The 57,671-nt window shown below is 61.3% G+C and carries 52 protein-coding genes, 1 tRNA gene and 1 pseudogene (1 of these 54 running past the window's edge); 14 read left to right on the top strand and 40 right to left on the bottom strand.

The window, feature by feature from the left end; translation table 11 throughout:
* The 5 genes from C5N93_RS15530 to C5N93_RS15510 form a co-directional block, all read right to left on the bottom strand.
* Positions 1–187: the beginning of a DUF1254 domain-containing protein gene (locus C5N93_RS15530; RefSeq protein ID WP_242559970.1), read on the bottom strand. Its footprint begins 1,217 nt before the window's first position; the window shows 187 of its 1,404 coding nt (coding positions 1–187); it begins with the start codon at positions 185–187; its stop codon lies beyond the left edge, outside the window.
* Between the two features lie 10 nt (positions 188–197).
* Complete coding sequence (locus C5N93_RS15525; protein ID WP_242559969.1) at positions 198–1,259, bottom strand: DUF1254 domain-containing protein; 1,062 nt, start codon at positions 1,257–1,259, stop codon at positions 198–200.
* Positions 1,260–1,294: 35 nt separating this feature from the next.
* On the bottom strand, positions 1,295–2,254 hold the full coding sequence (locus C5N93_RS15520; RefSeq protein WP_242559968.1) for a transporter: 960 nt from the start codon (positions 2,252–2,254) through the stop codon (positions 1,295–1,297).
* A gap of 125 nt (positions 2,255–2,379) precedes the next feature.
* On the bottom strand, positions 2,380–3,504 hold the full coding sequence (locus C5N93_RS15515) for a transporter substrate-binding domain-containing protein (RefSeq protein WP_242559967.1): 1,125 nt from the start codon (positions 3,502–3,504) through the stop codon (positions 2,380–2,382).
* A complete protein-coding gene (locus C5N93_RS15510; protein ID WP_242559966.1) occupies positions 3,476–3,655 on the bottom strand; it encodes a hypothetical protein in 180 nt (59 codons plus the stop codon). The genes C5N93_RS15515 and C5N93_RS15510 overlap by 29 nt, the downstream gene beginning before the upstream one ends.
* 115 nt (positions 3,656–3,770) lie before the next feature.
* Between C5N93_RS15510 and C5N93_RS15505 the strand changes: the two genes are divergently transcribed.
* A complete protein-coding gene (locus C5N93_RS15505; protein WP_242559965.1) occupies positions 3,771–4,460 on the top strand; it encodes a Crp/Fnr family transcriptional regulator in 690 nt (229 codons plus the stop codon).
* Positions 4,461–4,537: 77 nt separating this feature from the next.
* Here the strand turns inward: C5N93_RS15505 and scpA are convergent, their stop codons facing one another.
* From scpA to C5N93_RS15460, 9 genes are read right to left on the bottom strand one after another with little or no spacing between them, the layout of a single operon-like run.
* On the bottom strand, positions 4,538–6,634 hold the full coding sequence (gene scpA, locus C5N93_RS15500) for a methylmalonyl-CoA mutase (protein ID WP_242559964.1): 2,097 nt from the start codon (positions 6,632–6,634) through the stop codon (positions 4,538–4,540).
* Positions 6,627–7,472: a Pnap_2097 family protein gene (locus tag C5N93_RS15495; RefSeq protein WP_242559963.1), complete on the bottom strand. Its 846-nt coding sequence runs from the start codon at positions 7,470–7,472 to the stop codon at positions 6,627–6,629. Before C5N93_RS15495 ends, scpA begins: the two co-directional genes overlap by 8 nt.
* Before the next feature lie 13 nt (positions 7,473–7,485).
* A complete protein-coding gene (locus tag C5N93_RS15490) occupies positions 7,486–8,754 on the bottom strand; it encodes an MSMEG_0569 family flavin-dependent oxidoreductase (protein WP_242559962.1) in 1,269 nt (422 codons plus the stop codon).
* 31 nt (positions 8,755–8,785) lie between these two features.
* A complete protein-coding gene (locus C5N93_RS15485; RefSeq protein WP_242559961.1) occupies positions 8,786–9,088 on the bottom strand; it encodes an MSMEG_0570 family nitrogen starvation response protein in 303 nt (100 codons plus the stop codon).
* Positions 9,079–10,098: a sll0787 family AIR synthase-like protein gene (locus tag C5N93_RS15480; RefSeq protein WP_242559960.1), complete on the bottom strand. Its 1,020-nt coding sequence runs from the start codon at positions 10,096–10,098 to the stop codon at positions 9,079–9,081. Before C5N93_RS15480 ends, C5N93_RS15485 begins: the two co-directional genes overlap by 10 nt.
* Positions 10,095–10,649 carry an MSMEG_0567/Sll0786 family nitrogen starvation N-acetyltransferase gene (locus C5N93_RS15475; protein WP_242559959.1) on the bottom strand — a complete coding sequence of 185 codons (555 nt, stop codon included), beginning with the start codon at positions 10,647–10,649 and terminating at the stop codon, positions 10,095–10,097. Before C5N93_RS15475 ends, C5N93_RS15480 begins: the two co-directional genes overlap by 4 nt.
* On the bottom strand, positions 10,646–11,776 hold the full coding sequence (locus C5N93_RS15470; RefSeq protein WP_242559958.1) for an MSMEG_0568 family radical SAM protein: 1,131 nt from the start codon (positions 11,774–11,776) through the stop codon (positions 10,646–10,648). The genes C5N93_RS15475 and C5N93_RS15470 overlap by 4 nt, the downstream gene beginning before the upstream one ends.
* A complete protein-coding gene (locus tag C5N93_RS15465; RefSeq protein ID WP_242559957.1) occupies positions 11,727–12,779 on the bottom strand; it encodes a Nit6803 family nitrilase in 1,053 nt (350 codons plus the stop codon). Before C5N93_RS15465 ends, C5N93_RS15470 begins: the two co-directional genes overlap by 50 nt.
* Positions 12,780–12,798: 19 nt before the next feature.
* Positions 12,799–13,281, bottom strand: a complete 483-nt coding sequence (locus C5N93_RS15460) for an MSMEG_0572/Sll0783 family nitrogen starvation response protein (protein WP_242559956.1) — start codon at positions 13,279–13,281, stop codon at positions 12,799–12,801.
* Between the two features lie 403 nt (positions 13,282–13,684).
* On the opposite strand from C5N93_RS15460, the gene C5N93_RS15455 reads away from it, so the two are divergent.
* From C5N93_RS15455 to C5N93_RS15425, 7 genes are all read left to right on the top strand, one after another.
* Positions 13,685–15,076 carry a PLP-dependent aminotransferase family protein gene (locus tag C5N93_RS15455; protein WP_242559955.1) on the top strand — a complete coding sequence of 464 codons (1,392 nt, stop codon included), beginning with the start codon at positions 13,685–13,687 and terminating at the stop codon, positions 15,074–15,076.
* Positions 15,077–15,323: 247 nt separating this feature from the next.
* Positions 15,324–15,572, top strand: coding sequence for a DUF485 domain-containing protein (locus tag C5N93_RS15450; protein ID WP_242559954.1), 249 nt, complete (start codon positions 15,324–15,326; stop codon positions 15,570–15,572).
* Complete coding sequence (locus C5N93_RS15445; protein ID WP_242559953.1) at positions 15,572–17,170, top strand: cation acetate symporter; 1,599 nt, start codon at positions 15,572–15,574, stop codon at positions 17,168–17,170. The genes C5N93_RS15450 and C5N93_RS15445 overlap by 1 nt, the downstream gene beginning before the upstream one ends.
* Positions 17,171–17,262: 92 nt before the next feature.
* A complete protein-coding gene (locus tag C5N93_RS15440; protein ID WP_242560422.1) occupies positions 17,263–18,015 on the top strand; it encodes an aldolase/citrate lyase family protein in 753 nt (250 codons plus the stop codon).
* An 80-nt stretch (positions 18,016–18,095) separates the two neighbouring features.
* Complete coding sequence (locus tag C5N93_RS15435) at positions 18,096–18,986, top strand: LysR substrate-binding domain-containing protein (RefSeq protein WP_242559952.1); 891 nt, start codon at positions 18,096–18,098, stop codon at positions 18,984–18,986.
* Positions 18,987–19,255: 269 nt separating this feature from the next.
* Positions 19,256–20,230, top strand: a complete 975-nt coding sequence (locus C5N93_RS15430; protein WP_242559951.1) for a hypothetical protein — start codon at positions 19,256–19,258, stop codon at positions 20,228–20,230.
* Between the two features lie 359 nt (positions 20,231–20,589).
* Positions 20,590–21,213 (top strand): hypothetical protein, encoded by a 624-nt coding sequence (locus C5N93_RS15425; protein ID WP_242559950.1) that lies wholly within the window; start codon positions 20,590–20,592, stop codon positions 21,211–21,213.
* 480 nt (positions 21,214–21,693) lie between these two features.
* Here the strand turns inward: C5N93_RS15425 and C5N93_RS15420 are convergent, their stop codons facing one another.
* The 6 genes from C5N93_RS15420 to C5N93_RS15395 form a co-directional block, all read right to left on the bottom strand.
* Positions 21,694–22,764, bottom strand: a complete 1,071-nt coding sequence (locus tag C5N93_RS15420) for a phage/plasmid replication protein, II/X family (protein WP_242559949.1) — start codon at positions 22,762–22,764, stop codon at positions 21,694–21,696.
* Between the two features lie 379 nt (positions 22,765–23,143).
* Positions 23,144–24,058, bottom strand: a complete 915-nt coding sequence (locus tag C5N93_RS15415; RefSeq protein WP_242559948.1) for a hypothetical protein — start codon at positions 24,056–24,058, stop codon at positions 23,144–23,146.
* Positions 24,059–24,126: 68 nt separating this feature from the next.
* Positions 24,127–24,351: an AlpA family transcriptional regulator gene (locus tag C5N93_RS15410; protein ID WP_242559947.1), complete on the bottom strand. Its 225-nt coding sequence runs from the start codon at positions 24,349–24,351 to the stop codon at positions 24,127–24,129.
* Between the two features lie 301 nt (positions 24,352–24,652).
* Entirely contained in the window at positions 24,653–24,904 is a 252-nt protein-coding gene (locus C5N93_RS15405) for a helix-turn-helix domain-containing protein (RefSeq protein WP_242559946.1), read from the bottom strand.
* 112 nt (positions 24,905–25,016) lie between these two features.
* Positions 25,017–26,144 (bottom strand): DUF6499 domain-containing protein, encoded by a 1,128-nt coding sequence (locus tag C5N93_RS15400; protein WP_242559945.1) that lies wholly within the window; start codon positions 26,142–26,144, stop codon positions 25,017–25,019.
* A gap of 125 nt (positions 26,145–26,269) precedes the next feature.
* Positions 26,270–26,346 (bottom strand) — tRNA-Pro (locus tag C5N93_RS15395).
* Positions 26,347–26,506: 160 nt separating this feature from the next.
* Here C5N93_RS15395 and C5N93_RS15390 point away from each other — a divergent pair.
* Together C5N93_RS15390 and C5N93_RS15385 are read left to right on the top strand one after the other, a co-directional pair.
* Complete coding sequence (locus tag C5N93_RS15390; RefSeq protein ID WP_301232331.1) at positions 26,507–27,001, top strand: histidine phosphatase family protein; 495 nt, start codon at positions 26,507–26,509, stop codon at positions 26,999–27,001.
* Between the two features lie 196 nt (positions 27,002–27,197).
* Positions 27,198–28,025 (top strand): GNAT family N-acyltransferase, encoded by an 828-nt coding sequence (locus C5N93_RS15385; protein ID WP_069344107.1) that lies wholly within the window; start codon positions 27,198–27,200, stop codon positions 28,023–28,025.
* Positions 28,026–28,147: 122 nt separating this feature from the next.
* Here the strand turns inward: C5N93_RS15385 and ppx are convergent, their stop codons facing one another.
* Positions 28,148–29,683 carry an exopolyphosphatase gene (gene ppx, locus C5N93_RS15380; RefSeq protein ID WP_242559944.1) on the bottom strand — a complete coding sequence of 512 codons (1,536 nt, stop codon included), beginning with the start codon at positions 29,681–29,683 and terminating at the stop codon, positions 28,148–28,150.
* A 152-nt stretch (positions 29,684–29,835) separates the two neighbouring features.
* On the opposite strand from ppx, the gene ppk1 reads away from it, so the two are divergent.
* Positions 29,836–31,950 (top strand): polyphosphate kinase 1, encoded by a 2,115-nt coding sequence (gene ppk1 / locus C5N93_RS15375; RefSeq protein WP_242559943.1) that lies wholly within the window; start codon positions 29,836–29,838, stop codon positions 31,948–31,950.
* A gap of 164 nt (positions 31,951–32,114) precedes the next feature.
* Here ppk1 and phoR read toward each other — a convergent pair whose 3' ends face one another.
* The 11 genes from phoR to C5N93_RS15320 form a co-directional block, all read right to left on the bottom strand.
* Positions 32,115–33,455 (bottom strand): phosphate regulon sensor histidine kinase PhoR, encoded by a 1,341-nt coding sequence (phoR, locus tag C5N93_RS15370; RefSeq protein WP_242559942.1) that lies wholly within the window; start codon positions 33,453–33,455, stop codon positions 32,115–32,117.
* A gap of 91 nt (positions 33,456–33,546) precedes the next feature.
* Entirely contained in the window at positions 33,547–34,248 is a 702-nt protein-coding gene (gene phoB, locus C5N93_RS15365) for a phosphate regulon transcriptional regulator PhoB (RefSeq protein ID WP_010805263.1), read from the bottom strand.
* Positions 34,249–34,300: 52 nt separating this feature from the next.
* On the bottom strand, positions 34,301–35,008 hold the full coding sequence (gene phoU / locus C5N93_RS15360; RefSeq protein WP_069344103.1) for a phosphate signaling complex protein PhoU: 708 nt from the start codon (positions 35,006–35,008) through the stop codon (positions 34,301–34,303).
* A 21-nt stretch (positions 35,009–35,029) separates the two neighbouring features.
* Positions 35,030–35,812, bottom strand: coding sequence for a phosphate ABC transporter ATP-binding protein PstB (pstB, locus tag C5N93_RS15355; protein ID WP_039397158.1), 783 nt, complete (start codon positions 35,810–35,812; stop codon positions 35,030–35,032).
* A 75-nt stretch (positions 35,813–35,887) separates the two neighbouring features.
* Entirely contained in the window at positions 35,888–36,784 is an 897-nt protein-coding gene (gene pstA / locus C5N93_RS15350) for a phosphate ABC transporter permease PstA (RefSeq protein ID WP_039402682.1), read from the bottom strand.
* 2 nt (positions 36,785–36,786) lie between these two features.
* Positions 36,787–37,761, bottom strand: a complete 975-nt coding sequence (pstC, locus tag C5N93_RS15345) for a phosphate ABC transporter permease PstC (protein ID WP_150723157.1) — start codon at positions 37,759–37,761, stop codon at positions 36,787–36,789.
* Between the two features lie 140 nt (positions 37,762–37,901).
* Complete coding sequence (gene pstS, locus C5N93_RS15340) at positions 37,902–38,936, bottom strand: phosphate ABC transporter substrate-binding protein PstS (RefSeq protein WP_039397154.1); 1,035 nt, start codon at positions 38,934–38,936, stop codon at positions 37,902–37,904.
* A gap of 444 nt (positions 38,937–39,380) precedes the next feature.
* The gene (gene glmM / locus C5N93_RS15335; RefSeq protein ID WP_069344236.1) at positions 39,381–40,724 is read right to left on the bottom strand and encodes a phosphoglucosamine mutase; all 1,344 of its coding nucleotides are present in this window, start codon (positions 40,722–40,724) and stop codon (positions 39,381–39,383) included.
* A gap of 193 nt (positions 40,725–40,917) precedes the next feature.
* A complete protein-coding gene (gene folP, locus C5N93_RS15330; RefSeq protein ID WP_242560420.1) occupies positions 40,918–41,697 on the bottom strand; it encodes a dihydropteroate synthase in 780 nt (259 codons plus the stop codon).
* A 467-nt stretch (positions 41,698–42,164) separates the two neighbouring features.
* Complete coding sequence (gene ftsH, locus C5N93_RS15325) at positions 42,165–44,039, bottom strand: ATP-dependent zinc metalloprotease FtsH (protein ID WP_069344101.1); 1,875 nt, start codon at positions 44,037–44,039, stop codon at positions 42,165–42,167.
* Positions 44,040–44,158: 119 nt separating this feature from the next.
* Positions 44,159–44,809, bottom strand: a complete 651-nt coding sequence (locus tag C5N93_RS15320; RefSeq protein WP_069344100.1) for an RlmE family RNA methyltransferase — start codon at positions 44,807–44,809, stop codon at positions 44,159–44,161.
* A gap of 139 nt (positions 44,810–44,948) precedes the next feature.
* Between C5N93_RS15320 and yhbY the strand changes: the two genes are divergently transcribed.
* On the top strand, positions 44,949–45,449 hold the full coding sequence (gene yhbY, locus C5N93_RS15315) for a ribosome assembly RNA-binding protein YhbY (protein ID WP_242559941.1): 501 nt from the start codon (positions 44,949–44,951) through the stop codon (positions 45,447–45,449).
* Positions 45,450–45,643: 194 nt separating this feature from the next.
* On the opposite strand, the gene C5N93_RS15310 is transcribed toward yhbY, so the two are convergent.
* The 8 genes from C5N93_RS15310 to C5N93_RS15275 all read right to left on the bottom strand — a co-directional run bounded on the left by C5N93_RS15310 (position 45,644) and on the right by C5N93_RS15275 (position 55,584).
* Positions 45,644–46,159 carry a DUF4149 domain-containing protein gene (locus C5N93_RS15310; protein ID WP_242559940.1) on the bottom strand — a complete coding sequence of 172 codons (516 nt, stop codon included), beginning with the start codon at positions 46,157–46,159 and terminating at the stop codon, positions 45,644–45,646.
* The gene (gene greA, locus C5N93_RS15305; RefSeq protein ID WP_069344097.1) at positions 46,143–46,619 is read right to left on the bottom strand and encodes a transcription elongation factor GreA; all 477 of its coding nucleotides are present in this window, start codon (positions 46,617–46,619) and stop codon (positions 46,143–46,145) included. The genes C5N93_RS15310 and greA overlap by 17 nt, the downstream gene beginning before the upstream one ends.
* A 316-nt stretch (positions 46,620–46,935) precedes the next feature.
* Positions 46,936–50,178, bottom strand: a complete 3,243-nt coding sequence (gene carB, locus C5N93_RS15300; RefSeq protein WP_242559939.1) for a carbamoyl-phosphate synthase large subunit — start codon at positions 50,176–50,178, stop codon at positions 46,936–46,938.
* Between the two features lie 18 nt (positions 50,179–50,196).
* A complete protein-coding gene (gene leuE / locus C5N93_RS15295; protein WP_069344095.1) occupies positions 50,197–50,865 on the bottom strand; it encodes a leucine efflux protein LeuE in 669 nt (222 codons plus the stop codon).
* 45 nt (positions 50,866–50,910) lie between these two features.
* Entirely contained in the window at positions 50,911–52,056 is a 1,146-nt protein-coding gene (gene carA / locus C5N93_RS15290) for a glutamine-hydrolyzing carbamoyl-phosphate synthase small subunit (protein WP_242559938.1), read from the bottom strand.
* A 195-nt stretch (positions 52,057–52,251) separates the two neighbouring features.
* Positions 52,252–53,013, bottom strand: a complete 762-nt coding sequence (locus C5N93_RS15285; RefSeq protein WP_150723150.1) for an FCD domain-containing protein — start codon at positions 53,011–53,013, stop codon at positions 52,252–52,254.
* A 190-nt stretch (positions 53,014–53,203) separates the two neighbouring features.
* The gene (gene treF, locus C5N93_RS15280) at positions 53,204–54,814 is read right to left on the bottom strand and encodes an alpha,alpha-trehalase TreF (RefSeq protein WP_242559937.1); all 1,611 of its coding nucleotides are present in this window, start codon (positions 54,812–54,814) and stop codon (positions 53,204–53,206) included.
* Between the two features lie 2 nt (positions 54,815–54,816).
* Positions 54,817–55,584: a glucose 1-dehydrogenase gene (locus C5N93_RS15275; RefSeq protein WP_242559936.1), complete on the bottom strand. Its 768-nt coding sequence runs from the start codon at positions 55,582–55,584 to the stop codon at positions 54,817–54,819.
* 495 nt (positions 55,585–56,079) lie between these two features.
* Here C5N93_RS15275 and C5N93_RS15270 point away from each other — a divergent pair, with 495 nt between their 5' ends.
* Both C5N93_RS15270 and C5N93_RS15265 read left to right on the top strand, forming a co-directional pair.
* Positions 56,080–57,408 carry a C4-dicarboxylate transporter DctA gene (locus C5N93_RS15270; protein ID WP_069344091.1) on the top strand — a complete coding sequence of 443 codons (1,329 nt, stop codon included), beginning with the start codon at positions 56,080–56,082 and terminating at the stop codon, positions 57,406–57,408.
* A 115-nt stretch (positions 57,409–57,523) separates the two neighbouring features.
* Positions 57,524–57,671 (top strand): annotated as a pseudogene (locus C5N93_RS15265) (allantoicase); the annotation flags it as partial.

Raw genomic sequence — 57,671 nt, 5'->3', positions numbered from 1 at the left:
ACTGATAAATGCTGTAGTAGTTCTCCACCATCGGCAACGCGTAGATGTACGCCTCGCGCGCGAGCTTTTCGAGGGGGGTGAGCGTCACCGGACCGGGCGCTGTCGACACCGCTTGCGAACGGCGTGCGGCCATCGGTCCCAATGCGGCAATGGCGGCGCCGGCCTTTAGGGTCTGTCTGCGATTCACTTCGGCACTCCTATTCGGAAGGTTTCGATTGGGCGGGAGACGCAGCGGCCTCGACCGGTTGTGCGACGGGAAACTGCCACCGACCGTCCAGGAGCGCGTGCTGCGGGCGGTACAGCCGGACCATGTAGTTCCAGCCGGCGGAGATCGGCAGGCAATTGGCGGAATCGGCAGTGCATCCGCCGAATTGCACGTCGACGCTACCGTCCGGTCCATGCTTCGCCACAACATTGTTCACGGTATAGGCGTTCGCCGAGTTCGGTTCGAAGTAACCATTCGCGTTGTAGACGCTGACAGACCAGAATCCATCGACGGGCACTTTATCCGCATGCAGACGGTAGACGGTCGTGCCATCGTTGTGCTTCGGCACCTCGTTCAGATAAATCGCCTCGCGCTCCGGATTTCCGCCCCAGCCAAATGCCACGCCGATCAGGTGGCGTACGGGATCGACCTCTCCTTTCGCACCGAACATGCGTTTCGCATCGGGCAGCAGGGTGCCCAGTGCGACGAGGTGGTCGCGGACCTTCGTCTGCGTGCCTGCATCCCAGTCGGGTATCTCGAAATGCCCCGAGCGAGCTTGCGAGATGGCAAAACGGTCCTGAAGTCGATGCACCTCATCGAGATCGCGAGGGTCGTTGGCGTCTACCAGGATACGAACGGCCAGCAGCAGATATCGAGTGCCTGCCGTTTCTCTCGTGAACCGATACTGGCCGCCGGAGTGAATGATCTGCGTGGTGTAGTGATCCTCGTTGATCGCCTGCATCGCCAGATATCGGTCGCCCGTGCTCGGCACGGTGACGGTGGCGGGACCGGCGTCGAGATCGATCACCGCTGCCGAATACAAGGTATCCCGGTTGAGGCGAACGACGATCTGCTGGTCGACGCGGGGCAGCGTGCGTCGGGCATGAAACCGCCCGAAGCCACCGTCCTTCACGATGCGGCTGAAGTACAGATCGCTTTCCGCCCGAACGAAATTGTCGGTCGTCACTTCGGTCGCCGCAGACGCCGCACCCGCAGTGAAAATCGTCGCGGTCGCGGCAACGCAGGCCACTCGGCGCGCAATCAGTGTTTTCATCGTTGTCTCGCCTGTCTCGAATGAAGTGTCGGGGGTCATGGGGTCCCGTTAGGTGCCGAGAACGGTAGGGTCATCGTGAGGAACAGACTGTTGCCTTTCGCACGATTGCTGACGGCAAACTCATGGAAGACCTTCAGGCGCGCCGTGATGGGAATTCGTCCCGGCTTGAAGATGTATGCACTCGTCAGTCCGATGGCGGCCACACGCCCTTCGAAATCGCCGAGCACTGCGCCGGAACCGCTGTCGGGCGTCAATTGCTGGTAGTAGTACCCTACCAGCCCCGCCGAAAATCGGCGCGTGAAATACTGCGATGCGGACCAGTCCACGTGCAATTCCGCGCCCGTTCGGTAGTCGGTTTCCGGGTTTCGTCCATTGAACGTCACGCCGACGGTACCGGAAAGATCGAGCCCGACGTTCGGGTCGAACCAGGTGCCCGACCCGATCAGATCCGTGCCCCAGCGATGGAATGCGAGATTCGCGATATCGCCACTGCGATAGTCGCCAACCGGCACGTTGACCGACACGCCGGCCTGCCAGTACAGATGACCGGCCTGCCAACCAAGCACTGCGCCCACGGCCGGGTCGCCAACGGTGAATACATTGTCGGACGTCGAGTTGCCGAGCGTGCCGATACGTGGCCCCGCCAATTGCGCGCCGGCACTGATCCGCTTCTCACCGACCGGCACCGTGGTACTGAGGTTCAATCGCCCGCCGCCAATAACCCACGGCGTAGACCACAGTAGCGTGGAGAGGTTGACGATCGCCGTCGCATCGACATTCGCAACGACCTTGCCCCCGGTCGGCAGACCACGACCGCCATCGAGGTTGCCCGAATAGAAGTAAAGATCGTTCTGGTAGTAAAACCCCTGCGCCGGCGTGATGGCCGCGCCGGGGTTCTTCATCCCCAGCAAGTTCACCCCCGTCCCGCCTTCGGCAGCAAACACGCGCAGGCACATGGAAGAAAGGACAACGAACAAGGCGGCACGACTTTTCATACTGAACATCCCTTTCGTTTCGATTGATGGATCACCGGGCAGTGTGTCGTTCCGTTATCGCAAGCGTCAGCGTCCATTGCATAGGCGATTGCGTGAACGGCACGATGATCGTTAGCCGCCAATCGCTAACGAGTACCGAACCACTTGTCGTGAATCGCCTGATACGAACCGTCCTCGCGCATGGAGAGCAATATGCCGTTCACCTGCTTGCGCAATGGGCTGTCGACGGGAAAGACGAAACCGACGCTGTTCTGCTGAAATTCGGGACCGACTACCGCAACCAGCCCCCGGCCCTCGTGCGTCGCGTAATACTCGAGCCCGGCAGAACCCTGCACGACCGCGTCGACCTCACCGTCCAAAAGTGCCCGGAACACATCCCGATTCTGCAAATAGCGGTGGACAAGCGCACCGTGTTGCTCTAGATACGCAACCGCCGGACTTCCCGCGAGCGTTCCCACGCGTTTGCCAGGCAGGTCGCCCGGACCTTCGATCGCGCCACGGATGGTGTGAATGGTCAGTGCCGTCGTCAACTGCGCCGTGTAGGAAGCGATGAAAATGATGCCGACGAACATCCACATCACCGCCAGCAACCGCGAAAGCCACCGCCGGGGCGGCTGGTCTGCCTGAGACAGCAACGTCGTCGCGGCCCAATACATCGCACGCAAGACGCCCGGGTAATAGGCTTCGGGATGTTTCGCGTCGGAAGTCTGTCGGCGCTCCACCAACCAGACCACATGCCCAATCACCACAATCAGCAGCAACGCCACCCCGAGCCATATGGCGCTGGTACGTGAGAACAGCGACTGAATAACGCCTTCCAGCGGGCTGGAAGCCACGGTCTGCCCGTTCGTTCGCACCATCACCCGCAGTCCCGCCTCAAGGATCGGATAGGAGAAATCGAACTCGCGATCGCGCGCTACGCTATAAAAAAGCCCGGACACCGCGACATCGGCGCTCCCGGCTCGTAGCGCCTGGAAGGTCTCGGTCACACCGGGCGTCGCCAAATAGACGCTTCGTCGGTGAAGACGCGCCGCAACCTCGTTCCAGAGGTCAATACTGAAACCGCTCAGTCGCCCGTCCTGAGCGAGCACGAAGGGCTCGATGACAAAGGTACTGGCATGGATTTCAGGCGCGGGCGACTGCGCGAACGCCACCGGGCTCGCGAACAGGCCCATCAGCGCGATTCGTCCGAGCATGCACCGCAGAGCGCGCCGCCACATGTCAGATACGAAAATCGGCTGCCATGTCATCGTCGCTTCTTGCCTTGAGCAGTGCGATGGGACCGCGATCGACCTGTCCGATCGCGCTATGTGCCGAGCGCTTCGCACGGTTGCGCAATTGGCGCCCCGTGTCCTTGCGTGTCGCGATGCCTTGAATCCCCGAGACCATGGTGCGTTTCATCTCATTTATCGTTGCGATACGGCACTAGCGCCAGTCTTCCCCGCTTCACGCAACGCTATACTAGCCACCACTTCAAGCTGAGTTTGTCCTTAATCGGACAATCGACGTGTTTTTTATGACCGACTTGTCTGGCATCGACGCGGCCGGGATCATGGCCAGCAATGGCTGGCTCGCACATCTTCCGGAAGGGTTCAAACGGGAAGTGCTGACGCGCGCGATCCTGCAACGCTTCTCCGCGAGAGAAGTGATCTACCGTTTCGGCGATCCGCCAGGCGGTATCTACGGACTGGTCTCGGGAACGGTGACCGTGAACACGGCCCCGTCGACGAAAGTCCCCAGGTTGGTGCATCTCGGCGTGCCGGGCACATGGACGGGCGAAGGTGGGTTTCTCTCGCGGCAACCTCGCCGGCTGGAACTTCGCTCGGTCAACGACACGTTGCTGATGCACCTGCCGCTCGATACGCTCGACGAGATGGCATCGCGCAATCCCGAGGTGGTGCGATACGTTTCTCTCATCCTGATGACGACCGTCGACGTCATGATCCATGTGATTCACGATTTGCAGATTCGCGACACGAACCGGCGCATTGCATCGGTGCTTGCCCGCGCCAACTGGATCGGCGGGAACAACGTGCCACTGTCGCAAACGGATCTGGGGTTGATGGCGAATGCCTCTCGCAAACAAGTCAACGCCGCGCTTCAGTACTTCGGCAAGGCCGGATGGATCACGGCAGGCTACCGGGCGATCGAGGTCATCGATGCACAAAGTCTTCGCGAATTCGCTGCCGAACCCGACACCCTGTAAAACCACGGCAAAGACGCGGCACCGACGTGCGTCGGGCACTGCGTGGCCCGCCACCCTCACCCCACGACGGCGTGCTTTCAGGACCGAGTGACCAGTGGCGCCGAGCGGACTCGCAGACAGGCGACGAGCTTGACGACGATGTCGTCGACCCCGGTGGACGGGCCGAAAATGGCATCGACGCCTTTCGCAATCAGCGACGCCGCGTGCGCTTCCGGCACGATGCCACCCAGCACGACAGGCGTGTCGCAACCCACGGCATCGAGTGCCGACAGAAAGGCGGGGACAAGCGTCATGTGCCCTCCCGCCAGCGTTGAAATGCCGACGATATCCGGCGCTTCGGCCGTCACCCACTCGGCCATCTGCCCGGGTGTCGTGAATAGTGTGCCGAGCTGCACGTCGAAGCCTGCGTCGCTAAGCGCGGCAGCAATCGTCTTTGCGCCCCGGTCGTGACCGTCCTGCCCCAGCTTGATGATCGCGATACGAGGGGCTCGCCCCCACTCGGACGTCAACTGTGCCACCCCGGCGAGCGCGCTACGCCACTCGCTTGAATCGGCTCTCCCGGCGGCGTAGCGCCCACTGCCGGAAAATCGCATCGGCGTCTTCCAGCGAGGCCAGACGAGTTCCAACGCTGCGGTACATTCGCCGACGGTCGCACCCGCACGCATGGCCCGCACCGTGAGCGCGAGCAAATTTTCCTGTCCGGTACGGGCAACCGCTGTGAGCGCGTGAAGCGCTTCGCGCACGCGCGCCTCGTCGCGCGCGAGACGCAACTGCCGCAGGCGGTCGACCTGCTGAGCTCTCACATGCCGTCCGTCCACCTCAAGACACTCCTGTTCGCACGACGAAGCCTCCCGATACCGGTTCACCCCGACGACGACCGAGTGGCCCGCGTCCAGCTCGGCCTGCAACCGTGTGGCGCGCCAATGCACTCTGTCGTGCACCCAACCGGACTCGATGGCCGCAACGACGCCGCCCTCGGCCTCGATCTCCGCCAGCAACGACTGCACCGCCGTCACCGTCTGCGACGTGAGCGACTCCATCATGTAAGCGCCGGCCCATGGATCCACCACGTCGCACAAGCCCATTTCGTGCTGGAGAATCAATTGCGTGTCGCGAGCGACCGTGCCTGAGGCTTCACTGGGTAACGCCAGCGCTTCGTCCCAGCCGTTCGTATGCAAGGACTGTGTCCCGCCGAACACCGCAGCCATCGCCTCGACAGTGGTGCGCACGATATTGTTCTGCGGGCGCTGTGCGCTGAGCGTCGATCCGGCCGTCTGGCAATGCATGCGCAACTGCGTCGCACGCGCATCGGTCGCGCCGAGCGCACGCGCGATCGTCGCCCAAAGCACGCGCGCGGCGCGCAGTTTGGCGATTTCACCGAAGAAATCGCGCCCCACGCCAAAGAAGAAACTCAATTGCCGGCAGACCCGATCGACGTTCGCGCCGCGCGCGACGAGCGCGCGCACGTAAGTCTGTGCGTTGGCGAGCGTGAGCGCCAGTTCCAGAACGCCATCGGCGCCCGCTTCCTGCAAGTGGTACCCCGAGATCGACATCGCGTTGAATTGCGGCATGTTCGTGGCCACATAGTCGACAACGTCGGCGGCGATTCGCATGGACGGCCCCGGCGCGAAGATGTACGTATTTCGCACCATGAACTCTTTGAGAATGTCGTTCTGAATGGTACCGCGCAACTGTGCCGGGGCCACGCCGGTGCGTTCCGCAGCAACGATGTAGGCGGCCAGCACCGGCAGCACCGCGCCGCTCATGGTCATCGACACGGATACGCGATCGAGCGCGATGCCCTCGAACAGCCGCACCATGTCGTCTGCCGAATCGATCGCAACGCCCGCCATGCCAACGTCGGCCGCGATGTCCTCGTGATCGGAGTCGTAGCCCCGGTGCGTGGGCAAGTCGAACGCGACCGACAATCCAGTGCCACCCTGCGCCAGCGCGCGGCGATACGCAAGGTTCGATGTCGTCGCGTCGGCGTATCCCGCGTATTGCCGGATCGTCCACGCGCGCTCGGTATACATCGTGCGATGTATGCCTCGCAAGAAGGGATACTCGCCCGGCCCTGTATCGAGATGCGGCACGCCGGCCAGATCCTCAGCGGTATAACAGGCTTTGCGTGGCGCCGACGGCGGCATCCGGTCGCTATCGCGCAAATCACTCATGGGACCACCGCTTGTGTGTCACGACGTCCGCAATGCGCACGTCGTCCGAGATCCTCGATATGGAACACCAGTGAGACAGCCCGTCGTGACCGGTGTAGCGCGCGCCGAAACGCAGCCTGAGCCGTTCGCCAACGTTGGCGTTGCCATACATCGCCATTTCACGCTCGACGAGCGCGGGCAGAATACCCGTTGCCGCAGGACGCCAGTGCCATTCGGCACGCTCGACCATCGCGGCGAAGCTCACGAAGTAGAGCAGATTCGCCCCGTTGAAATCGAGCGAAGGACACGGCAGATATTCGACCTGATGCTCGATCGCGTGTGTGTGCCGCGACAGTCTGCCGTGGGTCGTCCAGTCGTCGGTCCGAAACCGCTTAGCCTGATCGATCAGCGCGGCGGCCGCGGCGGGCATCTGCTTGACGGCACCGCTGTCGAACATCGCGCGACTGACCGAATGGTTATCGGACGTGCGCTCTCGCCGCACAAACGTGGAGACCATCTCGACGTTCGCCACGCAAGCCTCGGGCGTCAACACCCGATAGCGACCGAAATGACGCACGCCCGGCACGCGCATCACCTCCGATTCGATGGCGAAGCGTTGATGCTCGGTCACGTCTTCCAGACGCGCCTCGCGGATCCGCAGCGCAACGAATGCCGCGTAGGCCTTCTGGCCCTGCTGATCGTAGAAATCAGGCGTGCTCATCCCCGCCTGCTGCGCCAGCGCGGACCAGTGTAGGTCGCCGCACGTTCTGAGCAACCACTGCTCCGACAATCCAGTGAAGACAAGCTCCGGCATGCCGGCCCGGTAATGGGTACGCGACGCGCCGTTCGATACGGGCATCAGCCCCCTCCCCTCACGCCGCGCGCGCATCGGGTTGCGCCATTTCGGTGATTTTCCCGGCAAGATGCTCGGCGTCTCGCGCCACACCGGAGAATCGTCCCGAGCCCCAGGTATGGAGCCAGGGCAAGCCGAGGAAATACAGCCCGGTCTCAGAGGTCACGCCACGCACATGCCCCGGATAACCGCGTCCGTTGAACACGGGCAGATCGATCCAGCTGAAATCCGGCCGGAAACCGATACACCAGACGATGCTCGTAATGCCGCTGAGCGCGAGATCCAGCGTCAGGTGCTGCGTCTGCTCATGCCAGACCGGACGATACGGCTGCCCCTCGGGAGCGTCGATCCCATGTTGCGCGATGAACTTGTCGATCGATGAGTTGATGCGGTTGTAAGTATCGTCGGCACTGTCGAGGCTTGCCGCCAGATCCGCCGCAAAGCGAAGTTGCCCGGCGTCGTAGTCCGTCAGTGTGCCGTAAAGCGCCATGCCTTCAGTCGCGAATTTGCGCAGATCGATGTCACGCCCGCCGTCGCGTCCGGTGACGTAGTGATTGGTATTGTCGCGAACGCCCTCGCGCAAAGGATGCGCCTCGACCGGCATGTCGTAATACTTCATGTCGGCCAGCCAGTCGACGACATCGCGACCGCGATAGAAGCGAGCGCAGCGCGGGGCGTCGCCCACGGCCAGATGTACCTTTCGCCCCGCGAGGTGAAGATCCTCCGCAATCTGTGCGCCCGATTGCCCGGACCCTACCACCAGCACCTCGCCCACAGGCAATGCCGACGCGCTGCGATAGTCCGCGGACTGCACCTGCAACACCGACGCGGGCAGACGCTCCGCCATGCGCGGAACGATCGGGGTGTGGTACCCGCCCGACGCTACGACGACCTGATCCGCGCTGAAGTCTCCGCTTGTAGTCTGCACAAAATAGCCGCCCTGCGGGCGTCGCGTTACGCGCGTGACGCTCACGCCTTCGCGAACCGGTGCGTTCACATGGCGGATGAAGCCATCGAGGTATTCGACGATCTCGGGCTTCGTCATGAAGCCGTGAGGGTCCGGGCCCCGGTACGGGTATCCCGGCAGTGCGCACTGCCAGTTCGGCGTGACGAGACAGAAGGCGTCCCATCGCTGATCGCGCCATGTGTGCGTGAGCGTGTGCTTTTCCAGCACGATATGATCGACGCCGGCTTGCGTAAGGTAATAGCTCATCGACAGTCCGGCCTGACCGCCACCGACGATAACGACGCTAAAGTGCGCCTCGGGCGTAATGCTTTGGGACGACATATATTCCTCTCCTGATACGGTAATTGGGGACTTATGCGGCGCTGCCAACGCCATTGCCAACGCTAATGACGGTGACCCTCGGCGCTTTAAGCGAACGGTATTTACGCGCTGTCTGCTCGATCGTCTCCCACTGGTCGCGGGCAGACGAACACGCGTAGCCGAACTTCTCGCGCACGCGATTCGACGCCTCGGCCAGCGCCCGATCCGCCGCGTCGAGAAAATCGTCGAGCGGATACTCACCGGGGCGCAGGAAATCGCGAACGACGCTCGACGGCGAATAGCAGCGCATTTCGACATCGTCCGGCCACTTGATGGTGAAATAGGTCACGGGCATGAGGCCTCCCTCGGCAAGCCAGTCTGTGTGGCATAAGGTTGTATCGCCCGGCGGTCGGCCGGCACGATGAACGGTTGCGTATCGAACTCCCACACAGTTTCGCAATCGCCCTGCCAGTGCAGGTCGACGCGATGCCCGGCGCGAAACCCGCCGATGTCCGCGCAGGCAATGTCGCGATCCGCGAATCGCTTGGCGACATGCGGGACATCCGCCTCACGCACCGCAAGCAGATAGCCAAAGCTCGGGAACACTTCGAGCCACCGCGCCATGGACACGCCGGCCGGCAGTGGCAGCCGTGCCAGATTGATGTCGACACCGACTCGCGAACATTCGGCGAGCATCATTGCGGTGCCGACGATGCCGGCCATGCTGATGTCTTTCGCCGCGCAGCACAGCCCGTCCTCGGCGATGTCGGCGAGCACAGCCAGATCGCCGCGCAGGCGTTGCGCGGGAGCCTGCGTAGCCGCATTCCAATAGGGATATGGCTCGACGAACGCGCCCCGCAAGTCGACCGCCATGAGCAACCTGTCGCCGGGCCGTGCGGCGAAACTCGAGAGCAACCGGCGAGCGCGTCCGAGAATGGCAACAGCGAGTTGCGTGTGATCGCTGCGCGCATTGCTGTGCCCCCCGACGATAGGCACCCCCAACTGGTGCGACGCTGCGGCCATGCCGGCCAACACTTCGCGCGCCGGCTCCACACCCTGACTCCAGATCACGTCGACCACGGCAAGGGGACGTCCGCCCATCGCACAGACGTCGCTCACGTTGACCAGCACCGCGCAATATCCGGCGAACCAGGGCATGGCGTCGATGAGATCGCGCACCATGCCTTCGGCGGCCAGCAGCAGATAGCCGTCGCCGTCGGGAATCGCTGCGCAGTCGTCTCCGGCCGCCATGACCGCCGACCGATCGGCGTTGCCCGCCAGTGCGGCGAGCATCGGGGCAATATCTGTCTTGTGCGCCAGACCACGGCTTGCTCGCACGCATCGGACGATTTCGGTCAGGGTCATGCTGCCCTCCGCTGTTCGATGGCAAAGCCGACATAAGGGGTATGACATGGCGCGTAGCAGGTCAAATCGGCCTGCATGAGGTGATGCTCGCGCCCGAAGCACACGACCTCTTCCAGCGTTCGCCAATGCAGACGGCGAAACAGCGGCGCGTTCTGTGCCTGCACGTTGGCGAGAAACGTGTGGCAACCCAACGCGTGCGCGCTACTCACGGCGAGCATGATCAGCGTGGCGCCGATGCGGCCGTGCCGCCGGAAATCGCGCCGTACGGCCAGGCGCGAGCCGTGCCAGCAATTCGTGTCGTGCGTCGCGCGATGAATCCGTACCGTGCCGACCACGTAAGGTGCCACGCTCCCGTCATCGACCACGGCCACTAGAAGCTGCGCGTGCTCGTCGATTTCGTCGCGGTCGTCGGTCTGGAAGACGCCCTGCTCTTCGCAAAACACGTCGCGCCGGATGGCATGCGCTTGCGCGACTTCCCACGGATGCCTGGCCCAACGAACCACGATGTCGTTGATGGCGGGCATTTCACGATCGGGGGCGGCGGGATTCATGCGGCCACCCGGGAGACGTTTTCGAACGAGGACAACGACGAGCAGGCACCGCACTTTCCGCAGCCCGCCTTGATGTCCGACGAGCGCATTCCAGCCTCGCGGATCATGTCGCCCAGTGGGCCGAGAATCGATTGCATGAAGGCCGGCGTGGGCGCCGGATGGTCCTCAAGCGGTGTGCCCGAGATCGGCACGAACGGCACCACGAACGGGTAGACCCCCAAAGCGAGCAGCTTGCTCGACATCTCCAGAATGGTTTGCGCGGAGTCGCCGAGTCCGGCGAGAAGATAGGTGCTCACCTGCCCACGACCGAACACCTTCACTGCCGCTTCGAACGCCTGCATGTAACGTGCGACCGGGACAGCCGCCTTGCCCGGCATGACGCGTGCGCGTTGCGCGTCGCCAATCACTTCGAGATGCATGCCGAGCGTGTCGACGCCGGCGTCGCGCAAGCGCATGAACCAGACATCGTCATCCGGCGGTTCGCATTGCGCCTGTATCGGCAAATCCACGGCACGCCGGATGGCGCGTGCGCTTTCGCACAGAATCGCCGCGCCACGGTCCGGCGTTGACGGCGTACCGGTGGTGAGCACCATATGTCGTACCTTGTCGAGCAGCACGGCCGCCCGCGCCACTTCCGCGAGCTGTTCGGGACGCTTGTGAGCGATGGTTCGCCCCGCGGCAAGCGACTGGCCGATCGCGCAGAACTTGCATGCCCTCTTGCGGCTTTCGTAGCGAATGCACGTCTGCAACACCGTCGTCGCCAGCACATCGGTGCCGTGCAGCGTTGCGATATGGGAGTACGGCACACCGTCGAGCGTCTGTAATGCATAGAAGCGCGGCGTTTTGGCGAACGACACGTTCGCGATCGGAATGGCACCTCGTCTGAGCACACTCGTGCCGGAGGCGTCCGGCTCGGAGACGACAAGCTCCGACTGGGACGCCGCGTGAGTGTGTACCGGCACCATCAGCGTGACACCGTCGATGACGAGCGCCTTGTGGTCGGACGGCCCGGCGCCGCCACGGCGCGTGAGGCCTGCCGCCGAAGGCGAGGCCAGCCGCAGTCCGCTGGACTGAAGTTCAGTCAAGAGTTGCAGGTTCGAATCCGGCGAGGTGTCGTTGGTCGTCATGGTGGGCACTCCCGAAAGGGGCGACGGGTGCATCGTCGAGGGAAAAAGCAGGGGTGGCGGGTCGCTCGTTGACCGCGAGGCTAAGCAACTCGGGGCGCGCATAGTGGCCGACCGAGTCCATCATCCGTTTGCGCTTGGTGATCAGGGACATGTCCAGATCGGCAACGACCATGCCTTCGCCCTCTCGGAGCGGCGGGGCGAGATGCTGGCCTTCTGGGGACACGATCGCCGTGTTGCTGCCGCCGCGAAGCGCCTTTTGCAGTTTCGGGTCCGGCGTGATCGATGTGATCTGCGCGTCGGTCAGCCAGCCGGTCGCGTTGACCACGAAACAGCCGGCTTCGAGGGCATGGTGGCGGATCGTCACTTCGATCTGATCGGCAAAGATCGGTCCGACCAGCGAACCCGGGAACTGGCTGCAATGGATTTGCTCGTGCTGGACCATTAGCGCGTATCGCGCGAGCGGGTTGTAGTGCTCCCAGCAAGCGAGCGCACCGACGCGGCCGACTGCCGTTTGCGCCACCTGGAGGCCGGCAGCGTCGCCTTGCCCCCAGATCATTCGCTCGTGAAAGGTCGGCGTGAGTTTGCGGCGCTTAACCTTCAGTTGGCCGTCGGCGTCATAGATCAGTTGCGTGTTGTACAGGCTGCCGTGATCGCGCTCGTTCACGCCGACCACGACGACCATGCCATGCTGGCGAGCCAGGGCGGCAATGGCGTCGGTCACCGGCCCGGGCACCACCACCGCCTGCTCGTACAACCGCATGTGTTCGGCCCCGGATTGCACCGGCGGCAGCACGAACGAGAAGTAGGGGTAGTAAGGCAGAAACGTCTCCGGAAAGACGATCAGTTGCACCCCTGTGCGCGCCGCAGACGTGATGGCCTCGCAAACGCGGGCCAGCGTGCCGGCCCCCGAAGCGAGGTCCGGCGCGATCTGCACGGCTGCAACACGGACGCTGCCGGGCGCCGCTTGTGCGGTGCTCGGCGCTTGGGTCGGTTGGATCGACATGTGGATGCGCGCCCCGTTCTCAGACCGTCCAGGTGTCGATGATCAGCGCATCGGACTTGCGATGCAGCAGCTTGAGATCGAGCACGTCGAGCGGATTGATCGGACGCACGCCCTCGATGAGCGACGCCTCACCGTGGCCGTACAGCGCCTGCAACGCGAATCGGCAGGCATACACCTTGCCGCCCTCGGCCATGAACTTGATGAGCTGATTGTTGAAGTTCAGATGTCCGGGAAACGCCTCTGCGCCAAGCGTGGGGAACCCGCGTTGCACGCCCAGCATGACGCCCGGGCCATACAGCAGGATCGAGGTCTCGAAGCCCTTGCGCTGCAAGCGCGTAGCCTGAAGCATGTTGACGAAGCCGATCGACCCTTCGAAGGCGACTGTGTGGAACGTGACGAGCGCTTTCTCGCCGGGCTCGGCTTTGACGTCCTCGAACACCTTCTCTTCGTAGTCGACGAGATAGTCACCGGTCTTGTGGGCGGGCGTGGTGATGGCGGGCATTGCGAAACTCCATGGTGGTTGAGGTGTGCCGACCGTCGGGCCGACATGCCTTCTTTCGCAACGGTCGTGCCATCACCACGGACACCTCATGCAATCAATTGCCAATCAATTCACAACGACGGCAATGATTACCCCATGAAAATTCTTGTTCGCCCCGTGTGCGCACCGTCCCTCACGGACACGGCGCTGCGCTCCGGACCCCGCATTTTCCCCACGAACGGGCGCAACAACCTGATTCGGTGCACGTACGCATCATTTCGGATCATTCGATGCAATCAGGCACAACCAATTGTTTATTTTTCATCGCACACACTGACTAGAATGATCTGACGCCGCGCATGCGAGGCGTGCTGCCCGCCGGCACTCCGGCGCCTTCCACCCGCGCCCCACCTGCGAGCCCGCCATGTCTAATCTCACCGCACACTGGCTAAAGCGCCTGTCCGAGAGTGCAAAGCCGGTATATCAAACGATTCCCGATCTGATTGAAGAAGACGTGGCGAGCGGGCGCTTGAGGCCACGCGATCGATTGCCTGCGCTGCGCGATCTTTCCGAAGCACTCAACGTCAATTACACGACGCTCGCACGCGGATATGCCGAGGCGCGCAAGCGCGGGCTGATCGATTCGCGAGCGGGCAGCGGATCGTATGTTCGCGGGCGGGCGCCCGCGGTCCCTCTGCGCGCGGGGACCGCGCTGGAAATGACGATGAACATGCCGCCCGAGCCGCCGGGCATGGCCGAGCGGCTGGCAGCATCGGCCGCAGAGATATTCGGCAGCAGCGATCCATACTCGCTGCTTCGCTATCAGGACTTCGGCGGCTCTCAGTACGAGCGGACCATGGCAAGCCAGTGGTTGCGCCATACGGTGCCGAACCACCGCTCCGATGCCCTACTCGTTTGTCCCAGCATTCACAGCGCGCTCGTAGCGCTGCTACTCCGGCTCGTGAGGCCGGGCGAAACGATTTGCACGGACTGTGTCGCATATCCGGGGCTCAAGGCCATCGTCAATCAGCTCGGCATGCGGCTGTCTCCGCTTCCGGGAGACGACGAAGGACTCGATGCCAACGCCTTCGAAGCGTTGTGCAAGGTGCGCAAGCCAAGTGTGCTGTATTGCAACCCCACCCTACAGAACCCGACCACACGCACCTTGTCGCAGAACAGGCGCGAGCACATCGCGGACATTGCGCTTCGCTACAACGTACCGATCATCGAGGACGATGCCTACGGAATGTTGCCGTTACAGCCGCCGAACGCCTTAGCCACGCTCGCCCCGGAGTTGACCTACTACGTGACGGGCATGTCGAAGTGCTTCGGTGCAGGCCTGCGTATCGCCTACGTGGTTGCGCCGAACGCGCGCCATGCCGAGCGTCTGGCGGGTGCGATGCGCGCCACGACCGTCATGGCAAGTCCTTACATGTCGCATCTGAGCGCGTACTGGATCGAGAACGGCGTGGCGGGCGACATGCTGTCGGCCATCCGTGCCGAATGCGAAGTGCGCCATCATCTCGCCGAACGTGTTTTCGAGGGAAGACGTTTCGAAGCGTCGAAGGATTGTTTCCATCTATGGCTGGAAGTCCCCTCAGACGCCGGATGGAGCGCCTCGGAACTGGCCGCGCATTTGCGAACGAAGCAGATCGGTGTTGTCTCCGGCGCGGCGTTCTCGACGGACGGCAACCCGCCCAACACCGTGCGCATCTGCCTGGGCGGCCCCAGCGATGCACTCGCGATGGAGGAGTCGCTGCAAATCGTCGCCGATATGCTCGATCACCCCGACCATCTACATTCACCGATGTTGTAACGACGCGGGCGTGCGCACTTCGTCTGCGCCACCGGTCGCTTCACGCCCTCGGCAGTGGATGTAGGGTGCATGAATGCATTTCGACGATACACGTATGAGAGAGCGAGTATCGCCGGGTACAGAGGAAAAAAATAAGCGCCCAGTCGCTTAAATTATTCAATTGCCCGACGCATGTCGCCAACTCCAGAATGACGTCCTGCAGGCCCCGATACAAAAGGGCACAGAACGTACGTTTCAGGAGACATGTATGCAATTAGTCCGCAGAAAAAACCGCATTTCGGCAATCTCTGCCGCCGTTATAGTCATTCTTTTTGGCGGGTTCGTCGCGATGTTCACATTCGGTCGCGACATCCTGGCCCAGCCGTTCATCCCGGGCGTGCCATGGAGCGCCGTCGCCGAACCGCTGCTGATCGTCGCATCCCTGTTGATCAGTGTGGGCTACGTGCTCGCGATCGGCCGCATCGAGCGAGCCGAGCATGTGCGTGGAGAAGCGTGATGAGCGCAGTACATACCAACTGGGTGGCGCTCTTTTGCTTCTTCGCCTTCCTGCTTGTCACCATCGGCGTTACCGTTTTCGCATCACGCAAGAAGCAGTCGGCTAGCGAGTTCTTCAACGCAGGCGGGCAAATCGGCGCCGGACAGAATGCGCTGGCCATGGCCGGAGAATTCCTCAGCGCCGCAGCGCTGCTCGGCATGACGGGTGCGCTGGCGTTGACGGGATTCGACGCGATTCTTTACAGCATCTGCGTCGTGGGGAGCTGGCCGCTGATTCTCTTCGGGCTGGCCCAACCGATCAAGCGCCTTGGCACCTTCACATTGACGGACGTCATTGCCTGGCGCCTGTCGAAGCGGCCAGTGCGCATCGCCGTGGTCGTCGCCAGTATCCCCATCGTGTTGTTCTATCTGATCACGCAACTGATCGCAGCGGGCGGACTGGTGAATCTGATTTTCGGTCTGCCATTTTTCCCAGCCGTGGCGGCGGTCGGCGCCATCATGCTCTGCTATGTGCTATTCGGCGGCATGCGGGCAACCACATGGGTGCAGATCATCAAGGCGGTATTGCTGCTCGGCGGAGCCATTATCCTCACGGCTCTCGTCTTGTCGAAATTCCACTTTAGCGTGCTTGAGATGTTCCGTGCCGTGTCTTCGACCTATGGCATCGATACGCTCGCACCGCGCCCGAGTCATGGCATCGCCCGTTGGGACACCATCTCGCTTTCTCTCGCCATGACGCTTGGCGCGTTGGGCATGCCTCAGATCCTCACGCGATTCCTCACCGTCGGCTCGCCGCTAGAGGCCAGGCGCTCCGCGCTTTACTGCACCGGCATCGTCGGCATCTTTCACATCATGGTGTTATTGCTGGGCTTCGGTTGTCTCGCGCTGCTTGGCCGGCAGGCAATTGCCGCAAACGGCGGCGGCGGCAACATGGCGGTGCCGCTGCTAAGCCAGATGCTCGGAGGCGACGGCTTCTTTGGCTATATCTGCGCGGTCTCGTTCTCCACGACGCTCGCCGTCGTCGCGGGACTCACGTTGTCGGCCGCAACCACATTCGCACACGACATATGGGCCGGCGTGGTACGTCGCGGCCATACGGCCAACGAAGCGCGTGTCGCGAAAATCGCCGCGACCGTCATCTCGGTGGCCGCCGTACTGCTGGCACTCGCCTTCGAGCATCAGAACGTGGCATTCATGGTCGGCCTGAGCTACTCGATAGCCGCATCGGCCAACTTCCCCGTCCTTGCCCTCGCGTTGTTCTGGCGTCGGCTCACGACGGCAGGCGCGGTGTGGGGCATCGCGGTGGGTGCCAGTGCATCGGTACTTTTGATCCTGTTTTCTCCGACCGTGCAAATCGATGTCCTGCACCGAAGCGCCGCAGAGTTCGCGCAACACTGGTGGAGCTTCCCCATGAAGAACCCGGCGCTCTTCTCTGTCCCCCTTTCGTTTATCGCCGCCATCGCCGCGTCGCTCTTGCGCCCGGAGCACAGCGCCGAATCCGGCTTCGACGACATGCAACGAACGCTTGGCAATCTCCCTCAGCGTCCCGCGATTCGGATAGACGACGAGTTGGCAATCCCTGCCCCCCAGACGCATTGAACTCACTTACGCATATGCAGAAACAGGCTTCCCCGCGCGCGAATCGCGCAAAACCCAAGTCATCCATCTCCGGATTCGTGTCGGGTTTGACGGTGCAGACCGCCTCCCCCGAAATCATCGAGATGTGTGGCGCCGCTGGACTCGATTTCGTCTGGATCGATGCCGAACACGGTTCGTTCGATTTGGAGAAGGCCGTCGACATGTTCCGCGCGGCCGAAGCACACGGTGTCACGCCATTGCTGCGCGTGCCGTCTCTCGATGCCGCGTCGGTCATGCGAGCGCTCGACGCCGGTGCGATGGGGATCATCGTGCCCAATGTGTCGAGCGCCGAACAGGCGCGCGCCGCCGTAGAATTCGCGCGTTATCGCGTGAACGGTCGCGGAACTCGCGGCGCCTGCCCAAGCACACGTGCGGCAGGTTATCTCACAGACGACTGGGCATCGTTCGTGCGCTGGTCCAACGAAAACACGACCGTATGGGCACTGATAGAGACTGCAGAAGGAATTCGCAACATCGATGAGATTCTGGCTGTGGAAGGACTCGACGCGATTGCACTCGGTCCCTTCGATCTGTCTCATGAACTCGGACTGTACGGGCAGCCATTCCATCCGGAAGTGACGCAGCAGTTCGACGCCGTGGTGGAAAAGGCCAGGGCTAGCAACGTTCCTGTCGTCGCGACCCTGTTTGCTGCAACCGCGCAGGGCATTCGCGAAGAACGCGATCACTGGCTCGGGAAAGGGGTGCGTCTGTTTAGTATCGGTGCGGATCGTGCGGTTTTCTCACGTGCGTTGCGCGAACGGACCCGCGCGATGCATGCCTCGCTCTCGCCGGATGGTGCGGACTAAGTGGCACCGGTCGGATGGTATGGCTCACGAGATTGCCGTCGGTGTAGTATCTGCGGGTAGCTTGCCGACGACAGCCCGCCATGAAATATGCCATCCCTCCGATTCATTGCCTGACGGCGTTCGAGGCCGTGGCGCGCCTTCGCAGCCTCAGCCGCGCCGCCGACGAACTGAATGTCTCGACAAGCGCTGTCAGTCACCGGTTGCGACAGCTTCAGGAGGGACTCGGCTTTCGGCTGTTCTCAGGGGCACAGGGTGAGTACAAGCTAAGCACGAAAGGCACCGAATACCTGGGCGTCGTGAAGGTGTGCCTGGCCTCGCTCAACCACTTCCCGCTGGAGACAGCCCGCACGGCGACGCGCTCGACATTGCGGATCGCCTCGCCCCCCAGCTTCGCGCGCTACCTGCTGGTCGAGCGCCTGCCGGAATTCCTTCGCCAACACCCCAGACTAACCGCTTCGTTACAGATTTCCGTTCCGTTAGTCGGGCTGAAATCGGACGATGCGGATGTCGAGATTCGGTTTGGCGACGGTCACTATGAGGGGCAGGACACGGTGCCATTGCTTCACGAGCCGGTTTTTCCGGTATGCAGCCCCAACTATTTGTCTCAGCACGGTCCGTTTCCCGATCCCACCCGTTTGGCAAACGCCACGTTGCTGCGCAGCACGCTGGAGCCGTGGCGCCCCTGGTTCGACATTGCCGGACTTGACCGGCCGGAGCCTGCGGCCGCCGTTGACTATTTCGACATGGGCCTACTGCTTCAGGCCTGCGTAAACGGGCAAGGCATCGCACTCGCACGCCAGACCATCGTCGCCGATTATCTGAAGAGCGGCGCGCTCGTGCGTCTGTCCGAATTAAGTGCGATGCCCCCCTATGGCTACTATGCGACGATGCTGCCGGAAAACGCATCCCGGCCGGAAGTCGCGAGCTTCATTGCATGGCTAAAGGAGACGTTCGGCAACGTATCGCAATAGCCCTTCCACCCGGGCCGCATGACAAGAGCACTCCTCCGCCGCTCAACATCGTACGACAGTGGGCAGCGGCCCCTCATCAAGGTGGCCGCGCTCGCCCCCCCGCGCTGACCAAAATGGACTGGAACAGCGACGCCCTTTATGACCCTGTGCCGGTGACGATCTGCTATCCCATGGTCGCTCTCAAGACAAGCCGCGTGTAGCCGATAAGAAGATATCAATTAAAAAAGCGGGGAGTCATGTTTGTCTTAAAGATTCTAGCCGGCGCAATAATGATCTTGGGCCTCCCATTTGCCACTGTATATGCGGTAAATCTGACCGCAAAAACGTTGGCTCCGGCATTCCTATTCCTATTTCGAATTACCAGAACCTTAGGTGAGCGGCATCACCTGCCGGGAAAGTTCAACCGGGTGACAATTCAGGTTGCACAGTTTTTCTCTGTGCCCGGGATGGTTGTAGGGCAGACGGCCCTGGCGCTGCTTAGCGCATGGATTACAGCTCACTACATATCCGAAACCGACATTTTCAACGTGCTTTGGCAATTGACCCTGCTAGGGTTAATGCCGCTTGCTTGGCTAGCTATCGCACTCTGTGGGAGCAGGAAGGTACTTCAAGCCCTAGATTGCCCGTTCTGCGTCGTTATCCGGTGGGCGCTCTTGCTCATTCTCGTATGGATCGCGCATGCACACACGGCCGACGATCTCGCGCTTCTGTTCGGTCCGGCCGCGTCCCGCTTGCCGGTAGCTTCTGCTCTTGGAGCATTTCTCCGGGCGATCGGATACCTCGCGTTGCCAACAGCATTCTTGATGCTTTCATGTCAGATTCTAATGATGGTCGCGTTCGGCACTGTTTCTATCGGAAAGCTTCAGGTGCTCGGTCGACGCAGATTCGTCGCGCCGTTTATTTCCGCAGTATCTCTGCTATCTGTAACGGTATGGAATAGCGCGCAGTTCGTATTGGTCACGTCCCCTCTGGAGCGGTTGCTTGTAGCCCAGGTGGCGTTTGAAAACGATATGTTGAGCGAGGAGGCCTGCAATGGAAAAAATACTGCTCGACGGGTGGTCTATTTTGACGGCGATCAGTCCCGCGCGTTTGTATTCTCACCACAACGCAGCAAGGGCGAGGCAAAGAAGAGGAATGAAGCTATACGGGAACTCAAGACCGACGACGTGAAAGCGCTGATTCCGACGTACCAGGGCGTTATCGCTTGCCACTGGCCAGCCAAAACGTCCGCTGATTCTGGCTGAAAGGGGGCTTAGAATGCGGTGGGCATGAGGAACAATCGCTTTGAGCCGGCGTCGATATTGAGGGTGGGGGCGACGATAGAAACTATGTCGCCCCCGCGTGCCCAGATCAAACGTTTATCAGTCGAAGGCCGAGATATTCGTTGCGTTTCTTCCTGCGCTTTTGTTCCAGTCCGAGGCTAACCATACGGGCTCTGAAGAACACTGGTATAGGCCTGCTCCCGACCCGGAACGGCCCTCCAGGGGAGCGGCGATGGCGCTCCCCTGGATGCCTCAATGAGGCTGACAGATGCAGATCACTGAGCTTTTGTTCTCAATGTCCTCGCGCCGTTCGTACAAAAACAGTATCGAAGGAGTTTATCGTGCTTAGTAGTCTGCCGGCGCTTATCGGCGATGTTTTCAGTTGCTTTTCGCTTCCCGGTGGCGGAGTGGCTGGCGAAGCGTTGAAGGCGCTCTTTCGTAAGCGTATCGACGATGCGCAGGAAATCATGCTGACCGCCATTTCGCGTGGCGACATCCGATTTAGTGAGACAGACGCGGAAGAGTCGGTTGCGATTGTCTACCGCTACCTACGTGCGGCGCAAGAAGGTGCCGCTCGGGTCAATCTGCGGTTGCTTGCGCAGGTATTCTGCGGTCAAGCGCGGCTTGGCCTGATTAAGGCGGACGAATTCCTGTACTACGCCGATGTTCTTACACCTTTACGCCGTGATGAGATTCTTTTGCTGGGCAGTATTCTTCGGTATTGGAATGAGGCCATTGAGGAGGAGCCAATACAGCGCATGCGAAGCGCTACCGTAAGGTCACAGGAGGCACTCATTCCGAAGGTCTTCGACGATCATGCAGAGTTCCGCGCTGTCGCAGATGGGATGAGGCGAACCGGTTTTTTCAGCACCCAAGCAACTGCGGGCGGCGGAGACCTTTTGGGGCCGTCCCCTGTTCTTATGCGTCTTGCGCGTCTCACAGACTTTGAAGCTGTCGTTGGCTAGTTGTTCTTGAATCGACACAGGGAACCGCGGACGTTAAGGCCGAGCCACGAACCGTGGCTTCCAAGACCGAAAGTCGTTCCTTACGGCGAATCCGAGCCTTGCGGCTTCGTTGATTCAATGAGCGGCCGCTACCTGACTGGAGCAGGCGGCAGAATGCCATCTGCAGCGGGTATTTCTGGAAATAAACCTAATAGGTCAACGTCGTTGCTTCCACGCCAAAAATCCGCGCGGACTCAGCATTGGTTGCTCGGTTTCCGGGTCAGGGTGCGTGATTTCGAGTAGCGTTGCTACTCTCAACTCGCAATCGATCATCGTTTAGTGGTGTGCTAATTCCTTAGAGATGAACCAAGACTGACGTTGCGGTCACGGCAACGTCAGTCTTGGTGAAATGTCTGCGTCATGGGAAGCGAGCAGGCATTGCACTGGACGGCTGAAGTGGTTCGTGCGGCAAGGGCACCTCACGAACTACTTCGTGCTCACTTACGGGTAGCGGCGAGCACGAACGCCAACCGCACACGCCGGGTAACTGCTCGCCCACTTAGGAAAATCCGGCCGCATGTTATCAACGGAGAAAATCTCCGCCAAAGGCAACGGATCAATCATCGGGCGGTCTAGAAGGATGTCGATGCCCGTCGCTTTGCGGATCGCTCTACGGTGACGATCAAAAGTCGACACTGGGCAAATCGATCTGACTGGAGCATCACGCGCCCACAGCTCAAGTATGTAACGCAGGTGCTTGTCAACGCCGTCGACCTTGTCGCGCAATTGCTGAAGCGGGACGTACGACTCGAAGCGAAGGTGCGCCATTTCCTCCCAGAACACTTCGTGCACCCTCTCCTCCGTCCATGCCGCTCCGCGAGTGAGCTTGTGTTGCGACAAATACTTCTTTTCCAGCTTGAGTTCGGCACGAACACTATTCGAGGCAGAGAAGTTCAGGCCCTTCCAAATTTTCTCCACGTATTTGTCGCCAACGACCGCTCGAAGATACTTGAGCGAGCGCGTGCGCTGATCGGCCAATTTCTGTGCCTTGTCGTAGAGCAGGAACGCTGCGTGACGACGCGGGGCTTCCACACGAACGCCAGTGCCCTCAGATATCACCGCCGGGCGAAACTCCCACGCCGAGTTTCGGAGGATGTGTTCGAAGATTCGCTCTTGCGTAAGTCCGTCAGGCAAGGCAAACCGTTGCGTGATATCGAGAGCATTAAGTGCGAAGTGGCCTGCTTGCCACGCTGCGCATTGCTGCTCAGTGAGTTGAAACGTCAACGCCTTGAGCACAGCGCAGATCAACGTCGAACACAACATGCGAACGTTGTTCGACCCGAACACGTTGTGCCCTTGTAGCGGCGTGAGCGGTGTCGTGCGGATGTTGATGGCGGATCCGCTGTCGAGTGACGTTACCTGAACGGGAATTCCGCCTTGGTGAAGAGAAACTCTTTTGCTAAAGCGCTTCGACACGGGCTGCGCTGACGCGCCGCTCTCAGCTACCTTAATGCGTTCGGTGCCGAACGGCTTGTGTCGAAACGGAAATGTGATGTCGACCAGATCGATCACGTGAATCCTTCGTGCAAGTTGAGTGAAAGGGAACTGCACATGCCCTTTACAACTTGCTGGATTCGAGGTCGCGGATGAGGAGAACAGCGGGGATTTCAGGGGATTTGCTTAGGGAGCCTAGTAGTAGACGTAGATGAGGGGATATAGATTAGTATTCCCTCTCGTGATCCATCGACTGTCATGATGCAATGTAAAACGCTGGTTACGCACGCGCGGTGAGCTGCACTTCGCACCACAATCTCGACGGCAAATTGGGCCCCAGCACCGACACGCGCACCAAAAAACCGCTTTCCAACGGCAGAACGCAAAAAACGCCGAGAACAGTTGCCCATTCTCGGCGTTGCACAAGTTGCATGCGTTGCGATGCGCGGACGCAACGCTAATCCAAGTCGATCAAGTCGTCGTCACCGACCTTCAGCGGGTCATCAAAAAAGAGCTCATTGAAGTACTGCTCTTCCTGAGCCTGGGAGAACGCCATCGGATAAACCGGACGCATCTGATCCAAACGGCGCTTGACGGTCGACTTGTACTTGGAGATCAAGCAAGCAATATCACTCAGTGACTTGCCAGCTGCCCGCAGTCTCCAGATGTAGCGGTCAAGTAACGACTCAGCAATAAACGGCTCGAAAAAGCGGGTGTAATGGTCCTTATGCCAGACGAGGTCGCACATCAGCTTTCCGTAACCAAAAATGTGAAGATCGCGGAGTCGCATCGAGCTGATCGAGAAGGACTTATATGCGCCCGGGTTAGGTTCGCACGCGTCGACTTCGAAGTACTCGTCGCAAAAGTCGCCGATATTCGGCAACTTTTCACGATCTGTCCAAGTGACAAACATCACCGCGTAGGCCAACGACGTTTGAGCCACGCTGCGAATCTCATGCACTGCCGCGATCAGTTGCTCGCGGGAAACCGAGTTGCTGGACTGGGCGAACGTAACGCAACTGTTCTTGGCGGACTCGATGATCGGCAATAGCGAATCCAGTCCTTCGTCGATGACGAAATTAAAGTTACGGCGAGTGCCATGAAATCGGAAGGTACGCTCAATTTTAGCGGCGACCACGTCTTCAAGCACCGCAAGCATATTGAGTTCGTCTTGAGCGTTCACACCACCCGAGTGGAGCGAAATAAGAGATTCGGGTTGACCAACGGGAATTTCCGCCAGCTTCCACTGCCGCATGTACTGCGCCTCGACCTCTGCTCGCGCGAAGCGGCAATATGCCTCCGGAACAGAAACAATGGTCAGCCCGACGGGAGTCGGGCTGATCGCTTCACGGGCGCGTGCAAGTGCTTGCATGTGTTCATGACATACATAACGCGGCACAACTTTCCGACGGCGCGGGGGATTAGTGCGTTTAATCGGCATTACGCACCTCCCTTCACATTGCTCTTAGCATCGCGCTCCGCAATGCGCTGTGCGATGTACGCCTGCACCTCACTCAGCGGCCACGCCACCATGCGTGCGCCGGTGCGTACGCCCTTCTTGAACTCACCGTCAGCGATACGCTTGTACAGCGTGCTGTTCGACCAGCCCATCATCGCGAGCACTTCACGCTTGCGAATCAGCGCCTCGTGCAAGAAATTGCTCATAATCCAACTCCGTTCAGATTGGTTCGGATGGGTCTCGTCAGACCCGGTTCGGTTAACCTGAACGGATTGAACAATGTGCAGGAGTAACGCGTCACCGTGGAGACGGCGACGACGGGAGCGTCCGCGAACGTCCGGTTATGCAAGACCATGTCGGTGATCGCTGCCATCGAGGCCGCCACATAGTGGTGGCCGCTAACGGACACCGCCATGGCGCCGGCCACCGGTCGAAGGGAATTAACGAATGCGCTCTGGATCAGTTGCGGGTGATCCGGCGTGGCCAAAGTGCGTGCCGACGGAGCCATTACTCGCCCTCCGAGGTGGCGACGCCGCCAACACGCATCTTCGCGATGAACGCGTCAACGTCTTCGCGGCGGTAACGTACGCTACGGCCGAACTTGTAGTACGGCAGTTCGTCCGTGAACTTGCCGAGATAGCGCCATTGGGCCGGCGTCTTAGGGCTCAGGGAGAGCTTCGACGACAGGGCGTGGTCGTCCAAGAACTCGCGCAGCAGTTCGACGACAAGAGGGGAAGGGGTAACGCTCTTTTCGATCATTGTGATCTCCTAGTGACATTCAGTTGCGCCAATAACTGCTTGGCATCGTCAATCTAGGTAGATCCGGTGAGCATGAAAACACGAAATGGTCCCAGGACCAAAACGTATTGTTTTAGGATTTTTTTGTTTTTGTTCTTCCCCCGGGTTTCATTCTCGCCACCAAAACGTGATCACCGCCGGAAAATAAGTATGCGTTGTCAATGTAGGTATAGACATATCGAGGATCAAAGCTCCCTCTTGCTACCTGATTAAATTTGAAGTACTTCCGTACCGCGGAAGCCAATGGCTTACGCAAACGCCAATGTTCCTCAAGATAGTGACTTATGCTATGAGTCGAACGCGAATCGATGAAGAGAGCTTGCTTTTTAACCGAAATTGGAGAGAAGCTTGAATCCCAGCGCGCCTCAAACTCCGCCTCAAGCGTGCCCGCTTCGAGCGAAGCAACCAGATCTACCATGCGCAATGTGCTTTGAAGCGACAGGTATTTAGAGGGGCTACTGTTCCAGGTAGGCTTAATCGCGAGAAAATTCTCTAAAGCATTTCGTTGCTCAGGGCTGGGAGGGCACCCCAATCCTGTCGCAATATACGCGTCGAACTCCTCACGACTCTTTTGAACTCTAGATCCACTGCGCGTCCCCCCCACAAAATAGTTACCAATCGTCCGACGCAGCGATTCCATTTGCACCTCGAAGTTACCGGTGATGTCAAGCCTGACCAGAACTTCGGTGCCGGTGCAGTAACCCGAAGCGAGTAGCAACAGGGAGCGATGCGAAAGATAACTTTTCGAGGACCAAGTCGTTGGAGAATTGAGCACCTCCGGGGCCGCACAAGGAAATATTTGAGAAAGCCTGTTACGCCAATCATCACCCGGATACTGCTTTTCGACTTCTTTGGCCAGCAGAGTCGGATCGACAAGAGATTTGATCCTCCATCGCTCGCGCATGACGTCTCGGACGGGACGAACTACGCCATTTGGATATGCAATTTTGTACTTTTCATAAGTCATATCCGGCTCAGGCTTCGGGTCACAAAAATACCCTTTGAGCGACTGTCTCGGCAACGGAACCGGTAGCACATCAAGCATCGAATCGTGCCACTCAGCATAGTCGCTCGCGTACGAACTGTTTCGGCGTAGAAACTCCCAAGCCCAAATTGAAGGATCAAAGCACTCATCGCTTGGGTAGGATGCAAGATCTCGCCAATCCGCTCGAGCGATAAACAAGCGAAACTCTTCAGGCACACACGTATTTGCCATCGTTCGAAGCTTCCCTATGGACATCTCCGTTGATGGTAGCAAAGAAGTAGCAATGAAGAGAAAAGCGCAAAACAAAAAGGGGTTAGCCGAAGCTAACCCCTTGATCCTGCTGGTCGGAGCGATAGGATTCGAACCTACGACCCTCTGATCCCAAATCAGATGCGCTACCAGGCTGCGCTACGCTCCGACGAAAGAGGACGCATTTTAGAGGGTTCTTTGCGCCGCGTCAAATCGCCGCGCAGATTCCGAGCATTTTCCCGATATCGGCTGCACAATCATCGGGCGTCACTCGCCCCGCCGACGGTCACGCCGCCGCCACGAAAACCCGCCATAGTGGGAGGTTCACCATGTCAGAACCCGTGTCGATGAACCTGATTCTCTGGCGTCACGCCGACGCCGAAAACCTGCCCGCCGCCCTCGCCCTCAGCGCTCAGGCCGATCTCGCCCGCGAACTCACCGACCGTGGCCGCAAACAGGCCGAAAAGGCCGCGCAGTGGCTTCGCCCCCGTCTGCCCGACGACGCCGTCATTCTCTCCAGCCCCGCCATCCGCGCCGTCCAGACCGCCCAAGCCCTCACGCCCACCCCACGCATCGTGCGCGACCTCGCCCCCGGCGCCAACGCCGTCGCCCTGCTCGGCGCCATCGACTGGCCAGGCACCGCCCAGACCGTCGTGCTCGTCGGCCATCAACCCGCCCTGGGTCAACTTGCCGCCCTGCTGCTCAGCGGCCAGGAAGCCTACTGGACCGTCAAGAAAGGCGGCATCTGGTGGCTCGCCTCCCGCCGTCGCGAAGACGAGAGTCAGGTCGTGGTGCGCGCCGTCGTCAACCCCGATCTCATCTGACAAGATTTCACCACTGCACCAGCGCCCCCTAAAAACGTCGCAAACCCCCGTCGTTCGGGCAATGTAAGGCGCCATATTAAGGAGTTGCCTCATGACAACGGACGTTTTGTCATAGAATTGTCGCCTACCGTTCACGGAATCGACATTGATGCTTTTTAAAGTACGTCGCAACGCGACCGTCACAAAAAGGGCTTTTATGCGCGACCTGCCGAACCCCACCATGCCGCTCTCTTCGCTGACCCCCACGTCGCGGAGGCGTCTTCCTCGCCCTGAAACGCCTGTCAAACCGAATCTGGCTGTGGCGTGGGCACGCGACGAAAGCGAGCTTCGTGAAGCGCAACACCTGAGATATCAGGTCTTCGCCGAAGAAATGGGCGCGTCGGTCAAAGGTCCCGCAGGCCTCGACGTCGACGAATACGACCAATACTGCGACCACCTGATCGTGCGCGATCAGGATTCGCTCAAGGTCGTCGGCACCTATCGCGTATTGCCCCCGTCTCAGGCCAAGCGCCTCGGCCGTCTGTACTCCGAAGGAGAATTCGACCTCTCGCGCCTCGACCATCTCCGTCCGAAGATGCTCGAAACCGGCCGCTCGTGCGTGCACACCGACTACCGCAACGGCGCCGTCATCATGGCACTGTGGAGCGGTCTGGCCGAGTACATGCTGCGTAACGGTCTGGAAACCATGCTCGGTTGCGCCAGCGTGCCGATGGCCGACGGCGGCCACTATGCGGCCAGCCTCTATCGCAAGCTGCAAGACACCTCCATGGCGCCGTCCGAGTACCACGCCGTGCCCCGCATCGCCCTGCCGGTGGACGAACTGCAATCGACGCTCGACGTCGAACCGCCCGCACTCGTCAAAGGCTACCTGCGCCTCGGCGCCCGCATCTGCGGCGCACCCGCCTGGGACCCCGACTTCAACACCGCAGACTTCCTCACGCTGTTCCGTCTGTCCGACATGAACCCGCGCTACGCGCGCCACTTCCTCGGCCCAGACCTCGTGAGCAAACTCCAACAAGCCTGACAGGCAACGATCTCCCCCCAAAGTATTCAGTCCCGAGGCCAGACCAACAGGGACAAAAAAGCCCGGCAAATGCCGGGCTTTTTGTTTCGAACCACCGTCTTGCAGTAGCGCTCGTCAGCGCCTCATGCGTACACCACCTTGTAGCGCATGCCGATCTTCTCCCACTCCTGCGCCTCGCGCTGCAAGCTATAGTCGGTGAGCGGGTTGGCATCGATCCACTGACGCGGCACGGACACCTGAAAGCCGTCGGCAAGGCGCTCGACGTCAATGCTGTCGGGCAAGGCATCCGTGCGGCGACGACAGAACAGCACCGCAAGTCGCAGGCAGAACAGCAGTTGCCAGTCGACCTGCTGCGCCTGCGACGCCAGCTTGCCCAACTTGCCGACATGCCCCAGCAGCAACTCCGCCAGACGCGCCTGATCGGGACGCGAAAAGCCCGGCATATCGGCATTGCTGCCGATGTAGGCCGAGTGCTTGTGGTACGCGCTGTGGGAGATCGACAACCCCATCTCGTGCAGCGACGAGGCCCAGTTGAGCAATGCCTCGCCTTCCTCGCGTCCGTCGTCCTGGGCGTCGTCCGACGATCCGCCAGCCGCCACGTCGACCGGCAATTGACGATACAACGAGATCGCCAGACGCCCGACCCGCTCGGCCTGCGCACGATCCACGCCGTAACGGCGTACGAACTGCTCGACCGTCACTGCCCGCATGTCCTGATGCTGCGTGCGGCCCAGCAGGTCGTACATCACGCCCAGACGCAGCGCAGCGTCGGTCGTCTCCATATGGTCGACTTCGAGTTCGTTGAAGACGGACAACATGATCGACAGACCACCCGGCAGCACCGGAATACGGTCCTGCTTTAGCCCGGCCAGCTTGAGACGGTTTGCGTTCTCCGCCTTGATCAGCGCGCGCTTGAGGCGTTCGAGTCCGCCGCGCGTGAGACCATGCACGCCGCCATCGTTAAAGCCGTTGGCTTCGAGCAGTTCGGCCAGCGCGCGCGCCGTGCCGGACGAGCCGATTGCCTGCGACCAGCCCGCTTCACGATACGTTGCCGAAATGATCTGAATTTCCCGACGCGCCGCCAGTTCGGCCTGCTTCATCGCGTATTCGTCGACATTGCCGCTAGGAAAGAACAGACGGCTGTGACTCACGCAGCCGATGTACAGGCTCTCCATGATCAACGGCTCGTAATCCTGCCCAATGATGAATTCCGTCGAGCCGCCGCCGATGTCCACCACGAGACGATTGCCCGGGCACGTGGGCACCGAATGCGCCGCGCCCGCATAGATCAGACGCGCTTCTTCGCGTCCGGCAATCACCTCGATGGGAAAGCCCAGCGCGCGCTGCGCTTCACCCAGAAAGTCCTGTGCGTTCTTGGCGACACGCAATGTGTTCGTGGCGACCGCACGTACCTGATCGGGATGGAAGCCGCGCAGGCGTTCACCGAAGCGCTTTAGCACGTCCCAGCCGCGTTGCTGCGACGGATGATCGAGATACTTCTCAGCGTTCAGGCCAGCCGCCAGTCGAACCGGCTCGCGCAGCGCATCGACCTGATAAATCTGCGTGCCGGCGGACGTTTCTTCCACGCGGCCGATGATCAGGCGAAAACTGTTCGAGCCGAGATCGACGGCCGCTAACAAGGGCGATGGGGTACTCATGTGGGGATGCGCCTGAGCGAAGAATGCCGAATTACCCGATGCATAACTTTAAAAGCATGACGAGCACTCGACAAATAAATGACGAATAAGTTACAAATCGAATATGACACGTCGTTGACAAATGTGAATGTCATATAACTGTAACAATACGGATGAAGAATTCACGCCAATCCCATGTCTTTCGCACGTTCAATATGAATTACCCGTTGCTCAACCGTGAGCTCGGCATTCTTGCGTTCAACGAACGCGTGCTTGCCCAGGCGGCCGATCCGGCCACGCCCTTGCTGGAGCGCCTGCGCTTCGTCTGTATCGTGAGTAGCAATCTGGATGAATTCTTCGAGATCCGCGTCGCCGGGCTGAAGGAGCAGATGCGCGAGAATCCGGGCATGCTCACGCCCGACGGCATGACTTTTCAGCAAGTTTACACGCAAGTCTGCGCACGGGCACAGGCACTCGTCGAAAAGCAGTATGCAATGTTCGACAGCCTCCTTCCCTTGATGGAAGTCGAAGGCATCGCCTTTCACCCGTCCGGCAGCTGGAACGACGCCCAGGTGGAGTGGGCGCGCGACTATTTCATGCGCGAACTCGTGCCGGTGCTCACGCCCATCGGGCTGGACCCGGCGCACCCGTTCCCCCGCGTGCTCAACAAGAGTCTGAACTTCGCCGTCGAGCTCGAAGGCAAGGACGCTTTCGGCCGCGACGCCGAACTCGCCATCGTTCAGGCCCCGCGCGCCCTGCCCCGTCTGGTGCCGATGCCGCCGGCGCTCGCCCCGCTGCCCAACAGCTTCGTGCTGCTCAGCTCGCTCATGCTGCGCTTTTCGAGCGAACTGTTCCCGGGGCTCACCGCCAAGGGCTGTCATCAGTTCCGCGTCACGCGTAACAGCGATCTTTTCGTCGACGAGGACGAAATCACCAATCTGCGCACCGCGCTGCAAGGCGAACTCCCGGCGCGTCACCTCGGCGACGCCGTGCGCCTTGAAGTCGACGCCGGCGCCCCTGCACGCCTCGTGCGGCGCCTCCAGACGGAGTGCGGGCTGACCGACTCGGATTGCTATCGCGTCAAGGGGCCGGTCAATCTGGTGCGCCTGATGCCGCTGCCGGAAATGGTCGACCGCCCTGACCTGAAGTTCGTACCGTTCGTGCCGGCGCTGCCCAAGCGCATGAGTGCGTCGCCTGCGATGTTCGATCTCATCGATCAGGGCGATCTGCTGCTGCATCATCCGTACGACAGCTTCCAGCCCGTACTTGAACTGCTGCTGCAAGCCGCGCGAGACCCCGATGTCGTCGCCATCAAACAGACCATCTACCGCACCGGCAACGAATCCGCGCTGATGGACGCGCTCATGGAAGCGGCACGCAACGGCAAGGAAGTCACCGTCGTGGTGGAACTGCTCGCGCGCTTCGACGAAGAGACGAACATCAACTGGGCCGCTCGTCTCGAAGCCGTCGGGGCGCACGTCGTCTACGGCGTGGTCGGCCATAAGTGCCACGCCAAGATGCTGCTCGTGGTGCGCCGCACCCGCCAGGGCAAGAAGACCCACCTCAAGCGCTACGTCCACCTCGGCACGGGCAACTACCACCCGCGCACCGCGCGTCTGTACACGGACTTTGGCCTGATGACCGCCGACGAAGCGCTGTGCGCCGATGTGCATGTCGTCTTCCAGCAACTCACCGGCATTGGCCGCCAGACCCACCTGAACGGCCTCTGGCAGTCGCCGTTCACGATGCACTCGCACCTGCTCGAAGCGATTCGCCGTGAGACGGAAGCGGCGGCGGCCGGCAAGAAGGCCCGCATCATCGCGAAGATGAATGCGCTGCTCGAACCGACGATCATTGCCGAGCTTTACAAGGCGTCGCGCGCCGGCGTGAAGATCGATCTGATCGTGCGCGGCGTTTGCTCGTTGCGTGCGGGCGTGAAGGATTTATCCGAAAACATCACCGTGCGCTCGATCGTCGGACGCTTCCTTGAACACCATCGCATCTACTATTTCTATGCGAACGGTGACGAGCATGTGATGCTCTCGAGCGCCGACTGGATGGAGCGCAACTTCTTCCGGCGGGTGGAGGTAGCGTTCCCGGTGCGCGACAAGCGCCTGAAAATGCGCGTAATTCGCGAGGGACTGATGGTGCATCTGCGCGACAACGCGCTGTCGTGGCTGATGCGCCCCGACGGCAACTACGTGCGTCGTAAGCCGGGCAAGACGCCCTACAACAGCCAGATGGTGCTGATGCAGGAGATCGCACAGCACGTGCAGACAGGCAATTGAACGAGTGCCTGTCATGGGCACTGGCGGCGCAACGAGAAAGGGAGCGGAGAGTAATCGCTCCCTTTTTTATTGCCCGTTGCGTCGCCCCGCCAGCCCTCACGCTCGACAAAAAAGGCGCTCGACCATCCGATCGAACGCCTTCTCTACGACTGGCTCTGCGGAATTTAGTCGTTCACCGACACTTGCGACGGCGTGTCGACCGGTGCCCGATGCACCACGCGTGTGGGCGGGAAATGGATGGCGAACGTGCTGCCGTGCCCTTCCTCGCTCGTCACGCGCAAGTCCGCCTGGTGACGCGTGAGCACGTGCTTGACGATGGCCAGCCCCAGACCGGTGCCGCCCGTATCGCGCGAACGACTGCGATCGATGCGATAGAAACGTTCGGTCAGCCGCGGGATGTGCTCGGCCGGAATGCCCAGACCGGAGTCGATCACGGCAAACCGCGCGCCGCCATCGCTCGTCGGCCCCCATTCGATGCGGATCTTGCCGCCCTGCGGCGTATAACGCACGGCGTTGCTTACGAGGTTGCTGAAGGCGCTGTGCAATTCGCCCTCTGCACCGCGCAGATCGACGCCTTCGGCGCCCGTCACTTCGATCACATGCTGCCCCTGCGAGAGCCCTTCCGCGTCGCCGCGCAGGGAGCGCATCTGCATACCCATGTCGATCCGGTCGTCCGACGGCGGCTTGCCGCTGCCTTCGAGCTTCGCCAGCGTGAGCAGATCGTTCACGATGTTCTGCATGCGCCCGGCCTGCTGACGCATGATCTCGACATAGCGCTGAATCTCGTCTGGCGACAGCGGCAATTCGCCGACGGTTTCCAGAAAACCTGACAGCACCGTGAGCGGCGTCTTGAGTTCATGTGAGACGTTGGCCACGAAGTCGCGGCGCATCGCATCGGTACGCTCGAGATCGGTGACGTCCAGCGAGATGATCAGCTTGCGGTTATCGCCGTACGGGAACACCTGCATCGACAGCACGTTGTTGCGCTTCTCGCCCATGTGATGCATGAGCAGCGCCTCGTCGTAGCGTTCGGAGGACAGGTAGTGCACGAAGGCCGGTGTGCGCAGGAGATGGGTGATCTGTTGACGCAGATCGCGCTTGGCGTCGATGCCGAAATGCGTCTCGGCGATCGCGTTGCACCACTCGATCTGATTTTGTTCGTCGAGCATGATCACGCCGTTGGGCGATGCCTGGATCGCCTGAATGAAGCGTGCGTGCTGTTGTTCCACCTGCTTGACCTGGTTATGCCAGCGTTTGGCCAGCTTGTGCAGCCGGTAGTAGATTTCGCCCCACAGCCCGATGGCGCTCGGCACTTCGCCGTAGACCGGCGCCTCGAGCAGGCGCCACAAGCGCTGGGCGTGATACACGTTGAAGCAGAGCTGTATCACCAGCAGGACGATCGCGGTGACGTAGCCTGCGCTCGCGCCGAATATCCAGCCGACGGCCACCGAAATGGCGGCTTGCAGGATCAGGAACGCCAGCGCACGGGCCCAGATGATGTTCATAGACGATGCACAGAAATTTTGCCGCTCGTCACCCGGCGGGTGGGAGCGGCATTGGCTCGGCAGGTGTCGACTGGGCGCGACTCGTGGGAGTTCAGACCGACTTCGTCAGACGATAGCCGCTGCCGCGTACGGTCTCGATCATAGCATCGTGCCCCGCCGGCTTGAGCGCGGCGCGAAGACGCTTGATATGCACGTCCACCGTACGCTCTTCGACGAATACGTGATCGCCCCACACCTGATCGAGCAACTGCGAGCGGCTGTGCACGCGCTCCGGATGCGTCATGAAGAAGTGCAGCAGACGGAATTCCGTCGGGCCGAGATCGAGCTTGATGTCGCCGCTCGACTGGTGGCTCGTCACGCGATGCGTGGCCGGATCCAGCTTCAGGCCGTTCACGCTCACCACGTCCTCGGTCAACTGCGGCGCGCGACGGCGCAGCACCGCCTTGATACGCGCCATCAGTTCCTTCGGCGAGAACGGCTTGGTGACGTAGTCGTCTGCACCGATCTCCAGGCCCATCACCTTGTCCTGCTCCTCGCTGCGTGCGGTGAGCATGATGATCGGCACGTGCTTGGTGCGCTCGTTCGCGCGCAGCTCACGCGCGAACGTCACGCCCGACTTGCCCGGCAACATCCAGTCGAGCAGAACGAGATCCGGCAGGACGTCGCTGATCAACGTGAGCGCCTGCTCCGCGTTGTACGCCCGGATCGGATAGTGACCCGCGTGTTGCAGATTAACGGAGATCAGCTCGGAAATCGCCGGCTCGTCTTCCACGATCAGAATGCTGCTAGGCATCGGTTCCCTCTCAAACCTTCAGTAATGTCAGGCGTCTTTTGCCTTATCGGTCTTACTCGCCCTGCACTTTGCGCTGCAAGTCTTCGCGCGAAATGTGCCGGACGTCGGTGCCTTTGACAATGTAAATGATGAATTCGGCGATGTTCTTCGCATGGTCGCCGATACGCTCGATGGCCTTGGCGATGAACAGGAAGTCGAGGCCTGCGGAGATGGTCCGCGGGTCTTCCATCATGTACGTCACCAATTTTCGCACGAAGCCGCGAAATTCATTGTCGATGGCCTTGTCGTCGCGCACGATCTCGGCGGCGGCCACGATATCCAGACGCGCAAACGCGTCGAGCGTGCGGCGCAGCAATTGTGCGGCCATATCGCCCGAGAGCTTGATTTCGGCGAAATTCACGCTCTGCGCGGCGCCGTCTTCCAGCAGGTGACGGGTACGCTTGGCGATCTTTTCGGCTTCGTCGCCGGCACGCTCGAGGTTCGTGATGGTCTTCGAGATCGAGAGCAGCAGACGCAGGTCGCGCGCGGTCGGCTGACGGCGGGCGATGATCTTGCTGCACTCTTCGTCGATCTCGACTTCCAACGTATTCAGACGATGCTCGTTGGCGATCACTTCGTCGACCAGCGTGCGGTCGAACGTGTTCAGGCCCTGCATCGCCGTGACGATCTGGGACTCGACCACGCCGCCCATTTCGAGGACGCGCGAGCAAACCTGATTCAGGTCGGAATCGAACTGGCTGGAAAGGTGTTTATCGTTCATGTCGCGGGTTTCCTCGTGGCATCAACCGAAACGGCCGGTGATGTAGTCTTCGGTCTCTTTACGGTCCGGCTTGATGAAGATCTTCTCGGTCTCGCCGAATTCGATCAGCTCGCCCAGGTACATGTAGGCGGTGAAGTCCGAGCAACGTGCGGCCTGCTGCATGTTGTGGGTCACGATCACCACCGTGTAATCGTCCTTGAGTTCGGCGATCAGCTCTTCGATGCGGCCCGTGGAAATCGGGTCGAGCGCCGAGCACGGTTCGTCGAGCAGCAGGACTTCCGGACGAATCGCGATACCGCGTGCGATACACAGACGCTGCTGCTGACCGCCCGACAGGCCATAGCCCGACTGTTGCAGCTTGTCCTTGACTTCGCTCCACAGCGCCGCCTTGGTCAGCGCCCACTCTACGCGGTCATCCATTTCCGAGCGCGAGAGCTTTTCGAACAGGCGCACGCCGAAGGCGATGTTGTCGTAGATCGACATCGGGAACGGCGTCGGCTTCTGGAACACCATGCCGACCTTCGCGCGCAGCAGCGCGATGTCCTGCTTGGCGGTGAGCAGGTTCTCACCATCCATGTTGATCTCGCCCTCGGCGCGTTGCTCCGGATACAGGGCGTACATCTTGTTGAATGTGCGCAGCAGCGTCGACTTGCCGCAACCCGACGGGCCGATGAAGGCCGTCACCTTACGGTCGGGAATGCGCAGGTTGATGTTCTTGAGTGCGTGGTACTTGTCGTAGAAGAAGTTCAGGTTCTTGACTTCGATCTTCGAGGGCAGCTTGATTTCTTGCGTCGGGTTCGTCATGGTCTGTCTCAACCTTCAGGTATGCGTTTAACTTGGCGTTATGTCGCGCGGCGCCGTCTGGCTTTGCCTTTGCCTCTACTTCTTGGCAAACAGCGTGCGCGCCAGAATGTTCAGGAACAGCACCCCGAGGGTGATGATGAATACGCCCGCCCAGGCAAGCGACTGCCACTCGGCAAACGGGCTCATGGCAAATTTGAAGATGGTGACCGGCAGGTTGGCCATCGGCTGGTTCAGGTTCAGCGACCAGAACTGGTTCGAGAGCGCCGTGAACAGCAGCGGTGCCGTCTCACCCGCGATACGCGCCACCGCCAGCAGCACGCCCGTCACGATCCCGGCGATGGACGCCTTCAACGTGATCTTCACGATGATTCGCCACTTCGGCGTGCCCAGCGCGAACGCTGCTTCACGCAGGTTGTTCGGCACCAGCTTGAGCATGTTCTCCGTGGTACGGATCACGATGGGGATCTGCAACAGCGCGAGCGAGATGATGCCGGCCCATGCCGAGAAGTGCCCCATCTGCGCCACGACCAGCGCGTAGACGAACAGACCGATCACGATCGACGGCGCCGAGAGCAGAATGTCGTTGATGAATCGCGTGATGCTCGCGAGCCACGACTTCTGACCGTACTCCGCCAGATACACACCGGCCAGAATGCCCAGCGGCGTGCCGACCAGCGTGGCCACACCGACCATCACCAGACTGCCGGCGATGGCGTTGGCCAGACCGCCGCCTGCCGTGTTCGGCGGCGGGGTCATTTCGGTGAACAGCGACAGCGACAGGCCGCCGATGCCCAGCGAGAGCGTGGTGTAGAGAATCCACAGCAACCAGATCAGACCGAAAGCCATGGCCGCGAGCGACATGGCGATCGCGAACATGTTCTTGCGGCGGCGATACGCTTGCAGACGCACACGGGTAAAGGCGTCGGTGGGCTTCACGGCAGGCGTTTCCAATTCGAGCGCTTGTTGGGTCATCATTATTTACCTTCGCTTTTCTCGAGGCGCAGCAGCATGAGCTTGGACAGCGCCAGTACGACAAAGGTGATGAAGAACAGGATCAGGCCGAGTTCCATCAGGGCCGCCGTATGCAGGCCCGGACCGGCTTCGGCGAATTCGTTCGCGAGTGCCGAGGTGATGCTGTTACCCGGCGAATACAGCGAGATGTTGTCGAGCAGGTTCGTGTTACCGATCACGAACGTGACGGCCATCGTCTCGCCGAGGGCGCGGCCGAGACCCAGCATGATGCCGCCGATGACGCCCGTCTTCGTGAAGGGCAGCACCACGCGCCACATCACTTCCCAGGTCGTGCAGCCGATACCGTAGGCCGACTCCTTGAGCAGCACGGGCGTGACTTCGAACACGTCGCGCATGACCGAGGCGATGTAGGGAATGATCATGATCGCGAGGATCACGCCGGCGGGCAGGATACCGATGCCAAGCGGCGGGCCCTGAAACAGCGCGCCGATGATCGGCACGTTGCCGAGCAGCGCGCCCAGCGGCTTCTGGAAGTACTGGCTGAAGATCGGGGCGAAGACCAGCAGGCCCCACATCCCGTAGACGATACTCGGAATGGCGGCGAGCAGCTCGATGGCGGTGCCGAGCGGACGGCGCAGCCACACGGGCGAGAGTTCAGTCAAAAACAGGGCGATGCCGAAGCTCACCGGCACCGCAATGATCAGCGCGATGACCGACGTGACGATCGTGCCGTAGATGGGCACGAGCGCGCCGAATTGTTCTGCGGGAGGATCCCATTCCTTCGTCCACAGAAAGGCGAAGCCAAACTTCTCGATCGACGGCAGCGCGCTGATGATCAGCGATACGATGATGCCACCGAGCAACAGCAGTGTAATGAGGGCGGCGGCGCGGGTGAGCAGCGCGAAGAGCACGTCGCCAACGGAAGACGGAGCGCGCTGTGCGCCTGGTGTTGCGAGGGGGCTGGTGGCTTCTGCCATGATGTCGTCTCAGCGTGAGCGCGCCGCCAGCCGTTGCCAGATCATGCTTCGGGCTTCGGAACAGGCGGCGCGGGTGTTGCCGGTATCAAAGCGCCTGACAACGCGGCATCGCATTGCCAGGGGCCTCATTGCTGGGCGCTTTAGACGCCAGCCTTGGCGGCCGACTCGGCAACCTTCGCCTTCCAGCCAGCACGGATCTGCTTCAGGACATCTTCCGGCAGCGAGATGTAGTCGAGCTCTTGCGCCGTCTGGGCGCCGTTCTTGAACGACCAGTCGAAGAACTTGAGCACGTCGGCGCTTTGCGCTTCCTTGCCGGCGTCAGCCTTCTGATGCACCAGCACGAACGTGGCAGCCACGATCGGCCACGAATCGGCACCCTTCTCGTTCGTCAGGATCTGGTAGAACGTCTTCGACCATTCAGCCTTGCCAGCGGCAGCGGCAAACGTCTTGGCGGTCGGCTCGACGGTCTTGCCGTCGGCGTTCGTCAGGGCCGTGTACGTCAGCTTGTTCTGCTTGGCGTAAGCCGATTCCACGTAGCCGATAGCGCCCGGCAGACGTTGCACGAAGGCGGCGACGCCGTCGTTACCCTTGCCGCCCGTACCCGTCGGCCAGTTGACCGTGGTGCCTTCGCCAACCTTGCTCTTCCACTCGGCGTTGACCTTCGACAGGTAGTTCGTGAACACGAAGCTGGTGCCCGAACCGTCGGCGCGGCGAACCACGGCGATGTCGGTGTCCGGCAGCTTGGCCTTCGGGTTCAGCTTGGCGATGGCCGGGTCGTTCCACTTCTTGATCTTGCCCAGGTAGATGTCGCCCAGCACTTCGCCCGACAGGACGAGTTCGCCAGCCTTCACGCCCGGCACGTTGATCACCGGCACGATGCCGCCAACCACCGTCGGGAACTGGAACAGGCCTTGCTTGGCGAGTTCTTCATCGGTCAGCGGAGCGTCCGAGCCGGCGAAATCGACGGTCTTGGCCTGGATCTGCTTGATGCCGCCCGACGAGCCGATGCCCTGGTAGTTGACCTTGTTCTGGGTCGACTTCTGATAGGCGTCAGCCCACTTGGTGTAGATCGGTGCGGCGAACGTGCTGCCAGCGCCCGTAATCTCGCCCGCAATCGCGCCAGCGGCGAACAGAACGCCAGCCAGGCCGGCAATCGCAGTCTTCATCAGCTTCATGGATCTCTCCGAGTTGGTGTGGTACAGCGTGTGGATGGCTCGAAGAATAGATTCCGAATGTGACAGTAATGTGTCATTTTCGAAAGCTCACAACCGGAATGTCATGGAGTCGCCTCGGAATCGTCATATTGCATGCGAGTTGCCGGACGAACCCGATTTTCGGAGAGATCCAGAGTTGGCGCGGGTTTCGGAGTGATCCTAATGAAATCAGGGCGTTGGCAACCCTCAATTTCGGCCCGTGTCAGCGATGTGACAGTGACGAAACGGTGTCGGAAATCCACCGACGAAGCTCAGGTGATTGTCACAAATGTGAACGCCTGGCGATGCCGATTACCATCGTGGGAGAGGTGTAGGCAGGTACGCTGGGAGGTAGGTGGCGACGTCTGGACAGACGTCGCCGGAGGGTAAAACGCGGGCGTATATCAGGCGCGTGTTACGTCGGCATCACGCCGCCGCTTTGACGACGTTCGCCAGATGCTGTGCGAAGCCGGATGCCTGCGACTCGTCGCGCGCCTCCACCATCACACGCAGCACCGGCTCAGTGCCCGACGCGCGAATCAGCACGCGGCCGGCATCGCCGAGCTTTGCCTCGATGGCCTCGCGCTCGGCGCTCAAACGCTTATCGGCCTGCCAGTCGTAACCGGCCGGCGTGCGCACGTTGATCATGTGCTGCGGGAACAGGCGCACCCCTTCGAGCAGCTTCGCGAGCGGCTTGTTGTCCGCGCGGCGAATGGCCGCCAGCACCTGAAGGGCCGAGACGATACCGTCTCCCGTGGTGTGCTTGTCCAGGCACAGAATGTGACCGGACCCCTCGGCACCGATCTGCCAGCCGTGCTTGTACAGTTGCTCCAGCACGTAACGGTCGCCGACCTTGGCGCGCACGAACGGCACGCCCAATCCCTTGAGCGCGACTTCGACCGCCATATTGGTCATCAGCGTGCCCACGGCGCCCGCTACGCCGCCATTGTCCAGACGGTCCTTGACCAGCAGATACAGCAGTTCGTCGCCGTTATAGAGACGGCCTGCGCCGTCTACGATCTGAAGGCGGTCGGCATCGCCGTCGAGTGCTACGCCGAGGTCGGCGTGGTTGGCCCGCACGGCGCGCATGAGTGCGTCCGGGGCGGTGGCGCCGCAGTCTTCGTTGATGTTGAAGCCGTTGGGCTGATTGCCGATGGCAATGACTTCCGCACCCAGCTCGTGGAAGACGTGCGGCGCGATGTGGTAGGCCGCGCCATTGGCGCAATCGACCACGATCTTCATGCCACGCAGGTCGAAGTCATTCGGGAACGTGCTCTTGCAGAATTCGATGTAGCGACCCGCAGCATCGTCCAGACGACGCGCCTTGCCGAGTTGCTCGGAACGCACGCAGGTCATCGGATTTTCAAGCTCGGCTTCGATCGCCAGTTCGGTCTGGTCCGGCAGCTTGTTACCGTCTGCCGAGAAGAATTTGATGCCGTTGTCGTGGTACGGATTGTGCGATGCGCTGATCACGACGCCTGCGGCCAGACGCAATGCCCGAGTCAGGTAGGCGACCGCCGGCGTCGGCATCGGCCCGGCCAGCATGGTGTCGACGCCTGCTGCCGCGAAACCGGCTTCCAGTGCGGCTTCGAGCATGTAACCCGAGACACGCGTGTCCTTGCCGATCAATACCGTGGGACGCCCCAGCGTCTGATTGCCTGCCAGCACACGTCCGGCCGCGTATCCCAGCCGCAGCACGAATTCCGGCGTAATGGGGCTCTCGCCCACCGTTCCGCGAATCCCATCGGTCCCAAAATAGCGTCGTTTCATCGTTGCATCGTTCCCAGTTGAAGCGTCGCGCCAGTTGACGTTCCGTGCGCGCGCATCCATTTATGCGTTCTTTGTCGTGCTTTGTGTGCCTTGGTGCTGCTTTCGTCTGCCTTTAGACGAGCTAGCCGCAGTCGCCGCAGAGCCGTATTCACCGCCTAGACTGCCTTGATCGCCTTGATCGGCCGCGGACGCCTTACTCGGCGTCCCGCACGGCCTGCCAGACCTTGAGCGCATCGACCGTCTCGGCGACGTCGTGCACCCGTACGATGGCCGCACCGCGCTGAGCGGCGCAGATCGCAGCCGCCACACTTGCCACCTGGCGCTCCTGCGGCGTCTGGCGTCCCGTGATTTCGCCAAGCATGCGCTTTCGCGACATGCCAACGAGCAGCGGCAGCCCATCGCGCGACAGCACCCGCAGGTGTTTGAGCAAGGCGAGATTATGAGCGAGATTCTTGCCAAAGCCGAATCCCGGATCGAGATACAGACGCGACGGCGCAACACCTGCGGCGAGCAGCGCGTCTACACGACCATCGAGGAAGGCGGCGACTTCGGTGACGACGTCCGTATAGATCGGCGCGCGCTGCATCGTCTTCGGGTCGTTCAGCATGTGCATGATGCACAGGGCGGCGTCGCTCTCGCGCACGGCATCGATCGCGCCCGGCTGCTGGAAGCCCCAGATGTCGTTGATCATGTCGGCCCCGGCAGCCAGCACAGCGCGCATCACACCGGGCTTGTAGGTGTCGACGGAGAGCGGCACGCCGCAATCGCGCAGCGCTTCAACGATAGGGACGACGCGCTCCAGTTCAGCATCCTCCGGCAGCGCTTCCGCGCCCGGGCGGGTCGATTCGCCGCCGATATCGAGAATGTCTGCGCCGTCGGCAATCAGTTGCTCGGCATGGCGCAGCGCCTCGTCACGCGCAACGTACTTCCCGCCGTCGGAAAAAGAGTCGGGCGTCACATTCAGAATGCCCATGACGTGTACCCGACGGGCATCCAGCGTAAAGCGGGGACCGAGCGCCCAGGTATCGGGCGGTGCGGCAACGCCGGCAGCGCCCGCCGGCAAGACGATGTCGTCTGCCGGTGCGGCGCCGGGGGCGGAAGGAGGAAGGGATTGCGACTGCTCGGTGGACATTCGAAAGCTCGTAGCTCAGTAAGACCCATATGGCGGCCCGAACGGGTAAGCCGGTCCGGGCGCGACGCGTCCGCGGCAACGGACGCCTTTATGGCCGTAATGTTACCGGAATCGACTGTCACATCGACCACGGAAACACTCCGTAACACGGAAATTCACGGTCGTGAACGAGATGGATTGCAGGACCTGAGCGCCGACCTTGAGCGTCCCGGTCGCGCCTCATCGCCCCGGAGTCAGGCCAGAAAGCAAAAAGGCCGGCAAGATGCCGGCCTTTCTGGGTGGCAGCCTCTCGGCTGCCTTGGCGTCCGTCAGACGGTCGCCGGGGTATTGCTGGGCTTGAGCGGCGGGTTGCCACCCGAAGCACCGCCGTTCGTCGGGCCCCCCTTCGGCGGCCGCGGCGGACGGTCTTCCATGATGTCGCCGATTTGCTCGCCGTCGATCGTTTCCCATTCCATCAGGGCTTCGGTCATCGACTCGACCTTCGAGCGGTTGTCTTCCAGCAGCTTCTTGGCCAGCGCGTACTGTTCGTCAAGAATACGGCGAACTTCCGTGTCGACCTTCTGTTGCGTCGCTTCCGACACCGACTTGGAAGACATGCGACCGAACATCGAATCCTGTTCCGTGTCGACGTAGACCATCGGGCCCAGTGCATCCGACATACCGTAGCGGGTCACCATGTCACGCGCCAGCTTGGTAGCACGCTCGAAGTCGTTCGATGCGCCCGTCGACATCTTGTTGATGAACACCTCTTCCGCTGCACGGCCGCCGAACAGAATGGCGATCTGCGTGAGCATCGTGTCGCGGTATTCCGAGTACTTGTCGTGCTCCGGCAACTGCATCGTCAGGCCAAGTGCCCAACCACGCGGGATGATCGTCACCTTGTGCACCGGATCGGCGCCCGGCAGCAGCATTGCCACCACCGCGTGACCCGACTCGTGGTAAGCCGTGGCACGGCGCTCTTCGTCGCGCATCACTGCCGACTTGCGCTCCGGGCCCATGAAGATCTTGTCCTTCGCGTCTTCGAAATCGAGCATTTCGACGATGCGCTTGTTACGGCGCGCGGCGAACAATGCGGCTTCGTTCACAAGGTTCGCCAGATCGGCACCGGACATCCCCGGCGTGCCGCGGGCGATCACCGAAGCGTCGACGTCGTTGGCGATCGGCACCTTACGCAGGTGCACCTTCAGGATCTGTTCGCGGCCACGGATATCCGGCAGACCGACGTAGACCTGACGATCGAAACGGCCCGGGCGCAGCAGCGCCTTGTCGAGCACGTCCGAGCGGTTGGTCGCGGCAATCACGATCACGCCCGAGTTGGCTTCGAAGCCGTCCATCTCGACCAGCATCTGGTTGAGCGTCTGCTCGCGTTCGTCGTTACCGCCGCCCATACCGGCGCCACGATGACGGCCGACCGCGTCGATTTCGTCGATGAACACGATACACGGCGACTGCTTCTTCGCGTTTTCGAACATGTCGCGCACACGGGCAGCGCCCACGCCCACGAACATTTCCACGAAGTCCGAACCCGAGATGCTGAAGAACGGCACCTTGGCTTCGCCGGCAATAGCACGTGCGAGCAGGGTCTTACCGGTTCCCGGCGGGCCGACGAGCAGCACACCACGGGGGATACGGCCACCCAGCTTCTGGAATTTCTGAGGATCTTTCAGGAAGTCGACCAGTTCGCCGACTTCGTATTTGGCTTCGTCGCAGCCCGCGACGTCGGCAAAGGTGACCGGATTGGCATTCTCGTCGATGAGGCGCGCGCGGGATTTACCGAAGGAGAAGGCACCGCCCTTACCCCCGCCCTGCATCTGTCGCATCATGTAGAACCAGAAGCCGATGATCAGCAACGTGGGTCCGAGATAGTAGAGGGCGGACATGAGCACGTTCGGTTCGTCATCGGCCTTACCCGAGACCTGAACGCCGTACTTCATGAGATCGCCGACCATCCAGATGTCGCCGGGCGACACGATGGTGTATTTCTGGCCGTCGCTGGGCGTCACCTGAAGGCTACGCCCCTGCACCACCACGTTCTTGATCTTGCCGTTCTTGGCATCGTCCATGAACTGGGAGTACGTCACGCCCTCCTGGACGTGCGGCTTGTCGAACTGTTTAAAAACAGTAAACAAGACCAGCGCGATGACTAACCACACCGCCGCTTTGGAAAACATATTATTGTTCAAAGCGTTGCTCCTTCATGAAATCGCTTCGCGCCAGGAATTCATTCTAATCCACTCGCAGGCGCACCGCTATAGTGATTCTCTACCGCCACCATAGCGCCAGTGCGCTGGTTTGACGGGCATCAAGCCGGATTTTTCAAACCCCGACCCAGAATGAACGTTTCGGAAGATTTGTCCCGCGACGCCTTTGGCTTGCGCGGCGCCACGGTTTTGAACTGGTGTTTGAATTTTTCGACAATCTGGCTATAGCCACTGCCGTGAAAACATTTGACCAGTAACGCTCCCTCCGGTTTCAGGTGTCGCTGTGCAAAATCCAGCGCCAGATCGCATAAATGCTCGATCCGCGCCGCATCGGCCGACGCCACACCGGACAAGTTGGGGGCCATATCGGAAACTACAAGGTCGACTTTGCGCCCGGCCACAATTTCTTCGAGCTGCTCGAGAACGCTGTCCTCCCGGAAGTCGCCCTGGAGGAAGTGGACGTCGGCTATCGGATCCATCGGCAGGATATCCAGCGCGATGATCGTGCCGTCGATACCGCCGTCGACACGCTTGCCCGCCGCCAGCTTGTTACGGGCGTACTGGCTCCAGCTGCCGGGCGTCGAGCCCAGGTCGACGATCACCTGGCCGGGCTTGATGAGCCGGTCCTGCTCATCGATCTCCTTGAGCTTATAGGCTGCGCGGGCCCGATAGCCCTCGCGCTGCGCCATTTTGACGTAGGGATCGTTGATGTGATCGTGCAACCACGCGTGGTTGAAACGGTTTTTTGCCATAATTCTTCAAAAACACTGCGAATTTGCAGGATAATACGCCCTTGCGCGCCCAAAATCCCTTAGTCGGCCGGCGGTCGCTTCCGACGCTCCGGCCCGGGTTTGCGGGCGCATCCTAACTCGTTTGTCTCGTCTGTCTTCTATGCCCGCTTTGACCCTCACCCCAGCGCAACGCGCTGACTTGCGCTCTGCCGCCCATGCGCTGAATCCCGTCGTTCTGATCGGCGCCGACGGCTTGACGCCGGCGGTGCTCAAGGAAATCGACGGTGCCCTGAAGGCCCACGAACTGATCAAGGTGCGTGTGTTCGGCGACGAACGCGACGCGCGCGTGGCCATTTACGAATCCATCTGCGACCAGTTGGGCGCAGCGCCGGTGCAACACATCGGCAAGCTGCTCGTTCTGTATCGCGAGACGCCGGACGAAAAGCCGATGCCGGTTCGCGGCAAATCCGGCAGCACCGGCACGACGGTCAAGGGACGCGCACCGCGCACCGTGACGGTCGTCAAAAGCAGCACCAATGCCGGACGTCGCCCGACCGTCAAGAAAGTGACGGTTGCCGGCAACGAACGCATGACTGCCGGTGGCATCGTCAAGCGCGCCAAGAAGCGCCAGACCAGCGTCAAGCGCCAGCGTAACGACTGAGCCAGCATAGCCAGCGTAACGTCGAAGCCTGGACGAAGCCTGTCTAACGACTGCGTCGCGAGCGGCGGCGGATGTCACACTATCCGCCAGCGCTCAAGAAAACGCGCCCTGACATTGTCGGGCGCGTTTTTTATTGGGCGAAGTCACGACGCTGGTTAATCACCCGCCGCCGCTACCGCTACCCGGTGCGGCATTTAGCCGCGCACCGGCTGACGCCAGATCAGCGCAATGCCGAGCAGACTTTGCAGCAGATAGATACCGCTGGAAATGCCGTGAAGCATACCGAAGCGCGCCGCATAAGCCGATTGGCCGATATCGACGCCCGATGCTTCCGCCTGTTCCCGCAGCGACGCCATGAACGGCTGCAAGCCGAACGAACTGATCAGCACGCAGACCATCATCGCCACCGCCAGCCAGCGCAGCATGCGATAGCTGCGAGCGGCCGACGCATCGGCCGCGCGCGAAATCAGCGCTGTCGCCAGCCAAACCAGCAGCACGCCACACACCAGACTGATCCAGGCTTGCGTATGAAACAACCGCCCCGCAACCGTGCCTGCAACCATGCGTGACTCCAGCACGGCGAAGAGCGTGGGGGCGACGATGTAGCCGATCGCCCACTGGCTTCCGCACCAGACGGTCGCAATCAGACGGAACAGTCGTTCCAGCCGGGGCGCACCGCCGGCAGACGTCACTTCAGACGTAGCGGACATCGATGATCTCGTACTCGCGCACGCCGCTCGGGGCCTGCACTTCGGCCACATCGCCTGCGTACTTACCGATCAATGCACGGGCAATCGGCGAGCTCACCGAAATCTTGCCGTGCTCCAGGTCAGCCTCGTCGTCGCCGACGATCTGATACTGCACCGTGCCGCCGTTCTCGAGGTCTTCGAGTTCCACGGTTGCGGCAAAGACCACACGACCTTCGGCGTCGAGCGCCGACGGGTCGATGATCTGTGCTGCCGAGAGCTTCGACTCGAGATCGAGGATGCGACCTTCGATGAAACCCTGTTTTTCCTTCGCGGCGTCGTACTCCGCGTTTTCCGACAGATCGCCCTGCGCACGGGCCTCAGCAATCGCAGTGATCACGTTCGGACGTTCGACGGTCTTCAGGCGGTGCAGCTCATCCTTGAGCAGCTCAGCGCCTCGCTTGGTCAGAGGAATGGTACTCATGCGCGTTGTTCCGAAAGACAAAAAAATTGCCGCAGCTAAGCCGCATTCGCACTTTTTGCGAACGCCGCTCGACCGCGGCTGTGACACCTATGTTGCGCTAGTGTAGCAGAGTTGCCGACGCTGCCAACCGGAGGACGGGCCGCGCGGCGCTGTGCCACAGACGAAGCGCATTTCATACATGCTTAAAGCATTTGGCGCACCCGCCGGAGATCAGTTCCCCGGCGGACGCGCCATGATTTTGCGTTTTCCCCCGGAGCCGCCGTAACAGCCGGCCGCTCCGGGCGTACCGCATCAATCTACCGTCGACTTCGTGAAATTACGCCGGCAGTTGAGCGTGCAGCCCCTGAAGGTCATAGACCTCGAGGTTTTGCAGATACTTCAGGCCTTCCACGGCGGCACGGGCACCCGAGATCGTCGTGTAATACGTGACCTTATGCGCCTGCGCCGACATGCGGATCGAGCGCGAATCGGCGATCGCCGTGCGCGTTTCGTCCACGGTGGTGAACACCAGCGCGATCTCGCCGTTCTTGATCATGTCGACAATGTGCGGACGGCCGTCCTTCACCTTGTTGACCACGCGCACCGGGATACCGGCTGCTTCGATGGCAGCCGCCGTGCCACGCGTCGCGACGATCGGGTAACCCAGCGCATGCAGCATGCGAGCCACTTCGACCGCGCGCGGCTTGTCGGCATCCTTCACCGTGAGCAGCACCGTGCCCGAAGCCGGCAAACGCGAACCGGCAGCCAGTTGCGACTTGAAGAGCGCTTCGCCGAACGTACGGCCCACCCCCATCACTTCGCCCGTCGAGCGCATTTCCGGTCCGAGCACCGGGTCGACGCCCGGGAACTTCACGAACGGGAACACGGCTTCCTTGACGCTGTAGTACGGCGGCACGACTTCACTGTCCACGCCTTGCGACGTGAGCGACTGGCCGGCCATCGCACGGGCGGCGATCTTGGCGAGCTGGCGCCCCGTAGCCTTCGAGACGTACGGCACCGTACGCGACGCACGCGGATTCACTTCCAGCACGTAAATCGTGTCGACGCCGTTGCCCTGCTGAATCGCGAACTGCACATTCATCAGACCGACCACGTTCAGCGCCTTGGCCATTTCGGCCGTCTGACGCTTGAGTTCAGCGATCGTCTCGGCCGACAGCGAGTACGGCGGCAGCGAGCAAGCCGAGTCGCCCGAGTGGACGCCTGCCTGTTCGATGTGCTCCATCACGCCGCCGATGTAGACGTCCTTGCCGTCAGAAATACAGTCGACGTCGCACTCGATGGCGTCGTCCAGGAAGCGGTCGAGCAGCACCGGGCTGTCGTGGCTCACCTTGACGGCTTCGCGCATGTAGCGTTCGAGATCACGCGGCTCGTGAACGATTTCCATCGCACGGCCACCCAGCACGTACGACGGACGCACCACCAGCGGGTAACCGATTTCGGCAGCCAGCTTCAGCGCTTCGTCTTCCGCGCGGGCCGTACGGTTCGGCGGCTGACGCAGACCGAGGTCCTGCAGCAGCTTCTGGAAACGCTCACGGTCTTCTGCGGCGTCGATCATGTCCGGGCTCGTGCCGATGATGGGCACGCCGTTCGCTTCGAGGTCCAGCGCGAGCTTCAGCGGCGTTTGACCGCCGTATTGCACGATCACGCCAACCGGCTTTTCGAGGTCGACGATTTCGAGCACGTCTTCGAGCGTCACCGGCTCGAAGTACAGACGATCCGACGTGTCGTAGTCCGTCGAGACGGTTTCCGGGTTGCAGTTGACCATGATGGTCTCGTACCCGTCTTCACGCAGCGCCAACGCCGCATGCACGCAGCAGTAGTCGAACTCGATACCCTGACCAATACGGTTCGGGCCGCCGCCGAGCACCATGATCTTCTTCTTGTCGGTCGGCTGGGCTTCGCACTCTTCCTCGTAGGTCGAGTACATGTAAGCCGTGTTCGTCGAGAATTCGGCAGCGCAGGTATCCACGCGCTTGTAGACCGGGCGCACCTTCTGGGCGATACGTGCACGGCGCACGGCGGTCTGATCGGTGCCGAGCAGCTTGGCCAGACGGCGATCCGAGAAGCCGCTTTGCTTGAGGAAGCGGAGTTCTTCGGTCGTCAGGCTCTCCAGCGTACGGCCGCCGAGCGCCTTTTCTTTCTTGACGATCGCTTCGAGCTGCGCGAGGAACCACGGATCGATGGCGGTCTCGGCGTACACCTCTTCCAGACTCATGCCCAGACGGAACGCGTCGCCCACGTACCAGATACGATCCGGGCCCGGCTCGCCGATTTCGGCCACGATTTCGTCGCGGTCGGTCGACTTTTCGTCCAGACCGTCCACACCGACTTCCAGACCGCGCATGGCCTTCTGGAACGATTCCTGGAACGTGCGGCCCATGGCCATCACTTCACCGACCGACTTCATCTGCGTGGTCAGGCGTGCATCGGCTTCGCGGAACTTCTCGAAGGCGAAACGCGGCACCTTGGTCACGACGTAGTCGATGGTCGGTTCGAACGAGGCCGGCGTCGCGCCACCGGTGATTTCGTTACGCAGCTCGTCGAGCGTATAGCCGACGGCCAGCTTGGCCGCGACCTTCGCGATCGGGAAGCCGGTGGCCTTCGAGGCCAGTGCCGACGAACGCGACACTCGCGGGTTCATTTCGATGACGACCATGCGGCCGTCTTTCGGGTTGATCGAGAACTGAACGTTCGAGCCGCCCGTTTCCACACCGATTTCGCGCAGAACCGCGAGCGATGCGTTACGCAGCAGCTGGTATTCCTTGTCCGTGAGCGTCTGTGCGGGCGCCACGGTGATCGAGTCGCCCGTGTGCACGCCCATCGGGTCGAGGTTTTCGATCGAGCAGACGATGATGCAGTTATCGGCGCGGTCGCGCACGACTTCCATCTCGAATTCCTTCCAGCCGAGCAGCGACTCTTCGATGAGGAGTTCGCGCGTGGGCGAGAGGTCGAGGCCACGCTTGCAGATCTCTTCGAATTCTTCGCGGTTGTAGGCGATACCACCGCCCGAGCCGCCCAGCGTGAACGACGGGCGGATCACCATCGGGTAACCGCTGCCGCCGATATCGGCCATGATCTGCGCCTGCACGGCGAGCGCTTCTTCCATCGAGTGGGCGATACCCGACTTGGCCGAACCGAGACCGATCTTGGTCATCGCGTCCTTGAACTTCTGACGGTCCTCGGCCTTGTCGATGGCTTCCGGCGATGCGCCGATCAGCTCGACCTTGTACTTGTCGAGCACGCCGTGACGATGCAGGTCCAGCGCGCAGTTCAGCGCGGTCTGGCCGCCCATCGTCGGGAGAATGGCATCCGGGCGCTCCTTGGCGATGATGCGCTCGACGACTTCCCAGGTAATCGGTTCGATGTAGGTCACATCGGCCGTATCCGGGTCGGTCATGATCGTGGCAGGGTTGCTGTTGATCAGGATGACCTTGTAGCCTTCCTCGCGCAGCGCCTTGCAGGCCTGTGCGCCGGAATAGTCGAACTCGCATGCCTGACCGATGATGATCGGGCCGGCGCCGATGATGAGGATGCTCTTGATGTCTGTGCGCTTTGGCATAACGTTCTCAACAAAAATTTAACTCAGCGTCGCGGTCGCGAGCTTCACACCGAAGCCGACGAACAACGCGCCCACGCCGCCGGTTGCCCCGGCGCTCAACCGGCGACGTTGCCGGAAGTGCTCGGCCAGGCGGTAACCGGCCAGGATCAGCGTGCTCAGATACAGGAAACTGCACGTCTGCACGATCACGCCCAGCACCGCGAACGACACGGCGGGATAGGCGTAGCCCGGATCGACGAACTGGATGAAAAACGACACGCAGAACAGGATCGCTTTCGGATTCAACAAGCTGATGAACAACGCTCGTTTGAACGGGTGATCCGCATCGACGTGCTTCGGCGCCAGCGCCGCTGCCTCCGGATTGGCTCGCGCGGCGCGTGCGTTGGCGATGGCCCCGCGCAGCATGTTCAGGCCCATCCAGCAGAGATAGGCAGCGCCGAGGTACTTCACCACGAAGAACAGCGCCGGCTGCGCGTGCAGCAACGACGCCACACCGGCCGCCGACAGCGTCATGAGGATGGTGTCGCCGAGGAACACGCCGCATGCGCCTGCATACCCCTGACGAACACCGCGCTGTGCGGCAACGGCCAGCACGTAGAGCGAGTTCGGTCCCGGCAGCAGAATGACCACCACGACCCCGGCCAGATAGGTCCAGAGGTTGAGGATGCCGATGGAGTTTCCGAGCATGATGCGCGTTCCCTTACCTGTTTCCTGATCTCGTCGTGCGACGGCTTACGCCGGCTGCTTCGCATCGGCCATCGACTGCACGAAGCGGTCGAACAGATAGCCGATGTCGTGCGGGCCGGGCGACGCTTCCGGGTGACCCTGGAAGCAGAATGCCGGACGGTCCGTCAGTTCGAAGCCTTGCAACGTGCCGTCGAACAGCGAGACATGCGAGACGCGTGCGTTTTCCGGCAGGCTGTTCGCGTCCACTGCGAAACCGTGGTTCTGCGACGTGATGACGACGCGGCCCGTCGAGAGGTCCTTTACCGGGTGGTTGGCACCGTGGTGACCGGTCTTCATCTTGAGGGTCTTCGCGCCGACGGCCAGGCCCATGATCTGGTGGCCGAGGCAGATGCCGAAGGTCGGAATGCGGCGCTCGAGGAAGGTCTTCGTCGCGGCAATGGCGTAATCGCACGGCTCAGGGTCGCCGGGGCCGTTCGAGAGGAACACGCCGTCCGGGTTCAGGGCGAACACGTCGTCGGCCGAGCTTTGGGCGGGCAGCACCGTGACCTTGCAGCCGCGTTCGGCGAGCATGCGCAGGATGTTGCGCTTGACGCCGTAGTCGAGCGCGACCACGTGGAACTTCGGATCCTTCTGCTCGCCGTAGCCTTCGCCCAGACGCCATTCCGTCTGCGTCCACGAGTAGGTTTCCGTGGTCGAGACGACCTTGGCGAGGTCCATGCCGGCGAGGCCGGGGAACGATTGCGCGAGCGCGATCGCCTTGGCTTCGTCGGCTTCTTCACCGGCGAGGATGCAGCCGTTCTGGGCGCCCTTGTCACGCAGGATTCGGGTCAAACGGCGCGTGTCGATGCCGGCGATGGCGACGACGCCTTCGTCCTTCAGGTACTGCGACAGCGTCTTGTCGGCGCGGAAATTCGAGTCGAGGATCGGCAGATCCTTGATGATCAGGCCGGCGGCATGGACTTTCGTGGCTTCGACGTCTTCACCGTTGACGCCCGTGTTGCCGATGTGCGGATACGTCAGCGTGACGATCTGGCGCGCATAGCTCGGGTCGGTGAGGATTTCCTGATAGCCGGTAATGGCTGTGTTGAAGACCACTTCACCGATGGTGTGACCGGCAGCGCCGATGGCGTACCCACGAAAGACCGTGCCGTCAGCGAGCGCGAGAATGGCGGGTGGGAATGACGGCAGCACGGGAAACTCCTGAAGGGTTCACCCCTGCTGCCAGCCCCATCGTCCGCTAGCGATGACATCAGCGCGGGCACCGGAATTGCGCGGAATATGCGCACAGCGGATGCTCGGGCGGCGGACGAGATGTCAGGCGGGTAGGCGCTAGGGTGAGGGTTAAATGACTAAAACCTTCAAAGTATAGCGCATTTCCGGTTCATCTCAAAGCTGAACGTGTGGAGCACCAGTACGCTCTGCGTTCTCCCGAAGGGGAAGCCCGCCGGCAGACGGATACGCAGAGGGGATAGGAAAGTGAATGCCCGCCCGCTGGGCCGCCAGCACGATATGGCGCTCCATTGCGGCACCTGCGGCGGCACCGTCGCGGCGGCGCAGGGCGTCGAGGATCTCCAGATGTTCATGATAGGTGGAAAGCACCAGCTCCCGCTGATAGAACGGCAGGCGCTGGCTCTCCATCACGATTTCGGTGCTGCCGCGCAGAATATCGGCGATCGCCGCGTTCCCGGCCAGACCCACGATGCGCAGGTGGAACGCGAAGTCGAGCTGGGCGGCGGCATCGACATCGCCCTCGACCAGCGCGGACCTCATCGACTCCACGTTATCCGTGAGCCACTCGATCTCGGTGGCGCTGGCGGCGAGCGCGGCGAGGCGGGTCGCGAAGCCTTCGAGCGCGTAGCGCAACTGATACGTATCGGCGAGCGAAATCTGATCGGCGAAGCGCCATGCCACGCCGATGTGCGCCGATGCGTCGTTCACATAGACGCCCTTGCCGGGCCGGATGGCGACCATGCCGAGGGCTTCGAGCGTCGACAGGGCTTCACGCAGCGAGGCGCGGCTGATTGCCAGTTCCTCGGCGAGCTGGCGTTGCGAGGGCAGCATCGCGCCGGCGGGATAGACCTGACGTTCGATGCGCTCGCGAATCGTGGCGACGGCGGCGTCGGTTACGGCATGCGCCGAGTGCTTCATGGGGCCTCACAGGGAATGCGGGTATGCGTATTGCGCATTGTACGACGCCAAATTTCTCCTCACGCGACGCCACCGTCATCCGCCGGGAAAGCCCTATACATGGGGCACCGGCCGAGGCCCATAACCCTGCCCGTCAGGCCCGCCACGCCCGCCAGGCCGTCTCCGCCCCCCTCCTTTGCCCACTTACTCCTTAAACCGCCCTCACCCGATGGGCATGATGCTCCGGACGATCGCCGAGCAGACGGCGTACCACGCCGTTGGTCCAGCCGAAGCCGTCCTGCAGCGGGTACTCCCCGCCCCCACCGCCGCTGGCACTCATCGCGTCGCTGGTGTGAAGCGAGTACTTTTCCACCAGCTTGCTCTCGCGGGCGTAGAGCGAGCCGACGGTAGAGAGCCAGCGATGGGCGATCTCGTTCGCCAGACGGTTCTCGCCGTACTTGCGCAGGCCATGAATGGCGATCCACTGCAACGGCGCCCAGCCGTTGGGCGGATCCCATTGCTGAAGACTCGACGCCTCGGTCGTACGCAATCCACCGGCGGCCAGCAGACGCGTCGCCATCGTGCTTGCCGAGCGATGCGCCTGCTCGGGCGACGCGAGCCCTACGAACAATGGTGCAGCCAGCGCCGCCGACACCTGCGCACGCGGCACGCCGAGCTTCCAGTCGTAATCGAGAAAAGCGCCCTCGGCATCGGACCAGAGGTGACGGGTCATGGCGTCCCGCCTGGCCTGTACGCGCTTTGCAAACGCCTGCGCCCCATCCGCATCGCCACCGGCTTCACAAAGCCGGGCGATGTGGCGCTCCGTGGCATAGAGAAAGCTGTTCAGATCGACGGGCAGAATGGCGGTCGTACGGATCGACGACAGGTCGCTCGCGTCCTTGAGCCATCGCGAGCTGAAGTCCCAGCCGGACGCCGCGCCCGCACGCAAATCCCGGTAGACCTCGCCCGCAGCACGGTGCGGCGCATCGAGTGCCGTCGTCACGTCTTCCAGGTACCCTTCCTCGCGCGGCGTATCGCGTTCATCCCAATAGCGATTGAGGAGCGCGCCGTCGGGCAATCGCACGAGATGACGGTGAGCCTCACCGGGTTTGAGAGATGCCTCGCCCTCCATCCAGTAGTCGTACTCACGACGCAAATGCGGCAAATAGCGCAGCGCGCGCGCCACGCCATGCGACTCGAAAAGCTCGACCATCAGTCCGTACATCGGCGGCTGCGAGCGGCTCAGGTAATAGGTGCGGTTACCGTTCGGAATATGGCCGTAGGTGTCGATCAGAAACGAGAAGTTATCGGCCATGCTTACGAGCAGATCATGGCGACCGCTACGGGCCAGCCCGAGCATTGTGAAATACGAATCCCAGTAATAGAGTTCGTGAAAGCGTCCACCGGGCACCACATAGGCGCGCGGCAGCGGCAACAGCGAGCTATCGGCCGGATGCGCCTCCGGCTGGCGCGTGAGCACGTCCCACAGCCCATCGATATGCTCGACGAGCCCTTGCGACGGGTCGGCCACGTAGTGACTTGGCGGCGTACGCTCCAGCGTGAAATAAGACGCCACGAATCGCGACAGATCGAAGCCGGGTTTGCCGGCATCTTCACGATAGCGGCGCAGTATCTCCTCTGGAGCGAGCAGCGGCGCGCAATCCACGAACGTCTTGCTGTCGGGAAAGACGCGTTGCGACTGCACTGCGACGAACAGTTCGCGATAACGGTCATCCGGGGTCATGACGTCGGCGGGCGCCGAGTGCGCGACGTCGGGCGTCATACCGCCGGAGGCAAGTGTGCGTTGCGCCGTGTCCGTCATGGTCATTGCTCCGCGTAGTTCCACAGCAGGCCGCCATCGACGAACAGCGTCGTCCCCGTCACATAGCTCGCTTCCGGCGACGCGAGAAACAGCACGGCGTTGGCAACTTCGCTGGGATCGGCAAGACGTGCGAGCGGGATATTTGCGACCAGCGCATCGAGTTGAGCCTTGTTCGCCAGCAGTTGCTGATTGATCGGCGTCCCTACGGCCCCGGGGGCGACGTTATTCACCGTAATGCCGAGCGGTGCGAGTTCGATGGCGAGATTGCGCATCATCATCTTCATGCCGCCTTTGCTCGCGCAGTAGCTCGTGAAATGAGGAAACGGCAACTCCTCATGGACCGAACTGACGTTCACGATCCGGCCACCGCGCTTCGTATCGCGCAGGTGTTGCACGAAGGCTTGCGTGAGAAAGAACGCCCCTTTCAGATTGACGTTCATGACCAGGTCGTAATCGGCCTCCGTCACATCGAGAAATGATGCGCGGCGTTCCACACCCGCGTTATTGACGAGCACATCGACGCGCCCCATTTGCGCGACCGCCTGCTCGACGACCGCGCGGTCATCAGCAACACGCCCGACATCTCCGGCGATGACACAACCGTCGCTGCCGGCGGCCCGAACGGCGTCAAGTGTCTGTTCGGCCATTGCGTTATCGAGCCGGTCTTCCACCACGATGCGCGCCCCCTCCTGCGCGAGGCGGATGGCAATGGCACGTCCGATTCCTTGAGCACTGCCGGTGACAAGTACCACCGTGTCCTTCATTCGCATGACGCCTCCCTGATAAACAAGCATTGGCGGATTCGGGGGCCTTGCGCGGCGTCACAGCGTTCATTTCCGTCCTCAATTTGACGGTCATGCCGACGCACGCCACAAGGCACCCAATGCCAATGCGACCCCGGGCAGGAAAGCGAAGTTCACACGAATTTCAGTGGATTCACCTAGTAAAACAAGGACTTCCGCACGAATCCTCCGAAGCTCGCGGCGCCTGACAAGAGATCTCGTCACCCTAGGGATTCCCCTCAAAAGACAAATCTTGACCGGACTATATTGGCTTTCTAATATTCCCCATAACACCACTGGTCAGACCGGTATGACTTGTCCGCATACACTGTCCGATACGGGTGTTGGCAACTGAATGCCGTTGCCTTGCAAGGTCGCAGTTTTGCCGTACCGCCGTACAGAATCAGCCCCCGAGAGCCGTCCATTCGATTTAGAGATCGCGAAATCCGAGAGAGTGATTTGCGCAGGCAGAGGAGACAAACCATGCCCAAGCTGTTTCGTTCGTTGTTTGGCCGAGTCGTCATTGCGTTGATAGTGGGTGTAGCGCTTGGCATTTGGTTTCCGCAGTTGGGAGAGTCATTGCGTCCGTTGGGCGATGGCTTTCTGAAGCTCATCAAGATGGTGATCGGCCCGATCGTTTTCTGTGTGGTCGTAAGCGGCATGGCCAGCGCGGGCGATCTGCGCAAAGTTGGCCGTGTGGGTATCAAGGCCATTCTTTACTTCGAGATCATCACCACCTTCGCGCTGGTGATCGGTGCCGTGCTGGCGTGGGTGACGCGTCCGGGTGCGGGCATGAACATCGACATCCGCAGTCTCGACGCCAGTTCGATGGCGGCTTATGCCGAAAACGCCAAGAGCCTGAAAGACACGGCTGGCTTCCTGCTGAAGATCATTCCCGACACCATTACCGATGCGTTCGCCAAGGGCGACATCCTGCAAATTCTCGTGTTCTCCGTCATGTTCGGATGCGCGTTGGCGGCGTTGGGTGAGCGGGGGCGGCCGGTAGCGCGTTTCATCGAAGACCTGAGTCACGTCTTCTTCCGCGTGATGGCGTTCATCATCCGGCTCGCACCGTTGGGCGTGCTGGGGGCTGTGGCATTCACCACGGGCAAATACGGTGCGTCGTCGCTCAAACAACTGGGCTTGCTGGTCCTCGTGTTCTATCTGAGCTGCTTCGTCTTCGTCACAGTCGTGCTGGGTGGCGTGTTGCGGCTTGCGGGCTTCAACATCTTCAAGTTCATCAAATACTTCCGCGAAGAATTGTCGATCGTGCTGGGTACGGCGTCGTCCGACGCCGTGTTGCCCGCGATCATGCGCAAGCTGGAGTGGATGGGGATCAAGAAATCGACGGTCGGTCTCGTCGTACCGACGGGCTACTCCTTCAACCTCGATGGTTTCTCCATCTATCTGACGCTGGCGGTCATCTTCATTGCGCAGGCGACCAATACCCCGTTGTCCATGCACGACCTGATCTTGGTGGTGCTTGTCTCGCTGCTCACGTCCAAGGGTGCGCACGGCATTCCGGGATCGGCCATCGTTATCCTCGCGGCGACGCTCGCGGCCATTCCGGCCATCCCCGTGATCGGTCTTGTGCTGATTCTGCCGGTCGACTGGTTCGTCGGGATCGCGCGAGCCATCACGAACCTGCTGGGTAACTGTGTGGCGACGCTCGTCGTGGCCGCGTGGGAAAAAGACGTCGACTTTGCCCGAGCGCACAAAGTGCTCAACGGTGTACTGCCGTACGAACCGGTCGCGACATCCGACGAAGCCATCGAAGGTGCGGCCCCTGCCAATGCGGCACTGACGCGCTGAATCGCAAAACAGAGAGGATCACGAGAGAAATCGTGATCCTCGTGGCACAAACAAGCCTTTCCAGTCGACGCCGCGTATGACGGCGTCGGCGCCTTTATCTGGAGTCAAACGCAACATGGCCCTCGCCCCGCAAGACCCGAACGCACCGGAATTCGTGCGCCGTTACGTCAACCTGGCCGATCCGCGTCTGGGTGCACAGGCGCTGGTCGCCAGCGACGAATTCTTTGCGGCCAAAGAGCGCATGCTCAACCCTGAGCCGGCCG

This window comes from Pandoraea sp. LA3, from assembly GCF_022696215.1.
GTDB lineage: Bacteria > Pseudomonadota > Gammaproteobacteria > Burkholderiales > Burkholderiaceae > Pandoraea > Pandoraea capi.
The sequence above is the reverse complement of the archived record's forward strand: the minus strand, read 5'-3'. Positions and strand labels throughout refer to the sequence as shown.

Bases quoted from the DNA above. Each gene is read 5' to 3' on its own strand.
- C5N93_RS15525 (WP_242559969.1), bottom strand. From the start codon at position 1,259: ATGAAAACACTGATTGCGCGCCGAGTGGCCTGCGTTGCCGCGACCGCG.
- C5N93_RS15520 (WP_242559968.1), bottom strand. From the start codon at position 2,254: ATGAAAAGTCGTGCCGCCTTGTTCGTTGTCCTTTCTTCCATGTGCCTG.
- C5N93_RS15515 (WP_242559967.1), bottom strand. From the start codon at position 3,504: ATGACATGGCAGCCGATTTTCGTATCTGACATGTGGCGGCGCGCTCTG.
- C5N93_RS15510 (WP_242559966.1), bottom strand. From the start codon at position 3,655: ATGAAACGCACCATGGTCTCGGGGATTCAAGGCATCGCGACACGCAAG.
- C5N93_RS15505 (WP_242559965.1), top strand. From the start codon at position 3,771: ATGACCGACTTGTCTGGCATCGACGCGGCCGGGATCATGGCCAGCAAT.
- scpA (WP_242559964.1), bottom strand. From the start codon at position 6,634: ATGAGTGATTTGCGCGATAGCGACCGGATGCCGCCGTCGGCGCCACGC.
- C5N93_RS15495 (WP_242559963.1), bottom strand. From the start codon at position 7,472: ATGCCCGTATCGAACGGCGCGTCGCGTACCCATTACCGGGCCGGCATG.
- C5N93_RS15490 (WP_242559962.1), bottom strand. From the start codon at position 8,754: ATGTCGTCCCAAAGCATTACGCCCGAGGCGCACTTTAGCGTCGTTATC.
- C5N93_RS15485 (WP_242559961.1), bottom strand. From the start codon at position 9,088: ATGCCCGTGACCTATTTCACCATCAAGTGGCCGGACGATGTCGAAATG.
- C5N93_RS15480 (WP_242559960.1), bottom strand. From the start codon at position 10,098: ATGACCCTGACCGAAATCGTCCGATGCGTGCGAGCAAGCCGTGGTCTG.
- C5N93_RS15475 (WP_242559959.1), bottom strand. From the start codon at position 10,649: ATGAATCCCGCCGCCCCCGATCGTGAAATGCCCGCCATCAACGACATC.
- C5N93_RS15470 (WP_242559958.1), bottom strand. From the start codon at position 11,776: ATGACGACCAACGACACCTCGCCGGATTCGAACCTGCAACTCTTGACT.
- C5N93_RS15465 (WP_242559957.1), bottom strand. From the start codon at position 12,779: ATGTCGATCCAACCGACCCAAGCGCCGAGCACCGCACAAGCGGCGCCC.
- C5N93_RS15460 (WP_242559956.1), bottom strand. From the start codon at position 13,281: ATGCCCGCCATCACCACGCCCGCCCACAAGACCGGTGACTATCTCGTC.
- C5N93_RS15455 (WP_242559955.1), top strand. From the start codon at position 13,685: ATGTCTAATCTCACCGCACACTGGCTAAAGCGCCTGTCCGAGAGTGCA.
- C5N93_RS15450 (WP_242559954.1), top strand. From the start codon at position 15,324: ATGCAATTAGTCCGCAGAAAAAACCGCATTTCGGCAATCTCTGCCGCC.
- C5N93_RS15445 (WP_242559953.1), top strand. From the start codon at position 15,572: ATGAGCGCAGTACATACCAACTGGGTGGCGCTCTTTTGCTTCTTCGCC.
- C5N93_RS15435 (WP_242559952.1), top strand. From the start codon at position 18,096: ATGAAATATGCCATCCCTCCGATTCATTGCCTGACGGCGTTCGAGGCC.
- C5N93_RS15430 (WP_242559951.1), top strand. From the start codon at position 19,256: ATGATCTTGGGCCTCCCATTTGCCACTGTATATGCGGTAAATCTGACC.
- C5N93_RS15415 (WP_242559948.1), bottom strand. From the start codon at position 24,058: ATGCAAGCACTTGCACGCGCCCGTGAAGCGATCAGCCCGACTCCCGTC.
- C5N93_RS15410 (WP_242559947.1), bottom strand. From the start codon at position 24,351: ATGAGCAATTTCTTGCACGAGGCGCTGATTCGCAAGCGTGAAGTGCTC.
- C5N93_RS15405 (WP_242559946.1), bottom strand. From the start codon at position 24,904: ATGATCGAAAAGAGCGTTACCCCTTCCCCTCTTGTCGTCGAACTGCTG.
- C5N93_RS15390 (WP_301232331.1), top strand. From the start codon at position 26,507: ATGTCAGAACCCGTGTCGATGAACCTGATTCTCTGGCGTCACGCCGAC.
- C5N93_RS15385 (WP_069344107.1), top strand. From the start codon at position 27,198: ATGCGCGACCTGCCGAACCCCACCATGCCGCTCTCTTCGCTGACCCCC.
- ppx (WP_242559944.1), bottom strand. From the start codon at position 29,683: ATGAGTACCCCATCGCCCTTGTTAGCGGCCGTCGATCTCGGCTCGAAC.
- ppk1 (WP_242559943.1), top strand. From the start codon at position 29,836: ATGAAGAATTCACGCCAATCCCATGTCTTTCGCACGTTCAATATGAAT.
- phoR (WP_242559942.1), bottom strand. From the start codon at position 33,455: ATGAACATCATCTGGGCCCGTGCGCTGGCGTTCCTGATCCTGCAAGCC.
- phoB (WP_010805263.1), bottom strand. From the start codon at position 34,248: ATGCCTAGCAGCATTCTGATCGTGGAAGACGAGCCGGCGATTTCCGAG.
- phoU (WP_069344103.1), bottom strand. From the start codon at position 35,008: ATGAACGATAAACACCTTTCCAGCCAGTTCGATTCCGACCTGAATCAG.
- pstB (WP_039397158.1), bottom strand. From the start codon at position 35,812: ATGACGAACCCGACGCAAGAAATCAAGCTGCCCTCGAAGATCGAAGTC.
- pstA (WP_039402682.1), bottom strand. From the start codon at position 36,784: ATGACCCAACAAGCGCTCGAATTGGAAACGCCTGCCGTGAAGCCCACC.
- pstC (WP_150723157.1), bottom strand. From the start codon at position 37,761: ATGGCAGAAGCCACCAGCCCCCTCGCAACACCAGGCGCACAGCGCGCT.
- pstS (WP_039397154.1), bottom strand. From the start codon at position 38,936: ATGAAGCTGATGAAGACTGCGATTGCCGGCCTGGCTGGCGTTCTGTTC.
- glmM (WP_069344236.1), bottom strand. From the start codon at position 40,724: ATGAAACGACGCTATTTTGGGACCGATGGGATTCGCGGAACGGTGGGC.
- folP (WP_242560420.1), bottom strand. From the start codon at position 41,697: ATGGGCATTCTGAATGTGACGCCCGACTCTTTTTCCGACGGCGGGAAG.
- C5N93_RS15320 (WP_069344100.1), bottom strand. From the start codon at position 44,809: ATGGCAAAAAACCGTTTCAACCACGCGTGGTTGCACGATCACATCAAC.
- yhbY (WP_242559941.1), top strand. From the start codon at position 44,949: ATGCCCGCTTTGACCCTCACCCCAGCGCAACGCGCTGACTTGCGCTCT.
- C5N93_RS15310 (WP_242559940.1), bottom strand. From the start codon at position 46,159: ATGTCCGCTACGTCTGAAGTGACGTCTGCCGGCGGTGCGCCCCGGCTG.
- greA (WP_069344097.1), bottom strand. From the start codon at position 46,619: ATGAGTACCATTCCTCTGACCAAGCGAGGCGCTGAGCTGCTCAAGGAT.
- carB (WP_242559939.1), bottom strand. From the start codon at position 50,178: ATGCCAAAGCGCACAGACATCAAGAGCATCCTCATCATCGGCGCCGGC.
- leuE (WP_069344095.1), bottom strand. From the start codon at position 50,865: ATGCTCGGAAACTCCATCGGCATCCTCAACCTCTGGACCTATCTGGCC.
- C5N93_RS15285 (WP_150723150.1), bottom strand. From the start codon at position 53,013: ATGAAGCACTCGGCGCATGCCGTAACCGACGCCGCCGTCGCCACGATT.
- treF (WP_242559937.1), bottom strand. From the start codon at position 54,814: ATGACGGACACGGCGCAACGCACACTTGCCTCCGGCGGTATGACGCCC.
- C5N93_RS15275 (WP_242559936.1), bottom strand. From the start codon at position 55,584: ATGCGAATGAAGGACACGGTGGTACTTGTCACCGGCAGTGCTCAAGGA.
- C5N93_RS15270 (WP_069344091.1), top strand. From the start codon at position 56,080: ATGCCCAAGCTGTTTCGTTCGTTGTTTGGCCGAGTCGTCATTGCGTTG.